Source organism: Nocardia sp. NPDC049220, from assembly GCF_040647855.1.
Taxonomy (GTDB): Bacteria; Actinomycetota; Actinomycetes; order Mycobacteriales; family Mycobacteriaceae; genus Nocardia.
Window position 1 is genome coordinate 208,838 of sequence record NZ_JBEZDA010000006.1, and the last position, 57,671, is coordinate 266,508.

The 57,671-nt window shown below is 63.1% G+C and carries 42 protein-coding genes and 1 pseudogene; 27 read left to right on the forward strand and 16 right to left on the reverse strand.

Annotation, left to right across the window (positions count from 1 at the left end):
• The first annotated feature begins 3,732 nt into the window (after positions 1–3,732).
• Both AB0C34_RS17930 and AB0C34_RS17935 read left to right on the forward strand, forming a co-directional pair.
• Positions 3,733–4,632 carry a replication protein RepA gene (locus tag AB0C34_RS17930; RefSeq protein ID WP_357073803.1) on the forward strand — a complete coding sequence of 300 codons (900 nt, stop codon included), beginning with the start codon at positions 3,733–3,735 and terminating at the stop codon, positions 4,630–4,632.
• Positions 4,633–5,568: 936 nt separating this feature from the next.
• Positions 5,569–5,916 (forward strand): hypothetical protein, encoded by a 348-nt coding sequence (locus AB0C34_RS17935; RefSeq protein WP_357073649.1) that lies wholly within the window; start codon positions 5,569–5,571, stop codon positions 5,914–5,916.
• Between the two features lie 15 nt (positions 5,917–5,931).
• On the opposite strand, the gene AB0C34_RS17940 is transcribed toward AB0C34_RS17935, so the two are convergent.
• From AB0C34_RS17940 to AB0C34_RS17950, 3 genes are all read right to left on the reverse strand, one after another.
• Positions 5,932–7,326 carry a hypothetical protein gene (locus tag AB0C34_RS17940; protein WP_357073652.1) on the reverse strand — a complete coding sequence of 465 codons (1,395 nt, stop codon included), beginning with the start codon at positions 7,324–7,326 and terminating at the stop codon, positions 5,932–5,934.
• Positions 7,327–8,599: 1,273 nt separating this feature from the next.
• Positions 8,600–9,088, reverse strand: coding sequence for a hypothetical protein (locus tag AB0C34_RS17945; protein WP_357073655.1), 489 nt, complete (start codon positions 9,086–9,088; stop codon positions 8,600–8,602).
• 440 nt (positions 9,089–9,528) lie between these two features.
• The gene (locus AB0C34_RS17950) at positions 9,529–11,283 is read right to left on the reverse strand and encodes a hypothetical protein (protein WP_357073658.1); all 1,755 of its coding nucleotides are present in this window, start codon (positions 11,281–11,283) and stop codon (positions 9,529–9,531) included.
• Positions 11,284–12,478: 1,195 nt separating this feature from the next.
• Between AB0C34_RS17950 and AB0C34_RS17955 the strand changes: the two genes are divergently transcribed.
• The gene (locus tag AB0C34_RS17955) at positions 12,479–12,814 is read left to right on the forward strand and encodes a hypothetical protein (protein WP_357073661.1); all 336 of its coding nucleotides are present in this window, start codon (positions 12,479–12,481) and stop codon (positions 12,812–12,814) included.
• A gap of 129 nt (positions 12,815–12,943) precedes the next feature.
• On the opposite strand, the gene AB0C34_RS17960 is transcribed toward AB0C34_RS17955, so the two are convergent.
• Together AB0C34_RS17960 and AB0C34_RS17965 are read right to left on the reverse strand one after the other, a co-directional pair.
• Positions 12,944–13,339 (reverse strand): hypothetical protein, encoded by a 396-nt coding sequence (locus AB0C34_RS17960; protein ID WP_357073663.1) that lies wholly within the window; start codon positions 13,337–13,339, stop codon positions 12,944–12,946.
• A complete protein-coding gene (locus tag AB0C34_RS17965) occupies positions 13,336–14,199 on the reverse strand; it encodes an SAM-dependent methyltransferase (RefSeq protein WP_357073666.1) in 864 nt (287 codons plus the stop codon). Before AB0C34_RS17965 ends, AB0C34_RS17960 begins: the two co-directional genes overlap by 4 nt.
• Before the next feature lie 914 nt (positions 14,200–15,113).
• On the opposite strand from AB0C34_RS17965, the gene AB0C34_RS17970 reads away from it, so the two are divergent.
• The 3 genes from AB0C34_RS17970 to AB0C34_RS17980 are packed head-to-tail and all read left to right on the forward strand — an operon-like array spanning position 15,114 to position 16,785.
• Entirely contained in the window at positions 15,114–15,407 is a 294-nt protein-coding gene (locus AB0C34_RS17970; RefSeq protein WP_357073669.1) for a hypothetical protein, read from the forward strand.
• Positions 15,395–15,940, forward strand: coding sequence for a DUF6879 family protein (locus tag AB0C34_RS17975; protein ID WP_357073672.1), 546 nt, complete (start codon positions 15,395–15,397; stop codon positions 15,938–15,940). Before AB0C34_RS17970 ends, AB0C34_RS17975 begins: the two co-directional genes overlap by 13 nt.
• Positions 15,937–16,785 carry a helix-turn-helix transcriptional regulator gene (locus AB0C34_RS17980; RefSeq protein ID WP_357073675.1) on the forward strand — a complete coding sequence of 283 codons (849 nt, stop codon included), beginning with the start codon at positions 15,937–15,939 and terminating at the stop codon, positions 16,783–16,785. Before AB0C34_RS17975 ends, AB0C34_RS17980 begins: the two co-directional genes overlap by 4 nt.
• A 90-nt stretch (positions 16,786–16,875) precedes the next feature.
• On the opposite strand, the gene AB0C34_RS17985 is transcribed toward AB0C34_RS17980, so the two are convergent.
• Positions 16,876–17,061, reverse strand: coding sequence for a hypothetical protein (locus tag AB0C34_RS17985; RefSeq protein WP_357073678.1), 186 nt, complete (start codon positions 17,059–17,061; stop codon positions 16,876–16,878).
• Positions 17,062–17,396: 335 nt separating this feature from the next.
• On the opposite strand from AB0C34_RS17985, the gene AB0C34_RS17990 reads away from it, so the two are divergent.
• Positions 17,397–17,537 (forward strand): hypothetical protein, encoded by a 141-nt coding sequence (locus AB0C34_RS17990; RefSeq protein ID WP_357073681.1) that lies wholly within the window; start codon positions 17,397–17,399, stop codon positions 17,535–17,537.
• Positions 17,538–18,062: 525 nt separating this feature from the next.
• A complete protein-coding gene (locus tag AB0C34_RS17995) occupies positions 18,063–19,073 on the forward strand; it encodes an Abi family protein (RefSeq protein WP_357073683.1) in 1,011 nt (336 codons plus the stop codon).
• Positions 19,074–19,168: 95 nt separating this feature from the next.
• Here the strand turns inward: AB0C34_RS17995 and AB0C34_RS18000 are convergent, their stop codons facing one another.
• Together AB0C34_RS18000 and mobF are read right to left on the reverse strand one after the other, a co-directional pair.
• The gene (locus tag AB0C34_RS18000; protein WP_357073686.1) at positions 19,169–20,971 is read right to left on the reverse strand and encodes a hypothetical protein; all 1,803 of its coding nucleotides are present in this window, start codon (positions 20,969–20,971) and stop codon (positions 19,169–19,171) included.
• A gap of 183 nt (positions 20,972–21,154) precedes the next feature.
• Entirely contained in the window at positions 21,155–27,169 is a 6,015-nt protein-coding gene (gene mobF, locus AB0C34_RS18005) for a MobF family relaxase (RefSeq protein ID WP_357073806.1), read from the reverse strand.
• A 1,045-nt stretch (positions 27,170–28,214) separates the two neighbouring features.
• Here mobF and AB0C34_RS18010 point away from each other — a divergent pair.
• Positions 28,215–29,501 carry a hypothetical protein gene (locus tag AB0C34_RS18010; RefSeq protein WP_357073688.1) on the forward strand — a complete coding sequence of 429 codons (1,287 nt, stop codon included), beginning with the start codon at positions 28,215–28,217 and terminating at the stop codon, positions 29,499–29,501.
• Between the two features lie 143 nt (positions 29,502–29,644).
• Here the strand turns inward: AB0C34_RS18010 and AB0C34_RS18015 are convergent, their stop codons facing one another.
• The 5 genes from AB0C34_RS18015 to AB0C34_RS18035 all read right to left on the reverse strand — a co-directional run bounded on the left by AB0C34_RS18015 (position 29,645) and on the right by AB0C34_RS18035 (position 34,729).
• On the reverse strand, positions 29,645–30,808 hold the full coding sequence (locus AB0C34_RS18015) for a hypothetical protein (RefSeq protein WP_357073691.1): 1,164 nt from the start codon (positions 30,806–30,808) through the stop codon (positions 29,645–29,647).
• Positions 30,809–30,851: 43 nt separating this feature from the next.
• Positions 30,852–31,595 (reverse strand): hypothetical protein, encoded by a 744-nt coding sequence (locus AB0C34_RS18020; protein WP_357073694.1) that lies wholly within the window; start codon positions 31,593–31,595, stop codon positions 30,852–30,854.
• A gap of 19 nt (positions 31,596–31,614) precedes the next feature.
• Positions 31,615–33,321, reverse strand: a complete 1,707-nt coding sequence (locus AB0C34_RS18025; protein ID WP_357073696.1) for a zeta toxin family protein — start codon at positions 33,319–33,321, stop codon at positions 31,615–31,617.
• 2 nt (positions 33,322–33,323) lie between these two features.
• Positions 33,324–33,557 (reverse strand): hypothetical protein, encoded by a 234-nt coding sequence (locus AB0C34_RS18030; RefSeq protein WP_357073699.1) that lies wholly within the window; start codon positions 33,555–33,557, stop codon positions 33,324–33,326.
• Positions 33,558–33,982: 425 nt separating this feature from the next.
• Positions 33,983–34,729 carry a helix-turn-helix transcriptional regulator gene (locus AB0C34_RS18035; protein ID WP_357073702.1) on the reverse strand — a complete coding sequence of 249 codons (747 nt, stop codon included), beginning with the start codon at positions 34,727–34,729 and terminating at the stop codon, positions 33,983–33,985.
• A gap of 1,282 nt (positions 34,730–36,011) precedes the next feature.
• Here AB0C34_RS18035 and AB0C34_RS18040 point away from each other — a divergent pair.
• The 16 genes from AB0C34_RS18040 to AB0C34_RS18115 all read left to right on the forward strand — a co-directional run bounded on the left by AB0C34_RS18040 (position 36,012) and on the right by AB0C34_RS18115 (position 52,380).
• The gene (locus tag AB0C34_RS18040; protein WP_357073705.1) at positions 36,012–36,338 is read left to right on the forward strand and encodes a hypothetical protein; all 327 of its coding nucleotides are present in this window, start codon (positions 36,012–36,014) and stop codon (positions 36,336–36,338) included.
• The gene (locus AB0C34_RS18045; RefSeq protein WP_357073707.1) at positions 36,335–37,378 is read left to right on the forward strand and encodes a hypothetical protein; all 1,044 of its coding nucleotides are present in this window, start codon (positions 36,335–36,337) and stop codon (positions 37,376–37,378) included. The genes AB0C34_RS18040 and AB0C34_RS18045 overlap by 4 nt, the downstream gene beginning before the upstream one ends.
• A 108-nt stretch (positions 37,379–37,486) precedes the next feature.
• Entirely contained in the window at positions 37,487–38,212 is a 726-nt protein-coding gene (locus AB0C34_RS18050) for a hypothetical protein (RefSeq protein ID WP_357073709.1), read from the forward strand.
• Between the two features lie 8 nt (positions 38,213–38,220).
• Positions 38,221–39,732: a cutinase family protein gene (locus AB0C34_RS18055; RefSeq protein ID WP_357073711.1), complete on the forward strand. Its 1,512-nt coding sequence runs from the start codon at positions 38,221–38,223 to the stop codon at positions 39,730–39,732.
• Between the two features lie 17 nt (positions 39,733–39,749).
• Complete coding sequence (locus AB0C34_RS18060; protein ID WP_357073713.1) at positions 39,750–40,385, forward strand: DUF6668 family protein; 636 nt, start codon at positions 39,750–39,752, stop codon at positions 40,383–40,385.
• A gap of 16 nt (positions 40,386–40,401) precedes the next feature.
• Entirely contained in the window at positions 40,402–40,698 is a 297-nt protein-coding gene (locus tag AB0C34_RS18065; protein ID WP_357073716.1) for a hypothetical protein, read from the forward strand.
• Positions 40,698–40,970 (forward strand): hypothetical protein, encoded by a 273-nt coding sequence (locus AB0C34_RS18070; RefSeq protein WP_357073719.1) that lies wholly within the window; start codon positions 40,698–40,700, stop codon positions 40,968–40,970. The genes AB0C34_RS18065 and AB0C34_RS18070 overlap by 1 nt, the downstream gene beginning before the upstream one ends.
• Before the next feature lie 122 nt (positions 40,971–41,092).
• The gene (locus AB0C34_RS18075; RefSeq protein WP_357073722.1) at positions 41,093–41,614 is read left to right on the forward strand and encodes a hypothetical protein; all 522 of its coding nucleotides are present in this window, start codon (positions 41,093–41,095) and stop codon (positions 41,612–41,614) included.
• 3 nt (positions 41,615–41,617) lie between these two features.
• Positions 41,618–42,445: a hypothetical protein gene (locus AB0C34_RS18080; RefSeq protein ID WP_357073725.1), complete on the forward strand. Its 828-nt coding sequence runs from the start codon at positions 41,618–41,620 to the stop codon at positions 42,443–42,445.
• A complete protein-coding gene (locus AB0C34_RS18085) occupies positions 42,433–43,950 on the forward strand; it encodes a hypothetical protein (RefSeq protein WP_357073728.1) in 1,518 nt (505 codons plus the stop codon). Before AB0C34_RS18080 ends, AB0C34_RS18085 begins: the two co-directional genes overlap by 13 nt.
• A complete protein-coding gene (locus tag AB0C34_RS18090; protein ID WP_357073731.1) occupies positions 43,947–45,452 on the forward strand; it encodes an SCO6880 family protein in 1,506 nt (501 codons plus the stop codon). The genes AB0C34_RS18085 and AB0C34_RS18090 overlap by 4 nt, the downstream gene beginning before the upstream one ends.
• A 478-nt stretch (positions 45,453–45,930) precedes the next feature.
• Complete coding sequence (locus tag AB0C34_RS18095) at positions 45,931–47,148, forward strand: ATP/GTP-binding protein (RefSeq protein ID WP_357073734.1); 1,218 nt, start codon at positions 45,931–45,933, stop codon at positions 47,146–47,148.
• Between the two features lie 351 nt (positions 47,149–47,499).
• Positions 47,500–49,188 (forward strand): M23 family metallopeptidase, encoded by a 1,689-nt coding sequence (locus tag AB0C34_RS18100; protein WP_357073737.1) that lies wholly within the window; start codon positions 47,500–47,502, stop codon positions 49,186–49,188.
• A complete protein-coding gene (locus AB0C34_RS18105; RefSeq protein WP_357073740.1) occupies positions 49,185–49,730 on the forward strand; it encodes a hypothetical protein in 546 nt (181 codons plus the stop codon). The genes AB0C34_RS18100 and AB0C34_RS18105 overlap by 4 nt, the downstream gene beginning before the upstream one ends.
• Positions 49,731–49,810: 80 nt before the next feature.
• Positions 49,811–51,559 (forward strand): TraM recognition domain-containing protein, encoded by a 1,749-nt coding sequence (locus AB0C34_RS18110; protein ID WP_357073743.1) that lies wholly within the window; start codon positions 49,811–49,813, stop codon positions 51,557–51,559.
• A complete protein-coding gene (locus tag AB0C34_RS18115; RefSeq protein WP_357073746.1) occupies positions 51,556–52,380 on the forward strand; it encodes a DUF4913 domain-containing protein in 825 nt (274 codons plus the stop codon). The genes AB0C34_RS18110 and AB0C34_RS18115 overlap by 4 nt, the downstream gene beginning before the upstream one ends.
• Before the next feature lie 23 nt (positions 52,381–52,403).
• Here the strand turns inward: AB0C34_RS18115 and AB0C34_RS18120 are convergent, their stop codons facing one another.
• Positions 52,404–52,940: a hypothetical protein gene (locus tag AB0C34_RS18120; protein WP_357073749.1), complete on the reverse strand. Its 537-nt coding sequence runs from the start codon at positions 52,938–52,940 to the stop codon at positions 52,404–52,406.
• A 1,273-nt stretch (positions 52,941–54,213) separates the two neighbouring features.
• On the opposite strand from AB0C34_RS18120, the pseudogene AB0C34_RS18125 reads away from it, so the two are divergent.
• Together AB0C34_RS18125 and AB0C34_RS18130 are read left to right on the forward strand one after the other, a co-directional pair.
• Positions 54,214–54,546: pseudogene (locus AB0C34_RS18125) on the forward strand (helix-turn-helix transcriptional regulator); the annotation flags it as partial.
• Positions 54,547–54,636: 90 nt separating this feature from the next.
• Positions 54,637–55,140: a hypothetical protein gene (locus tag AB0C34_RS18130; RefSeq protein WP_357073809.1), complete on the forward strand. Its 504-nt coding sequence runs from the start codon at positions 54,637–54,639 to the stop codon at positions 55,138–55,140.
• Between the two features lie 33 nt (positions 55,141–55,173).
• Here AB0C34_RS18130 and AB0C34_RS18135 read toward each other — a convergent pair whose 3' ends face one another.
• Both AB0C34_RS18135 and AB0C34_RS18140 read right to left on the reverse strand, forming a co-directional pair.
• Positions 55,174–56,562: an FtsK/SpoIIIE domain-containing protein gene (locus AB0C34_RS18135; protein WP_357073752.1), complete on the reverse strand. Its 1,389-nt coding sequence runs from the start codon at positions 56,560–56,562 to the stop codon at positions 55,174–55,176.
• Positions 56,563–56,674: 112 nt separating this feature from the next.
• Entirely contained in the window at positions 56,675–57,088 is a 414-nt protein-coding gene (locus AB0C34_RS18140; RefSeq protein ID WP_357073755.1) for a hypothetical protein, read from the reverse strand.
• Positions 57,089–57,671 lie beyond the last annotated feature (583 nt).

Sequence of the window (57,671 nt, forward strand, 5' to 3'; positions counted from 1 at the left end):
CGTCGTAGCTGTTTGCCATGCCTGAAGCGTCTAGTACGCCTTGCGTGGCAGACACGCCTTGAACTGCCAGTGCGCTAGATGCAGACATAGCGCCTAGGCCACCTGCACTGCATGAGACATGCTTGGCGTGCTCACCATATGAGGCGCTGTACGCGGTTCATCTACCTGACACGCTATAGGCAGAAAAGACATACAACACGCATCACGCGCATAGCGCATATCCGCAGGTCTGTGGATGTTTTGGCTTGTCGTAGTCACCTCAGAAATGTATCAGAGGAAGCCGAGCGGATCTCTGACATCGCCGTCCGAGGAAGCCGCGAACCAGGGCAACCCGTGAGGTACGGGAGATCTCCTGCCCAGGCGTTGATGGACCCCTCCATCTTCTCTGTGCTGTCCGACTCAAGGCGCTCGGACCAAGGATGGCCGCAAGAGTTCGCCGAGCCATGAGGCGAAGGGAGCTCCCGCCGAGATATCTTGAGGTTCGGAATCTCGCTTACTCGATTGCGCTGACTCAGATCGGGCACGGCAGAGGAGATTACAAGTGGTTGATGCGCAGCCTCGCAGGTACCTATGTGCGCTGACTGTAGCTATCCCGGGAGTACCTGACTCTCGGCAACTGGGGGCCCTGACGTCCTCGCCTCATCACACATCGCGAATCTTCAACTAAAGTCTCGGAGGTACGGTCGACGAGTGCTGCGGCTATCTCGACCACCGATCCTGGCCGCCTTCAATGGTGGGTCTTCGGACATCGGCCGCGTGAGATCGGGCTGGATTGACAGTGCACGCGTGGCAGGGATCTCTGCCGGGAATTTCCTAGTTCGGGGAAACGGGTTCTGTGTAGGTCCGCGCCACGACCCTGCTTATTCCACCTGGGTGATAATCCTGGATGCCTGAGTTGCACCCGCTCAGACCTTGAGACTCCCTCGTAGCCAGTCGCAACGCGAACCACTGCGCGAGTGCAGCAGGCGTGGATGCGAGCCCCGATCAGGTGCGAACGAGGTGACCCATGATGCGCCCCTGTTGCAGTCTCTCGGGAGGGGGCGGCGGTGGGGGGGAGGCGGAATCGGAGGTCCTCTGCTTTATCGCCGGAGGCTCATCGTCCGATGGCCCGGGCTGATTCGGGCCGGACGGAAGACCCACTCGCAAGTAGAGGTTTGGCTACGGAGTTGACACTGGATGCCTCACTGAGGTGTCCAGCTAGAGGTATGCCGGCGCCGTCACGTCGGGGTACACGAGTGCTCCGACCCGTTCAGATCGGCGATTGCACGGTAGGTAGTTGACAGACCACGGAAGGAAGGCACTTGATTGAGCGCCAGTCGTCCAAAACTCTATGGCGCATAGGCCGAGAGGAGGGTCGGACGTCAGGTGCGACGACAGCAGGAAGGGCGACCGTGCCCGTCTCTTCCGGGAAGAGAGCTCGAACCCCGGTTGAAGAGGCGACGCTCGGGCTTGATCGCACTGGGCTGGTCGGACCATTCACAGACCGATTTCTGTCGGCTTGGCAGGCGGCATAGGGGCGTTCTGGGCATCGTTGAGGGGGACAAGGGAGTCAGCGGCTGTCCTTGGCCGATTCACGGAAATCGGTGCGTCACAGCGGTTTTAGATCACTAGCGGAGCGTCGTACAGAGCCGAATCGCCGTAATGGGCGCCGATTGCCACGTAGGGCAATCTGACCCCACCTTCGCACTAACGGCCTTCCGGAAGGTGAGATCGCCCCCCAGCGTGCGTTTTAGGGCCTTACACGTCCTGACCTGCGTGGATAGAACTGCGCGAGTACGTGCGGCCGGATGTGTCGTTAGATCGGTCACGGTGGGGGAGAAGTGGGCCGTGAGTTGAGAAGCCACACGGCTACGTCAGCGCAGCTGCCGCAGAGGGTTTGCCGACACGCACCCCGATGAGACAGCCCGTACTGGTACCAGCAACTGCTCGACGCACGCAGCCCGGGCGAAACGCGGCACGGCGCCTCCGGCTTGACCGAGCTGGGCGCTGATGGCTCAAGTACTCACACCGTCGCCGGCAGTGCGTGCACCGCGGCGTAGCATTCGCGGCTCTGGACAACCACCGATCCGTCCCGCTCGTTGGTGGCTCGACAACCTCGCAAGTCGCCGGTGTTTGCTGTTGGCGCGCGACTGTTGGCTTCGCAGCGCCCTTGCCGCGAGGTCGAGGCAGTCTCCTCGGTGTCGAGCCACGATACGTTCGACCACTTCGCCGAGATCGTGGCCGATTTGCCATCGGTCCGCGACCCGCAGAGCATCGGGCGCACCAGTTGCCACACAACATCAGCGTAGGCCAGCGCGGTCCCAGCTGATGATCTTGACTCGGAAAGGGGCACGCAGCCAGACAGCAAGAGTGCCGGCCGGGCCCCGGGTTTCGATGTCGATCAGGATCGTTCTGTAGTGATGCTTGAGATGCAGGGCGAAGCCATCGACACCAAGTACGCGCGGTGTGGCTGGTTGATATCCGGCAGTGCCCATTGATCGTGGCTGCCAGACGACAGTCATCAGCTCGGACAAGCGCCTGCCTCGTCATGGGTGCTCACATCGAGGTTCGCTCGAAATCGGCGGCGATCCAGGTCAGTTCAATCACGCAGACCCCGTGCCAGATCTAGACTCACATGCCGTTGACAGCATTCTGCGCCATCGTGCAATTTAGAGGTGCCCAGGTAGGCAGCTTGGGACATCAATGCGCGATCCACAAGCAACATGTTGTGGCCGGGGGCAACCGAGGTGGCGATGGGCGTCCGTATCCACAGCCGAGGCGAGCCTACTACAGGATTTCTTTGGAGGGAAGAAACTACAGGGGGGACCAATTTTCTGCGTGTCACCAGGGCAAATGCAACCGGCTTGTCCGCGAGCTATGCGTGATCCGTCCGCGAGTTATGCGTGCTGTCCTGGGAAAACGTCGTTTACGCCGTCCGCGAGATATGCGTGGACAACTTCTCCTACAAGGCCTTTTGCACAACCTGCCTGTGGATAACGTCCGCGAGATATGCGTGGATAACTTCGCTGCACTCAGGTCCGCGAGTTATGCGCAGTCTCGGTCCCGTCAAACGCATACGGTGCTGCCAAAGATGTCCTTGAGCAGGGAGAATTCATGAGTGTCTCTCGTTTGACCGACCTCAGCGCGCATACCTTGCGGACGGAACTTATCCACCGTCCGCAAGGTATGCGCAGGTTCGCCTCCGTGTCCGCATGTTATGCGTGGCCTCGCAGGGGAGGCGTCCGCAAAGTATGCGCACCAGCCCTCGGCGGACTGTCCGCAAGTTATGCGTAATGGGGCCAAATGCCGGGGTACTGTCCGCAAGTTATGCGCGGTGGCCCGGCCACTTCCGATCCATGGGTAGGTCGGTGGACCTGGGATGCCGCTTCACAGGGGGAGAGGCGCCTGCTGCCGCTCGGATTGTCGACGGGGCGGTGGTCACCTGCCGCAAGTACGTCTTGGGTGTGGCAAGCGATCCCGATCCGGTGTCAAGTCCGGTAGCCATTGCACTGCGGGTCCTGTGCGGCGTGCTTGGTCTGTCGCGCACGAGAGGCCTTGCCCGATGGCAGTGCTCTGAGGGCAACTTTGTGACCAGCACCGATCGGCTTTGCCGCAGAGTGTCCGCGAGTTATGCGTGACAGGGGATTGTCCGCCGAATATGCGTGCGAAACGCCGGATCGTAGCGGTGGCATCATCGGGCCGCCGTGTAATGCTAGTGCTATGCCGCGCCCCCCACGGACCTCTTTGGACATCGTGCGGTCGGCTGCCGAAGTGTGGGAGGGAGACCAGGAAGTCGGGTTCGGGCCTCGACTACTGGCCCAGGCTTCGCTGCCGTATCGCAACCCTGGTACAGAGAAACGGGTCTGGGGTCGTCGCAACGGCGACCTCTTGCTGACGATCTCGCCGGGTATGACAATCAACGAGCGTGGCGAAGAGGAGTCAATCGGCTTCCCGTTCGGCACCATGCCGCGGCTGATCATGACGCTGCTCGCCACCGAAGCAGTACGGACCCAATCGCCGGAAATTACGTTCGGGTCGTTGACGGAGTTCATGGCATCGATGGGCCTAGCCGCGACCGGAGGGAAGAACGGCTCCCTCACACGCATGCGTGAACAGGGTCATCGCTTGTTCAATGCGAACATCACCGTGGAGTACAAGGGTGACAGCAACCGTCGAGTGGGGGCAAAGTTGTCAGTCGCCTCTGCCTACAACCTCTGGTGCGGGTCAGAGCCGGAAAACGGTCAGGCAGCGCTGTTCTCCTCGATGGTGCGATTGTCGCCCGAGTTCTTCGAAGAGGTGACCAAGCACCCTGTTCCGGTCGATCTGAATGCGATCAAGGCGCTCGGAGGTTCAGCGCTACGGCTGGATATCTACACATGGCTGACCTACCGGATGTTCACCGTCAGCCGGCCGACGACTGTGCCATGGGATTCTCTGATGGTGCAGTTCGGGTCCACCGCCGACATCACCGATCGGCGGCGACGGCACCAGTTCAGGAACGACTTCATGAAGGCGCTCAAACAAGTCCTCATCGTCTATCCCCAAGCCAACGTCGATGTCACCGATGCTGGTGTGAGACTCTCGCCGGGGTTGCCACATGTCGCGATCTCCCAAGGCTTCCGCGCTCTCGCCGTGGAGAGCCAGGCAAGTTGACGCTGCGCCGATCAAGTCGGCGACACGACTCGAAACCTGGATGTCTCTCATAGGGACATCCTCGCTGTCAACGGGTGACCCCGGTCGCGAAAGTCCTGATCATCATGGCGACGCCGCCGGTGATGGTGAACTCCTGTCCACGGAAACCCCGCCCAGTTGTGCGGGCAAGGCGAGGCCAGTGTGTAGTGGGCTAGGCCGCCGACGCCTCCGCCGACGGAAATAGCGGCCAGGATCGTGCCGTGACTGCGCGACAGGAGCGCCCTCGCCCCGAGCTGGGACCGCGGCCTTGTCGCTCGCGAGCCGACTGGCGAACCCGCATTTGCTTCGCCGAGTTCGCCGCGATAGGGCCACGAGTGGACACCGGATGGCCGCGTTCCTCTTGCCCATGAACGGATCTCAGCAATAGGTCGAACTCGACGATGTGGCGGGGGTGAACTTGCGGCCGCGGCCCACTCGGCCGGTCCGGGACACCCGCAGGTTGAAGGTCTTACGCAGCATCGGCGTTGCTGGCGGACAGATCGAAGAGACCAACTCGCCGACGTGATCGCCGAGCGAGGGGGCTCGATCAGGAACTGCGGGGAGAGCAGTCGACGAGGTTAGCTGGCGTGTGGGGCGCTTGGAGGACGAACTGTTGCCCGCTGTCACGGACGAGGATTGTCGACACGAGCTGTCCGAACCGGTCAGTGAGGCACGCGAGTTGGCAACAATGCCTGTGACTGTGCCAGTGGCGCGAGGACAGCGCGTTCGTCCGGGTAGGGCGCGATCTGTCGGCGTGCAGAACTGACCAACACCAGCATGCAGCGTCCAACTTTCAGGTTCGGGTCGGAGCGTTCGCGTTGAGCTTCAACGCGAACGCAGCGCCCTGTCGGTGGCTGACAGTACCCTGGCGCACACCGCGCGCCCTGATCGGGCAACACTGAGGCGAAGGGACTTGAGATGCCCAGTCTGGAAAGACGAATCGGCGACATCATCGATGAACTGAAGCGGCTCGGGCACGCGCCCGATGTCAATCGCATCGACCAGTTCCGCAGACATCTCGCTGGCCTCGACAACGAAGTGAGGACAACCATCGCGCACCGTGAACGCCTTTACGAGTTGGCCAACCTCAGCCGGCAGGCGCACACACTGCTGCGCAACGCCCACGAACGCGCCAGCCGTACTCTCGCCATCGCTGATGCCGCCCGCCAGCGGGAACTGCGCGACGTTTCGCATCCGACCATCACCAGTCCCCAACCTCACACTGTTCCCGAGCTCGAAATCGGATGGGATGGATTCGAGCGGTAGACGAGCACGCCTTGGTCATGAGGCGAGGACCAGGCTGGAATCCGCTGCGGCAATGCTGTCCCAGCACCGATCACACACCGCAGTCCGCAGAGGCAATTCCTCGCGCACTGTGCCCGGCGCGGAACATCTCACACACACATCCCCAGCTGCCGCCGCGAGTTCCTCCGAGACGCTGCGCAGGACAGGGCGGTGGCGCCTGTTTACCCCCTCTGTGAAGCCCGTAGAGCCGTGAACCGCGCCCCTGGCACGGGGGAGTGGCATTGGGCTAATGCTCGTCGTCGAGGAGTCGCGCTGCTGAGCGCGGCGTGTACGCCTGACGGCCGCCAACTCGGTCGGAATCTGCTGGGACCAGTCCACGCCTGCCATCAAGCTTCGTAGGAATGAGATAGGTGCGTTGATCCGGTTCGGCCAGTTCATGCCCCGTTCGATCGTGTAACGGGTCAGCCGGGCGGCGATTGTCTTGCCATCGAAGCGGGTGGTGTCTATCCCGGCCTCAACCAGGACGTCGGCGACGGCACCGATGTGCCAACCGTGGCGGCGAACGTACTGCTGGGAGCCCAGATGCACCCATTGACCGCGGTCGATGCCGTGGCACTCCGCGACCAGTTCAGCAGCTGAAAGCTGAAGGTGCAACGGTCTCGGATCCGCGCTCGTCCAATGCTTTCGCGTCTGTTTGCGGGAATTTATCCTGCCCGTGCGCGCGAGATGCGCGCGCGTTGGTGATTTTTTCCTGACGCAAGATGAGTTAAGAACAAGACCTTTTCTAGCTACGTAACGTTCTTCACCTACTTCAGTAGGTGAAGATAGGTGCCCGCTGCTGATGTCGAGACTGCGGAGCGGGGCCACCGCGGCGGCAGCAGCGATGTGAACGCCCTGGGTCATCCGGGGCAACGATGCAGACTTCCGGCGTGGTGTCGACGGCGGTTGGCTGGCTGCAGTAGCGCGGGGCGAGGTCAGATGCCACACGCTGGCCGCATGAGTTTGGAATCCGCCGTGGTGGGCTCGTGCAGCGGCAATCTCGATTCCGGACAAACCGCGACCGGATTCCATCTCCACGGCGAGCCCGACATCCCTCAGCACATACCGCACCTTCCGCATCGTCCCAGGCGAGCATCCAGCGCGTGCGGCCATGGTTGCGTTCGAGGCGGTAATGCCGCGGCCAGTGTGCAGGTCGGCGAACGACGCCACATCAGGCGAGTGCTTCAGCACCATCTTGATGCTGGTTCGGTGCTGGGCGACTGCCGTGCGGCCGGCCTCACTGTCCAGCGCTGCTGCCACGTACAACAGCCAGTCCCGCACGCTGACCACCGGCACACGCGCAGCAGCCCCTTCTGCTACCGGCAGCGACCACGACGCGCCGATCTGATTTGCGTTCAGTCGCTCGATTTCCCCGGCTACCTCGGCAGACATCTCCGAGCCAGATGACGGGTTGTAGAAATGATTGTGGTTGCGACGACCTTGACGAGGGCGTGCTTTACCATGGGATCTGCCTTGCACGACAGTCCTTTCGCGGGGACAAGCAAGCAGCTCTTCTAATGAGCGTCAGAGGGCGGGCATGCCCTCGGCATCGAATTCCTTCGTGCGGAAAGGGGTTCAATGCTGCTCAAATGCAGATCACTGCCAGCACAGTTATGGGGTTAGGCGGCGTTCAGCACCTCAGTGCAGTAGCTCACCTCCTCCCGGGGTAATTGGTGAGGAAGGTTCCATTCGCACCTGTGTGACGTTGACCCGCATCCCCGCGGATGCTGCGCCAGCGACTTGTTGGTCGGCTGCATCGCCGAGACAGAGCGGTTCGCTGCCTGTCGCGGTGGATGACCGGGGGATCACACAGAACCTGCTGAGCGCGTCAGAGAGCCACATGGCCGGGCCGGGTAGTCCGGCCAGACCGATGTCCGCCGCTGCGGATACATCACAGCGGCGGGATGGCGCCGCTGTTCGCGGCATGGTTTCGGAGACGGCCAATCTCGATACGGGCGACAGATGCTCGCGCCGTATGGCGGTGACGGCGGCTTCGATGACGAATTCGTCACAGCTTGCAGTGTCGGTCCGGTCTTCCACCTGAGCTGTGTGAGGGCATGCATTACCCTGGAAGCTGCCCTGCAATGGCAACACCCTTTCGGTGAACGCAACGGCGTACATGGGATCGAGGTTCAGTCGATCCGCCTTGAGCAGTCGAGGAAGCTTTCCTTCTGTGCACTAAATCCTCTTTCTGGCAAAAGAGGATTTAGTGCTGCTCACATGCGCCGATCGTCGGCTGTATTGACATGGGGTAAGGCGCGATCAGCGCAGACGGCACCACCCCTTCACACTGGTGTGCGCTGGTCGATCCGTCGGGGACACCACGTGTGCCGGCGGTCGACTGGAGGCAACTACGACCGGCAGGCCGTCGTGAAGCGTGGCGCAGGAGCTGCTGTCAGCGGGGGAGAGCCCTTCGCGCTGAGCGAGGCAGCATTGGCTGGTGATGTGCGAAATTTCCGCCGTGGAAAGCCGACGTCGAGAAGTAAGAGGGCGCTCGATCGGCGCGCTGTCTAGAAAATGTGTCGGCTGATGCTCTACACTCGGGTCAGGCATCAAGCCTCCCGAGGGCGTGAAGGGACATAAAACCTCTTCAGTTCTCGTCGGTCTGTGAAGCGCGAGGCCCCCTTCTGTTGGTAGCGGCGGGGGGCCTTCCGCGCATTTAGGGTCAGGTGCCGGTAGGTGCTAGCGGCAGCTCCATTTGAAACGAGTATTCGACACTCTGTTTCGGTTCGAGTGCCAGTCCGTAGAGCAGCAACTCGATCAGGCAGGTCGTGATCGTCGGGAACGTGCCGTTCTCCACCAAGGCGTCGATCTCATCGCCCAGCCGCTTCGGCAGATCCACTGGGCCGATGTACGTACGTTTTCCGGCATAGTCGATCTCACCGTCGAGTGGCTTCGGCAGATCCACTGGGCCGATGTATGTACGTTTTCCGGGACGGACGACACCCAGCCGCCTGGAGGCTTTCGCGCGGGCGGCGAGCCCGTCCTGCAGCAGTTTGACGACTCGCGCCTTGAGCGTGGGGAAAGCGGGCGTGTCAACCGGCCCTTTCACCAGTTGCGCCAGCGAATCCGGAATCCTAGCGCCCACAGTGCGGTAGTCCGGGCCGTCTTCTCTCTCGGGGCGGCCCGGTCGACGCTTCCGCTCGACCTTCATGACTGCCATCCTGCCTCGAGGTTTTATGAAACACGCGGTGGCGCGCCGAGACGTGTTCAACTGGGATCGGTCTACACCGGTCACCGGCATCTCGCGACCGGGAGCCGTGGGATAGCACTCATGGCAGTTGCGTGTCAGGGAAGTCCGCTGGGCCGTCGTCTTGTTCGCTCCGCTGGATGTGCGCACGTCCCAACCCCACTCCTGCTACGTCTGCCTGCTGCCAATACCTATTCAGAATATGTAGTTTTCGTGGTGAACCGTCGCGATGTCAATCGGTTCCGATCGCACCATTTGTGCTAGAAATCCGCTTCTCCTGGGGATACCTTGCTGGCGTCTCACCAACTGTGTAACGGCGCGCATTCAATGTCGTTGAAGTAGCACTTGTTGTGTGACAACGGCTGCTACTCCAGCGACTGCGTTGTCGAACGTGTCGGAGCTACTCATTCGCGCGAAACACGGAAGGAATGCTGGTCGGACTCAGCCGAGTTCAGCTGGACCAGTGGATCTGCGTCGAGGTATGAGCCAGTGCTGGTGTCTGTGTCGATGTTGGGATCCGGCAGGTCGAGGTCAGGAGGCAACTGTTTGGCGGCCCGCGCGATCGCCTTCCCGTATCCGTCTGAGACGGCGTGGTGGATCAACAGCGCCACACCGATCATGACGGGAGCTGCGCCGTGGACCATGAATTCGACTCCCTCTCGCTTCTGGATGAAGGGGAAGGTGTTGAGCCCGACTGTGAGTGCAAGCAACCCAACCTCTGCCCAAGTCGCATTCTTTGGCTGCACATTCCACTCGGCGAGTTTCGGCTTGCCGAACATGATGACGATCAGGCACAACGAGATCATCGCTTCAAGCAGGAAGCTGAACCAGTACAGTGGCTCGCTTGCGCCCAATCCTGGTGCGACATTGTGCTGCACGTTCGTCGCCGACCACCCGAGGCCGATTGCGACCACGACACCGATCGCCCAGGTGCTCCGCCGTTGATAGTTGAACAGGGTTGCAGTCCGGGCATGGATACTGGTGGCGCGCCGCTGCGCGGCAAGAGCCCTCCGCGCAGTTATCCGGTCTTTCACCTCGGCCTTTCGCAAGGCGGCCGTGGCCTTGCGAAACTCCGTGCGCTCTTTGATCTGTGCCTTCGCTACGTCGAGGCGCTCTTTGCGCTGCAGTGCGCGGATCGTTTCGGCCTGTCCGCGCTCGATGCCCATCTCATCTTCAGACCATTCGGTGAAGAGATCCGGATCCTGCTGTATCTCTCGTGCTGCGCGGCCTCGAACGATGCGTTCCTGTGGCGTCAGATCTTGCGCAGCCATCTCGGGGTACACCACAGCCATCACATCTGTTTCATTCGGGCTTGAATCTTCCTGAGCTGTCGACACGGGGACAGAAGACAGCTGTGGTTCCCGATCGGCCCAGTCACCCTGAACGGGCGCCAGTTGCTGCGGGGCGATCCCCATGTCGCCGGTGCCGCCGTTGTCGGTGGCTGCGTAGGTAATGTCGTGGCCGTCGTTCGTGCCCGCAACCGTTGGTGCGCCCTCATTGCCGCAACGGGACGCAGGCGCGGCGGCCGCCACGTCGGGCTCCACAGTTGTAAGCCACTCCGGCAGGTCCTCCGGCTTGTAGACGTCGCGGTAGAACTCGTCGAGTTGCTGCCAGTGCGCGGGCCTAACCTTAGGTACGGGTGGGTGCGCACCTTCCCGTTGAGCGGAAACCCATGCGCGCCATTCTGAGATGTACTCGCTGAATTTCTTGCGCTTCTCGTAGCTCTCTCCGGTCAACAGTTCGAGCCACTGGATGACAGTCTGGGGCTTCAGCGCATTTAGGTCATCCACGTCACCGAGTACCACGCAGGCGTACAGCACTTTCGTCACGACCTCTGGCCAGGCATTGAGCGCCTCGCGGTGGCGAGCATCGGGGTCGGTGTCCTGATGCGCGCTGGCCTCTACTGCGATGTTTGGAGGTGTTGTGACTGAGTCGTCGAGGGTGTTCACGCTACTGGTTTCGCCGACGGAGTGCCCATCGGTGCCCTCAAAGCTGGTGTCCTGCTGGGCGCCGGACGTGGGTTCAACCATGGTCTCGTCAATAGCGGACTCGCCGGGCATGTGCCACTGGATGGGGGAGTCGGGTGTCGGTGCTTCGTGAACCGCGGATGTCAGGTCTGTGGCCAAGGGGCCGAGATCGTGGTCGGCGAAGGTGGTCATCGGGTCATCTCGCTTCTCGCCGGGTCTTTCGTTGGTCGGTTGGTCGGTGCCAGCGGGGCTCGGATGTGTGTGGCTACTACTCCGACGGGTGACTTCCCGTCGGAGTGCGGCCAGTTGCGGGAGTTCTTCCCTCCCTCAAGATTTGCTAGCATGCGAGCATCATAGCAGCTTTGGGTTCGTTGGATCGTGGCAATGCGGCCATCTGAACGTTGCAGCGGGGATCGAGGTGATTCCGCGCATCTTGAACCCTCTGCGTCGCGGCACTTTCGTCCCCACAGGGACGGCTCTGTCCCGCGGAGTCGAGCACTGCGACCCCGCGCACTGTGATGAACTGATCACTGGTCCGACGGGTTGTTGTCTGAGGTGCGGCCGGCCGGCCGGACTTCGAACTGGTAAGTCGCTGTGGTGGTGATCGCTTCCGGCTCGACGGCGCTTTCTGTGGCCGAGACGCCGTCGCTCCGATCAGCTGCCGAGGGACGACGGCTGGGTGTGTCGGCGATGTAGTACGCCAGGCCGGCCATCAATGGTGCTGAGGTGTAAGGATCGAGATGGGGCATCACAGGGCCGCCGGGCTCGGCGAGGTGACCAGGGTTGTGACCCGCGTGCCATGCGGCCGTCCAATGCCGGCGTAAGCGCCTCGATAGATGAGTTCGATGTGCATGCATGAGTCGGCTTTCCAAGGGGCGCGCAGTCGTAACCGTGTGTCGCGGGATCCGCAGCCGAGCACCACGGCAAGGCGCGGTCGTTGCACGTCTGGAGGTGGGGACGCTGCTGGGTGCTGATCAGTATTGAATCTGCGAATTGCCCGCCGATCTCCGGTGGTCACACTTCTAGTGGGAAGCCGCCGCGTCGTAGTTCGTTGCAACGCAGTGTTTCGCCGTGCTGGCCAGGTCGGGTGTGCATTGTGCGGTTGACCGATGTCACATGCTGTGACCGGTGCAAATTGCGATGTAGGTGTGGCAAAAGCGCCGCGCATGCTTCTGCTGGTGGGCTGCTCGCGATGGTGAGGAGAGCAGTCCACACACTCTGTGTGACATCTGCTGCCGAATGCTTCGAGGGGTGGCTACTTTTACCGCGAGCGGCGAATGGAGCCGCCTGGGTGCCGAAACCATCGGGTAGTCGGCCCGCTTCTACGGTTTGGGGAGAGTGCTAGCCAATGGGCATTCGTTCAGCAATCACAGTCTTCGGCATCGGCATGGCCGGTATCGCGGCTTCGGTGGGTGAGGCGGCGGCGGTGGTGCCGATCAACGCGCCGGGCATCGTTGTAGGCGGGGGATTCAACCACGAGGAGACGATCGCACTGTCCAACAGTCCGATCCCTAGTATTCTCGGCGTCCAGCTGCTCGCCGGGGCGACTGCGGTTCATGTCGATCCCCGCTCGGCGATCCCGCAGAAGGACGGCATGATCAATGCTGACATGCCGACCATCTTCCGTGATGCCGCGGCTGCCTCGAACGGCAAAATCGTGCTTGCCCTGGTGGATCCGGCGCAGTGGAGGGGTAAGCATATTCTGGTGGCCGAGTTTCTCTGAGATCAGAATCTCTCGCTGAGCGGGCTCGAGCACGCCATCGAGAACCATCAACCAGGCACTCTGAGAGTGCATCATGCCGGCCCCGGTTCCTGGCGCCTTGCCACGCCAGGGACCGGCATCATGGTGTTGCTACCTCGCAGGCTCGTTTACGGGTTGCCCACCCAGCAACATTCCGACTAATGCCAGCAGTGACATCAGGCATTCGATCAAATAATCACCCTCGCGGGTGGCCGCCGCGGTGAACAGCGATTTGGCGGCCTGCATGTCGTTGTCAGCGCGTGCCGAGATCAGTCGCAAAGCCCACAGCTGCGCGGGAGCCATTCCCGTGGCAACTTCAGGGACGAATGGGTGGTGCTGAGGTGCTGGCAGCAGTGACAAGAGTGTGTCGATCCAGTAAATGGATGCCTGAATCATGTGAGCACCGCTGGACAACCCCGCCGCGTATGCACCCGCCACGAAGTGATTACCTTCCACTGCCGCGGAAAATGCTTCACGCGCGTGGATGCGCCAAGCCGGCTCCATCATCGATGCTCACCCCACGCCGGAGTAGTCGCAGTGTAGTGACCCCGCCGCTCGGGTGTCGATCCGCATCCAGTTTTGACTGCGAGGCCAGCGTAGAGAGAAGCCTTCGCGTCCATGCCTGCTGCAGGTTCGATGCCTGCTGGACGCCATCGGTGCGGTGGCACGATTCCGGGATCGATCAGCTCGAGGCCGTCGAAGAACGCCATGATGTCGTTGTGGGTGCGGACTTTTGAGGTCAGGCCATTGCGGTGGTAGATCTCAACTGCTGCGGCGACACCGTCGGGATCGAAGTCCGGTGTGGCGTGGCTGATGACAAGGACAGAGCCGGGCACGACGGCATCCATCAACGCTCGTACCAACCCGTACGGGTCACGGTCATCGGGGATGAAGTGCAACAGGGCGATCAGCGACACCGCCACCGGTTCGGACAGGTCCAGCGTGGCAAGGAGCTCGGGTGCGGTGAGGATGTCGGCAGGGAAGGTGGCGTCGGCAGCGATGTAGTCAACGTGCCCGGCCGGGTGGCTGATCAACAGGGCGCGTGCGTGCACGAGCACGGTCGGGTCGTTGTCGACGTACACCACGCGGGACTCGGGCGCGACTTCCTGCGCGACCTGGTGAAGGTTGAGCTCCGTCGGGAAGCCAGTGCCGATGTCAAGGAATTGGCGGATCCCCCAGTCACGTGCGAGGTAGCCGATGGCGCGGTGCATGAACGCGCGGTTGGTACGTGCCATGACCGGTGCGGATGGAAACACCTTCAACACTTGCACGACGGCGTCTCGGTCGGCCTGGTAGGAGTCTTTTCCCCCGAGGAGTGCGTCGTACATCCTTGCGATGTTCGGCCGGATCTGGCACAGATCAATCACAGTGACCGGCCTTCGATCACCTGCAGTGGGCGAGGGGAGAGGTGGCCGCCGCGGACGGCTTTGTATCCCACGTCGCCTTGCCTTGACCGCTTCTTCAACTTCAGCTCGCTGCAGAACTCGGTGATCTGTACGCGGGTGTGGAACCAGTCTGGTCCCGAACGCAATTCGCCGAGACGACGCCTAAGTTCACATGCCATCAGCTGTTCAATGGCAACAAACGATCCCACGGACGGCACACCTATGGGCACGGGCATCATTCCCGTCGTGCCGACCGCCGGCGCGGGTTCGAGTGATCTCAACGACAAAGGTCCTCCTGTTCTGTGAATCTGGCGATGACTTATAGATCGCCTACGGTCTGATGCGGCGTCGCTGGTTCGGGATGGTTGCGTGGTCAGTCATCTGGACGGCCACCACGAATCGGGTGAACGCATCTGGTCGCGAGGCGGCCGACGTGTTGCTTGGATGCGTGGTGGTGGAGCGGTCATACAGCAGTCGTCGTAGTGCATGCCCTGCTGCAAGACCCGGCTGGTCACCACCGTCGCAACCGGATTGCCGGATTGCCGGATCGCCAGCGCCCTCACCGATCACTGCGGTTCAGCCAGTTGACATTCGACACGTCATGCTCTGGAACGGATCTCCGTGTCGTTCCAAGCGCTGAACGCCTGGTCGGCGTGGTGTAAATGCCTGATCGCGGTCTGTCGCGCCATTCCCGCCCTCCATCCATCCGGCTTTGGTTGGCAGCTCAAAACCAGGAGTACCCGCCAGTCTTGAGCTGCCATCTCGGAGGTTAGAAACTCGCGGTTGGGTTGCGTAGCCAGATTGCGCGAGATTGCGCGGCAATTTCATGCAATAGCATGATTGAGCTGCGATCATCGCAGCAGCATGGATTGCTCTACAGCAATGGAGTTGCTCTCATGACCAAGCTTCGTTTACTCGGTTCCGGCTCGAAAGACGGAGGTTGTCCAGCCCTTTACGAAGCCGATGCTGGCACCCTCATCGTGCAAGGCATCGCTGTAGGCGACGGCGCCGTGCTGGTACCGCATGGCCTGTTGGATTGGGCCGAACCAGGCACCGCGCTTACCGTCGAGACCACTGAGGACCCTGGCATGCTGCTGGTGGCAGGCGACCGAGTCACCCCCGAGATTCGGATACAACTCACCCTCGCCAGCGACGAAACGGCCGTGGTGGTTCCGCGATGCAAGCTGTAACCGGGGAAACTGCTGGTGAAGGCATCTACGCACGGTTCTTTCGGGCCGCCCGCATCAGCGCTGTTCATGTGGAGGTTCAAGACGCCTATCGGGTGCCCGATGAGTACGAACCCTTACTGCGGTGGCGGCGGACACGTGAGATCGTAGAAACCGACGGTGGGCGGCAGTGGTGTGCCATGGTAGCCGAGACCGTTAGCCGCGGTGTCAAGGTCGCGCGGGTGCGAGTGGTGACCGTGCCACACACCGAGTACACACAATGGCTGCTCGATGCCTGCGCGACCAATGTTGCTGCTGGTGAGCAGATCCGGTGGTTGCCGCGTCACCTCGCCGCCGCTGTGCCCAGCGACGACTACTGGTTGTTTGACAACGAAACCGTGGCGTTCAACACCGTCGACGCTGACGGGGATGCAGTCGGGCTTGCGGTTACCACCGACCCGGCTATTGCCGCGGTGTGCACTGAGGCATGGAACCAGTTGTGGAGCGCGGGCATCGACCACACTGAGTACGCGCGATCGGAGTACGCCATCCGGTGACCAACGTTGGACAGGCTGGGGCGGCCCTCGGAGCGCGATTGCGTGAGCTCCGCAGGGACGCCCGCCTGTCCGGTAGGGACCTCGCCACAGCTTGCGACTGGCATCCGTCCAAGGTGTCGCGGCTCGAACTGGGTAGACAGCAACCCAGCGAAGAAGATCTGCTCGTGTGGTGCCGCGTCACAGACGCGATGATGGTTTACGACGACCTCATAGCAACTCTGCGCAATCTGCGTTCGGCGCATATGGAGTGGCGGCGCGCCCTTGCATCCGGCCGTGCGCATCGGCAACGGCAGTCTCTCGAATTCGAAGGCCGCGCAGGACGGATCCGCTGGTTCGAGGCATGGGTTATCCCCGGCCTACTGCAAACCCCGGCCTACGCGAAAGCGATTCTCACGACCTGCAGCAGCGTTATCTCTGGTGGACGTGACGACATCGACGAAGCCGTCGCTATCCGAATGACTCGACAGCGGGTACTGCGGTCCGGGAGTCGCCGATTCGTCTTCGTCATCGCCGAAGCCGCACTGCGGCAAACCATCGGATCGGCCGCCATCATGACCGAACAACTTCACATGCTCAACCAGCACGCTGCCAACCCATGCGTGAAACTTGCGGTCATACCCGCCTCGGCGAACGCCTGTATCGGCTCTCACGGATTCGCGATGTTCGACAGTGAAAGTGTCATGGTCGAAACCATCTCCGCTGAACTTACTATCACTCGGCCATCCGAAATAGCCGTCTACGACATGGCGTTCGGAATTCTGTACGAGATGGCCCTGCGTGACGCCGCTGCAACCAATCTCATCACCGACATCGCGGCCGGGCACTCCAGCTCGTCACAGCCCTGAACGTCATCGAATGAGATCAGTCGAGGCCCTTTGTAGGACGTTTGGACGTCTGTCCAAAATATTTCGAGCGCGGAAGCCGGCGCGGATGATTCACTCAGGGTTGGAGGGGAAAAGGTCTGTCTTGAGGCAGGGGTATGGGTATCGACCTGGTGATTCGTCACCCACTGCTTGGATCATGACGTGGTCGGGGGAGTCTTCGACTTCGAGGCTGATCACCTTGAAGATTGACTGGCCGCTTCTACCTATCGTGACCAAGGCGCCTTCTTCCAGTTCCACGGTTGCAGCCTAACCCCGGATGTGGCGAGAGGACATCAGCGCGGATGTAGTTGGCGTGCTGCTCAAGGTTGGTGCGGGGGCGGTCGTAGCGCACGGTGACGGTGCCGGGGCCGGCATGGCGAGCAGCAATCCGGACGTCGCGCTGATCGCCGCCGAATTCCTCCCACAGCGTCAGTGGGCTGTGACACCAGCGCGGGGGAAGCTGCTCGGGGAATACGACGAACGGGTCGGACTGCAGGCCTCGGACTGGATGGGCTGGGAGATCACCCGGCGCCGACACTGTAGCCACGCGACCTCGGCAGATTCGCATCCTCAGCCGTCAGCGGTTGCGGCGGGTGGACGCGGGATACACCGAAATCCCGGCTTGGGTGTACCGGATTCTCGACTTCTACCTGCGCACCGATCCCGAGCCCGACGAGGCAGGTCTCGGCATGGCAGAATCCGAAGCTGACCAGGTCAAACCTGGAGTCAACTGAAATACGCCTCGGTCGCCTCCTCGTAGTCAGCGCGTGACGTCGCCAAGGCCACTTGGATCCTGCTGGACTCCCGGGGTGCCGTGAGGCTGGCGACCACACCTTGCCGCGCTAGCCGGCTTGCTCCGCATCGCCAGCCCAGCCGTAACCGAATCAATAAAGCCTGGTCATCGGCGGGCGCTATCGCACTGCCATTACGCCAGATGAGGGGATCTCGCCGTCGCGACCGCTGGGGCCACCAGGCTGAAGGCTGCCACGTATCGTCGCTTCTTCCCGCCCTACCTGGGCCACCGGCGGCCTGTACCGACGGTTCGTTGGCAATGCCAGACGCCGCGCCGGAGCCCACCTTGGCATCCAGCTGGACTGACACGACGGCACGTCATTGTGGGCGGGCTTTAGCCGCCCACGATCGGTTGACACTGCCGAGAACCCTCGGAAATTTGTAGACTCCGGCGCGGTTAGTTACACTTGTCGCAATCGTTCGGCCCACCTCGGTAACCCGGGAGTGGGCCGGATTTATATTCAGGCATGACCATCGTCCGACCGCTCAAGCCGTTCCTGTCCATCGAAGGCCAGATCGCGAAGCTTTCTGCGCGCGGGATGACGATCGAATGCGAATCTGAGGCTGATCAGTGGCTTCGAGCGATCGGCTACTACCGTCTCAGCGGCTACTGGTATCCCTTTCGCGCCCCTGACCCAAACAGTCCGGTGAGACTTGCCGATGACTTCGTCGCTGGAACCAGCTTCAGAGAGGTGATCGGCCTCTACGAATTCGATCGACACCTCAAGACCCTCATGCTCAGCGGGCTCGAGCGCATCGAGGTCGCTCTGCGTAGCCAAACAGGTCACACACTGGGCCGCCATGGGCCGCTGGCCCACAAAGACCCAGCCACCTTCCGGCCTCAGTTCTGCGGATCCGTCGACCACAACAAGTGGCTGGCCACTGCGCTCAAGCGGGTCGAACGTGCCAAGGGGCACGATGCTTCGGTTGACCACCACATGGCCGCCTACGGTGGTGAGATGCCTATCTGGGTCCTCACCGACGTGCTGGACTTCGGTGACCTGAGCAAGCTGTTCGGCGGGATGACAAGCGTCGATCAGCAGGCAATTTCAGAATGGTTCTCGATCACGCCGCCGGCACTGACCGCTGAGACCACGCGCAATCAGCGCAGAGCAGCGCGGAGCCGGTGGCGGCAGAAGCCACCACTGGCCAACTGGCTACTGCACCTCACGATCGTGCGCAATATATGTGCGCATCACAGTCGGCTGTGGAATCGTCGGCTGACACCGGTCGGCACCGCTCCGTTGGCCGGGCTGTCGGGCTTCGAGGGGCTGCCTGCTACTCAGTTCGAGAGCGTCTACGGCAGCATCTGCCTCGTCGCGTTCTTGCTGAACGCCACCTCACCGGGCAACACCTGGACTCACAAGGTCGCGGCACTTGTCGATACCAGCTTCGCTGCGTTCAATCTCCGAACCGAATCCGAGATGGGGTTCCCTGGCGGATGGAAACAGCTGCCCCTGTGGCAGGGCGCGCTGTGACCCAGGCCTGTCTCGAAGTCGGGTGAGCGGCGCTGGCCGCGCTCACTCGTGTCGGGGTCCATTGAACGCAAGATCCTGTCATGCTCGCAGGGAGTTCAGGGGTATTCCGGCATCGCGAAGGCGTCTGCCAGCTCCTGCAGATGGGGGATCAGCCGCTTGCGGTGGTAGAGCAACTCATCGGACACCTTGGCCGCCAGGTCCGCAGGCATCAAATGGCGCATCAGATACCACAGCGCATTGGTCGAGATGCATTCCAGGCTGTAGTCCGCCGCCAGGGACGTGAGCAGTTCCTTGGCGGTCGGCTCCTTAGTCGTGGTTGCGGCGGCAAACAGGGCTGTTGCGGCGAGCCGTACGCCAGCGGCGGCGGCCAGCTCGATGGCCGCTGTGTCTTCGTCCAGCGCGGTACCTCCCGATTTGTAGGTGCCGTCGCGCAACTCATTCGTGATCGTGTTTTCGCGCGTCGCGAGCATCTCGATGTACCACGGCATCTCTGTCGGCGTTTCGGGTAGCTGCAACGCCGTGTCTATACGAGCTTTGCCTGCTTTGATCTGCATGGTTTCGTTGTCGCATTCGGCGGTGCGGTACTCGGCGGTGATGATGGCCTCTACGCTGCCTGCCCAGTCTGCAATGCGGTTGACGCGCAGTCCCCCTTGATCTCCTATCCGTGCGCGGCAGATCCCCAACGTCTTATATGCGGTGTTGGACAGCAGGGGTTTGGCGAGCCTGGACCACAGCTCGTGCATCTGCTCGTCTCCGGTGGGGGCTGCGCGCATGTCACGGATACACCGGCCCAACACGCTGGTGGCATACACCGCAGCCATCTCTCGCGCGATGTCGAGCTGCACGACGCCTTGCATCACGTCGACAACCGCAGCCATCTCCTGCGCGATGTCGACCTGCCCCGCGCCTTCCATTACGTCGACAACCGCAGCTAGTGGCACACCGTAGGGTTTTTGCTGGCGGGTGTGGTTGACCAGCTCGACCAAGCCGGCGCGGGCACTGCTGATGGCTGCGTTGGCAAGGTCTAGGCGACCATTTCCCATCATGCTGGTCGCGTGGTGGTACCGCCGGTGCGGTTCCAGATTGCACTCGAACTGCCCAGCGGCGTTCATCCAGGCCCAATCTCCACCCAACAGGGCCTCTCGCGGTAGCCACACGCGATCGAACCACACCAAGGCGTGATCCATCAGCGCGTAACCCTGCTCGGGTCCACGCACAATCTCCGCACCTTTGATGAGACGACCGTCCGCGGTGCGCAACTTCATCAGAAACAGAAAGACGCCTTCGTCACGACCGTCCACGTAGAGGTGAGCCGGGATCACCACGGTCTTCGCCGCGGTGAACTCGGCGCCATGCGGCATGAACCTGTAGTACGTCACTTCAGGTGTAGACAGCCAGAATCCCGCACTGCCGTCCCACGCTGCTATCGCTTGCTGATCAGCACCATCGGCGTTGCCTGGTTCGATAAACATCAGCTCCCCGAGCGCCTCACCAGTGTCAAGCTCGCCCAGGCAGTCCTGCTGATAGCGTGATCCATCGCCCAACGCCAGGATTGCGCTCACCGCGCTGTGGACATGCTCGGTCAGCACCGGCAACAACCGTGGCACTGTGACGTGCGCCCAGTCACACAGTGCTCCACGTAGTAGCGGGTCAGCGGCGATCTCGTGGACTGGACGACCCAACCCGGCGATCGCCGCACGCAACAAATCGGGCAGCTTCTCGGTAGCCGATTCCGATCGTGGGACTTCGCAGAGACTGACGAGGATATTGCGCACCCAGGCGTTCAGCTCCTCATGCGGGCCGAAGACCGCCTCTCGCAGCGACATGACGGTCGAATGGACGTCAGCAGCGTTGTGTCCCAGTGATTCAGCGGCGGAGGGACGATCGGCTGTTGTCATAACCACGAATCTATATGCCAAGCCCAATCTTTCAGGTCTGGGATAGCCGAACTCTTCATCCGGTCTGCGCTGCGGCTCCAGCAACTGCACCTGCATGCGAGTCGCAGCGTTCTGAGCCTAGTGGGGTGGCTCCTGCTGGCCGTCAACCGCTTTCGGCCCGCGGTGATGGTTTTGAAGGACTCGTCAGAGTCCGGCCTCAGTGTCCGCCTGTGCATGGTTGACGGTTCCACTCACGGCGGGTGTTGCGAGATCTCCTGTAGAAGAAAGCGGGAACCCGAGCATGGTGCGCAGCCGGGTTTCGGCTTCCGCAGCGGTTGGGGACAACTCGGCGCGGCGGCGCTGCTCGGCCAGCGCTGTGGCGAGATCTTGAGCGGCGAGGTCTGCACGCTGGTCGGCTTGTTCACGTAACTGCTGTTCGCGGGCATCAGCCAGTTCGGCTGCTGCAATCTCGGCGGCCAATGCCTCAGTATCGGCTGCGCGGGCACGTAGCGCCGGCCACCGATGCTGTGGTGCACCCAGCGCAGCGGCAGCAGTCGTCGCTGCGTCAACAGCTTCGCGGGCGGGGGCGTCGGCGCGGTCTTGTTCGGCTGCGAGCATGGCCCACTCGGCGACGTCGATGGCTGCAACCTGTTTGGCCAGGCGGGCGTGCATGTCCCGGACCCGTTCTGCTTGCGACACCACAGGATCGGCAAGGAACGGATAGGCATGACCTGCGGTGTTTCGGAGAGATCGAACCAGGAGGTCGAGGTCGGTGTCGCTGCGCATCCGCAGCGGGTCCGATCGCAACTCCTCGGCCAGCTGTTGTTCATCGACCGCTGCGGGTTGGTCGGTAGCGGTACCCGAATCGATCCGGGCACCGATGTCTTCGCCATGATGATCGCTACCTGGGGTGCTGGTGCGTCGGTCGATCTCGGCCAGGGCGGTTCGCCGGTCGAGTCCGCTGCTCTGCAGTTCGTTCGCAGCCGCCATCCGAGCGCGGTGCAGGTAAGGCGGTAAGCGCCGCAACTCGGCCCGGGCGGAGTTGAGCGTGTCGATGGCCAACTCGTCACCCAACAACCGCATGCGGTGCACGTCGGATTCATCAACGACGCCGTCGGCGCCGGCCGCATCGTCGAGTTCACGTTTGGCAGTGTCAGCTTCTTCGCGTAGCCCGTCGGCCCAGGCGCGGGCATCGGCGGCGAGTAGCCGCGCTTGGGCGATGTCGGCGTCCACCTCTGCAGCGGCCCGCTCAGTCATCGCAGCCCGGTATTGGTCGAGCATCCCTTCGAGCTTGGCCCGTATGCCAGGATCGTCTGCGACCGCGGCTGCTTTGTTGTGCAGGAATGCCAGGAACTGTTCGTCGGCCTGTTCAGGTTGGCGTCGCAGAGCCTGCTGGTAGGCGTCCTCGGCGGTCGCGGCGTCGAGTTCAGCGTCTTCGGCTTGCTGATGGGCATCGCGGTAAGCCAGCAGCAGCGGGCGCAGCGCGTCGACGCGTTCGCGGCATCGCCTCACCAGGGGCGCTATCGCGAGCTGATGCTCGCTGCAGCCGTCGTTGATAGCCTGACGCAACTGCGCGACATGGGCTTCGGCGGCTGCAAGGTCGTATCCGATGCGAATTACCCGGTCGATCGGGGCGAGATCGAGGTAAAGCTGATCGGTGTGAGCGTCAGCGACGCTGATCCATTCATCACCAGCCTCGCCGCTCCCGTCATCGCAGTCGGGTTGGGGGTCTGGCTCGCCCCAGAGGTCTGCACCCAGGTCGTAGTCGGGCGGCGGTTGAAGATCAGGATCGTCAGGGCCGCTGTCGTCACCACCACCGGTGAGTGCGGTGAGGTTGGCGCGCTGACTGGCCCTAGCCCGCCAATCGGGTGCGTCATCAGGAAGATTCAGCAGTCGCTGACATAGTGCGTCGGCGTAGTTCGCAGTAATGGTGTCCATGCCCGGGTGGGCAGGTGGGATCGGGCGCAGCGCATGCGGGCGCGGCAGGTCGCGCGTGGCTCGGAATCGACTGCCGCGCCGCCCACCGACTGAGACGCCGCGGCTGCGGCCGCCGGAGACCGCGCCGGCGGTCACTGACTGCTGCTCAGCGCTGGGATTGAGAGTCGAAGTGGCTGTCGCATGGTTAGCGATCCACGCGTCTGCGCGCGCACACAGCACGCTGGCGGCGTCCCGCTCATGCAGAAGAAACACGAGATCACCGTTGGTGATTTCGGCTACAAGGGATGCGGGGTTCAACTCGTGCCAGTCGGCCAGCGCGATGGTGTCCAGCAGCAGCGACCAACCGCCGGCAGACTGCACATGTGCGAGTACCTGCGGGGGGAGGGCGTGATCCAGCAGATAGCGTGCATGATCGTGGGCCAGTTTGCCCACGTAGTAGTCGTAGTCGTCACGGACTCGGGCGCTGCGGTCGCTGAGCGCAGTGACTGGCTCAGCAGACTCTGGTGTTTCGCTGCTCACTGTCGGGCTCGGCGCTGGCGCGGTCGCGGCGGATTCCTCCCCGTGGAGAGGTGGCGTGTTCTGCGTACCGATCAGGCGGTTGCGAAGTCTGCCTGCGTAATCAGCGAGCTCGAGGTCGACCCCAGGGTGCCGCGACGGCAGCGGAGGCACTGTGGTGAACGTGACATCGCGGACGGCGCGCAACCGTTCACTGCCGGTGTCAGCAACCCGGATATGTGGCTGGCGGCCGCCGGCGGGGGAGCGAGACGGATCGAGATGGGCGGCGATGAGCCTGTCGGCGCGCGCCGACAGCAGTGCAGCGGTGTCACGCGCCGACAGCAACGCTTCACCGCGGTCGTCGACGCCGCCGTTGGTGACGATGTCGTTGATGAGGGCAGGAACATCCATACCGATCTGGTCAGCGACGGTGAGGGTATCGGCCAGCAGCGGGAACGCGGGTGCGCGCTGCACCTGGCGGAAATGCACAGCGGGGAGGGCGCGGTCGAGTAGTTCTGTGGCAAGACCAACGCCCAGTAGGTGGCAAGCGTGGGTGTAGATCTCGGTCAACCGCCGTGGATCGTCAAGGCGGTTCATCTCCTCACGCAGCACCTCAGTGGCGGAGATGTTGTCGTCGTCACGCGCGAGCACCCGGGCGAACACCTCGCCAGCGGTGGCAGGCTCGTCGGGTGCTCGTTCGGGTGGTGCAGAATCAGGCAGGGTGTCGGTGGCGAGGTAGAGGCCGTTCCAGATGCGCCCCCGCGAGAGCCCGACATAGGCCAGGGCCCGGCCCAGGCTGGTGTTCATTAACAGGTGAGCACGATCCACCGTGACCCCCTGGGCCCTATGGACGGTGCAGGCATATCCGAGTTCGACGTCCTCGATCACATACCGATCGGGTAGGTGAACGCGGCCACGATGGTCGGCGCCGATCACGGTGAGCGATCCGTCGGCATGCACTGTGACCACACGCCATCGGTCTCCGTTGGTGACCGGGCTGCCATCTCGGCTGCCGCCGGTGACACGAATCCGTCGAGCGTTTCGACGCGTGACGACGATGTCACCGACATGCCCGCGATGCCCGTCGGACAGCTGCGCTGCGCTGCTGGTGACATCGACGGTGCCGCGGCCTGCGTGCGCTGCCTGCGCGGCACCGTTGAGGCGGTGCACGTCATCGGTTGTGGCAGCCATCATCAACGAGGACATTCCCTCCGCGATGTCCCGCAGATGCGCGGTGAGCATCTGCTCCCGCAATTCGGCGGCCAAACCAGAATGGACGCGGTTGTGGCTGTCGTAGAACTGCCAGGCATGGGCGGGGTCACCGTTGCGGACATGCAGGGTGGCAGCAGCCTCGGCGGGGTCTTTGAATCGGACCACCGTGCCCATCTCTGGAGCGTGGGTATCCGCGGCGATCAGCCGTAGCGCACCGCCTGCTTCGACTGCCGACAGCTGCCACGGATCACCGACCCAGCGCACGACAGCGCCGGTGGCATCAGCTAGTTGTTGCAGGGCTGCCAGATCGGCTGTCGAGGCCATTCCCGCTTCGTCGATGAGGATCATCGCTCCAGGCGAAATCGGCGCGCCGGTTCCGTTGCGGTGCGCCCACAGCAGAGATGCAATGGTGTCGGCGGGAATCCCGATATCGTTGGCCAGCACGCGGGCGGCGCTTTTTTGCGGGCTGACCGCGATCACAGTCTGTCCCGCATTCATCCACGCTCGCACCACCGCCTGCAACGCGGTGGTCTTACCGGCACCTGCCGGCCCAACTGCTACTGCCAGTCGTGTGCCCGCTGTGCACAGATGCTCGACAACCCGCCGCTGCCCGAGCGTCAACCGCCGCTTCGCTCCACGTTTCGTGTTGGCTTGTTCGACAGCAGCGACCGCCGCGGTGACCTCATCGCGCGTCACGAAATTCGGGGTGGGCTGTTGAGCAGCTTGCTGCAATGCTGCCTCCGCGTCCAGCACCGCCTCGCTGGTGTAGCGGATGGTGGTCGACGACGGGCCAGCGAAAACGCTGTCACCGTTGCGGCGCCGCAACGCTGCGGGGGGCGGGTCCGGATCGATTGCCAGCTGGAGGCTGTGGTTGTCGCGCGCCAGCGCGACAACCTGCTCGACTGATGCCCGCTGGGCGGCATCATCCGCGAAATCGCAGATGGCGATCTGGTCCTCGGTTTCGGCGCGGATGTGGGTTTCGGTCCACGTAGCGCGCCGGGTCGCGACAGAGGTGACTACATCTGCCGCGATCTTCTCGGCATCGAATCGTGCCCGTAGACGCTGCTGCACCTCAGCGATGACACTCTCGGAATCACCGGGGGCGAGCAAAACCAGAACTTCATCTCGCGCGGCCGCCCGTGCGGAGGTGGTGTCGAAGTGGAACCGTCGCAGTTCGGTATCGACCGCCGCAGCGACTAGTTCTCGATCACCTGCTCGAACTGCGTCGACTCCGGCGGCGGTTGCGGCGGCGACGGCGACCGACCGTGAGTGGTATCGGGTTGGCGCGGATGCCTCGGCAGCATCAGCGAGTAGGTCGGCGACCAACTGGCGACCGCTGCGATGGTCGCCGATCTCGGCCAACCATGCGTCGGCGCGGGCCTCCGCCTCTGCGAGCTGGTCTTGGAGCGCGCGGGGAACGGGCTTGCCACTGCGAGTGGAAAGGGTGGCTACTTGCGCAAGCCGGATCTGGGTGGCCTTGCTCGGGGAATGGCCGTGCTGGCGGCGGTACTCGATGACAAGTTGCTCGGTGGCCGTCTGGATCTCCGCGCGACGGGAGAAAAGCTGGATCAACTCCTCCGGGATTCCCACGACCTCGAGCACTGGCTTCTTTCCGCGCCCCCGTGAGCGTTCCTCGAACCGCACACCCAAGCGCCGCTGCAGCTTCCCGATCATGGTGGCGTTGTATCGGCATGACAACGCCACCGCCGCATGATGTAGGGGACGTGCGTCGAGACAGCTCCAGCGGCCATCGACACCGAGCACCATCGCTGAGATCACCGCGTGGGTGTGCAGATTCGGATCGCCGGACCGATTATCCCAATGCGTGAATTGGGCAACAGTGAAGCCTTCGGTATCGATTATCCGGGGCCCGCCGCGGCCGCGCTTGGCTAGGGCGTAGTGCTGCTCGGCGAAACGTAAGGTCTCGTGGACGGATTCGAGATGTGCTTGCCAAATCGTCTGTCGCACCGTGTCGCTACCCAGCGCGAAAAGGACTCCGGCAACCGATTTCGGGGCGGTGAATGTGCAGTCGTAGCCGGCTACAGACTGGCGCGTCCGGCGACGCTCGTCAGCCAGTGCTTTGTGCACCTCCCGCATCGTCGGTTCACGGCCACTTTCTGTGGCGAGATGCTCTGTCGCTGCCGTGCGTCGCATCGCCGCCCACTCGCGTCTGGACGGCGTCCGTCCACATCCAGCGGTGAAGGACGCCACGAGACGCTTGTGAATTTCGCTGATAGGTGTCTTCGCCCGGCCCAGCGCATAGAACGGTTGCCCCAGCCGCGTCGCTGCCACCGACTCTTCGACAGGGACACCGGCCGCGGCAGCATCGGCAAGCATCTGCTCTGTGTTGGGGTGTACGCCCTCACCGAACAGAGCCTGCATCTGCGCGGTGGTGATCTGGCCGGTGACCCCGAGTATTTCCGCGCCGCGACCGGACCACACGCCCGGCGGGGTGCCGGAAGCCTGGTAGAAGTCGGCCAGGTTCTGGGCCGCCGATCGCCGCACATCAGCGGAGGCGACCGTGCGTGTCAGATACTGATACCCGTTGCCTCCATGCAGTACATGGAGCGTCATCACCAGCCTGAGCGTATTCAGCTATTGATCATCAACTGTGCCTACTCGGACACCCTGTGTGACAACGGCTTTCCCAACTGCTCATCGGCCGTTCGCGCATTGGCCGGCGAGTTTGGCAGGAGAACCAGATGCACGAGGGTGCGACGGGAGCCATGCCCCTGCACGCTGCGTCGTTCTTTGTCGTCGAAGTAGTCAGTTCGCTGGTGTAGTCGTACCGGTGCCCCGTGACCTGGTTGACTCCTGCTGACGTGCCGGGGCAGCGTGACCAGTGTGTCAGGGAAGCCCGACCAGCTCGGGGACTGAACGACCCAGGTTGGATCAGGTGTCAGATTTGGCGCGAGCCACGGGCCTCGTCGTGCGTCGAGCAATTCCCGTGGCTCACTTCCAACCCCACCTTGACGGCGCGGCTCCGCGGCAGAGTAGCAGTTGCACAACCCTGGGACAAAGTGGTCCGCGAGATCATCGGTGGTTTTCAGTCAGCACGGCCAACTCAACTCCATCCACCGAAATCTGCGCGTCGCGCAGCGGAACCCGTGCCGGTCCCTAGCCCGCGGCCGAGGCCGATGGCCGGCGCCTGATGCTCGTGCTCGTCTCCATTGGATTCATCGAATCATAGGGGGATCTGTCGCAGCCACATTCATCAACTCTTGTTCACTGACTCAATCGAACGCGGCTGTAGTTAGAGCTTGACGCGTGCCGGCCGGGGCGCAAAATCACCCAGAGAGGCTCGCTTGTCCGTAATTCTCAGCATAATTACCTTATGTCGTTGCAGGTGTTGCAGGGGTGGTGATAGCGTCGGCATCAGGCAGCGAGACGCCTTGCAATTGACTGTGTTTCAGCAGAGTTCGAGGAGTCTTGGGCTGAAGAAACGTAGTGGGCCCCATATCGCTTCTCCGGTCAAGAGTCGCGCGATATGAGGCCCTGACCCGCCAGAGAGGAAAACATGGAATCCGATACGGGTCGCGCTGAGGATAGCGCGTTCTCAACCCAGTTCCGCCCGACAGCCGCCATCAGAACTCGCCCGCCTGCCGGGCCGTGCAGTCCGTTGATTCTGTTCGACGCCGATCCTGGCGCGTGGGGGGAGATGGCCGAGATGCTCGTCACCTTCACCACCGACCCGCATATCGGGGATACGTTCTGGCTCGACGTTGGTGAAGAACGCGACGGTGATGAATACCTGACCACCACCGATGGAGCCCACCTGCTCGATCACGACGGAAGCTGGGACGACATCCTCACTCAGGTCAGAGCCGCGCGCGATTATGCCCTCACCACAGCCGCTGCGGGAGCTGCCACTGTGCTGGTGATCAACTCCGTCAGCCAGCTGGCAGCCATCACCCGAGCGGGTGCAGCAGCGCAAGCACTGTGCAGTGACTCCGCCTCCGAGAGACTTTCCGCCGACCCTGAGGTCGACATCCAGCCGCAGAAAGGCCATTGGCGTCAAGCGAATGCTCGCTGGCAAAGCCTGATGTGGTTGCTGATGGAATTCCCTGGCATCGTTCTCGTCACCTCCCGCGCGGACTCCTTCCCTGCCGAGGACACCAAAGCCACCAACACGATGTTCCGGCGGCCAGACCTGCCAATGGAGCTGATGTATCAAGTCACCGCCTGCGTACAACTGCGTTGCGGCGCAGCACCTGTACTGACCATCGCGAACAACCGACATGCTCGTGGTGGCCTGCTGACCGAACTTCCCGATCTGACAATCGCTGACCTGATCTATGACCAGTTGCGTTTCGATCCCGCCGCCATCGCAGCACGTGTGCTGCGTACCTCGGTCGAGGCGATGGTGGTGCAACTGTTCACTGCCTCCGCCCTTGAACAGTTGGAGATCATGCGTGGCGAGTGCGTCGACCGACTCGGCGGAGACCATCCGAAGTTGACCACGGCCTACGAGAAGCATCGTCGGCACCTGCGGCTGATTGAAATGGCCCACCAGATGCTCGAGATCACCAGCATTTCGGAGCTGGACGACCGCCATAACGCGATAGCAGGTGAGGTTGGTCGGGACCAGCCGATCGTCAACCGGGCCTACGAGACTCGACGGCGTCAATTGCTCGAGCAGGCAGAAATGGCAGCCAAATGGGTATGTGACACCACTGACCTCGATGAATTGAAGAGCCGATACCTCCGAGCTACTGAAAAGAGCGGCAGGTGCCCGGTCATCGACCAAGCCACCATACAGCGCAAGGCGGAGCTGGAACAGGCGCAATCAGCCACATCGAGTACCCAGTACGGCCACGATTCCGGCGACACAGCACCAACCGAGAACCCAACAGAATCAGCTGGTGACGAGTCACGCGAGTTGACCGTCACCAGCAGTGCCGCGTAGCGCACCGAGAGGCTTGAGCCATCCTGTGGTCGGCGCACGTGACGGGGCAGACCTCGCGCCGACCACAGGCCCTCGCCCGCCAGTTGTTTGATGACATGCCGCCAGCGCCGGCTGCTGTTGTCACCTCCACGCGGACCTCAGCGTCAAACTCCAGCTTCAACAGCGGGTTCCACCGCTGGAACGGGGTCGCAATCAGGGACCGCTTCATCGATTTGAGCGTCGGGACCGGCAGCGCTCATGCGCCGCGGTTGCGCCAACATGGCTGCCTCCAAGTCGTTCTGGTTGGAGGAACTGCCTTCAGGAGGGTTGCTCTGATAGTCGACCCAGTCCGCGAAGGCTTCGTCGTCGAGCATCATCAATGCCTTCGGGTCTGACCCGAACCGCAGATCTTGTCTGGCGTCCTTGACGATAGCTGCGGTGATAAGCAAGGCGCGATCGGCCATTTCAGCGTCGATGCCGTCGATGTGCTGATTGAGGGCATCGACGATGCGGCTGGTGAACGGTTCATTCTCGACTCGTTCGGGCAGCCTGCCAAGCCACTCGATCAGCGCCTCCGCGCGGGCTTTAGTAGCAGCGGGATCTACAGGTAACGGCTGTTTGTTCGGGGCGGTGGCTTGTGCAGTGACAGCAGCGGGAGCATGCGCGTTGTCGGTGCGCTTGCCCGCCGCTCTGGCAGCCAGGTCGACAGCGGTTGTGTGTACCTGTGACCAGCCGTGCCCCATCTTCTGCCCGAGGCCGTCGAGGTGGTAGCGCAGCACGTCCATACGCAGTTTGAGGTCTGCGCGGAAGACCGGGATGGCAGGGCTGTCGGTATACACGGCGATTAACGCCTGCGTGCGGTCCTCCTTTGAAAGGCTGTGAATCGACCTGATGTCCGCGGCTATCGCCTCGCGTTCTTCGCGTAGGTGTGCTGGAACCTTGATGCGTGGTGCGACCTCCGGTGTGGCGCCTTCGATGACTGCGTTGATGTGCAACTGGTCGCGCTCAAAGTTTCTGGCATCGCGAACCTTGTTGTGAAAGTGCCGGACGCGGGCTTCGATGTAGCTGCGGGCGTCCGCGCGGTCAACTGCCTGGGCGCGGTGATATCTACGCAGCTCCCGCTTGATCTGGTGGCGCACACTTCTCGGCGGACTGTCGACGCCCGGATTCTGGGCCCGCCACCGTTGCAGGATTGCCTGAATCCGATCCCTCACTCCGACCCCTGCGGGGTTGAAGCCTTGCCAGCGCGTCAGGGTTTTGGAGGTCTCGTCGATGGTGGCCGCGGCGAGTTCGCCGGCTGGGGAGGGGGATGCTGTGTCGTCTGGCATGAGCAGTTGTCCTCGAATTCGGGCTGGGCGGGCATGGTTTGAGCTACATTGCCGCGTCGACGGCGGGAGGTTCGATGGCGGCGACGGGCTCCGCCCCGGCCGGAACTGGACTGTTGGCGGTATGGGTTGGTGATGCGGCGGTCAAGGCTCGCGGGCGGGCAAGCACCACCGCATCGAGCGACTCAGTGGCAACGGACTCCGTCAGCGTGGCGCGATTGGCAGACTGGGCTGTGTCCCGAAGGAACGGCCGAGCCTGCTTCCAACTTCGGAATCGGTGCTCGAGCACGATCAGTGCGCGCGCGTGGTGCGTGAACGAAATTCCTTCCATCGCATCCTCGACCATCGCGGTGACAACCACGCGGGCGCGATCGGTCTCCGCGGGGCTCAGTACGTTTCGGTCGAGGTTGTTGCGGATCTGGGCCGCGGCATCGTTGATGGCGCTGTTGTCCATTTCGGCGAACTCTGTATCAGGGAAATCATCTATCCAACACAGCAGAGTGATGCGATCGACAGGCCGGTCGATAACAGGTTCAACAATGGTCTGCTGCCGGGCACTTGAAAGGACGGGGGGATCTGAATATCGTGTCGGCGCATCTCGCAACGGGTCTCGGCTCTCGGTGTTTCTGGCGCGAACTCTGCCCAACCACTGCGCCGCCGCCGACTTGACCGCTTGCCATGTCGATGCAGACTCTGGGTCGAAGGTCGGCTGGTTGGTGGATGCCCAGCTTGTGTTGACGATTTCGGAGACAGTTTCCTGAGGTGAAGGATTGGGGTTGGGTTCGGTCACGTGACGGTTCCTTCCCTGATCAGAATCCGGCAGCGGGCCCCACGCCACCGACCTCATTGCCCGGTGGCTGCGAGTTACACGGGATGTCGGTGTCGGGAGTGTTGGTGGCGCTGTTGAGGTGATGCGGGCAGCCGCGAGCTGCCGCCCACAGGCCATCGCGGTCGATGGGCGGCAGCTGTGAAATCACGGGGCCGAACATGCGATCCGGCGGAATCGCGGTGGCAGCTCCCGGCGCCAGCAGATCAGGCCAGGTCGGGTCACCTTCTTGGTACATGCGCGCTACATCGGCGATTCCAGGTCGAGGTGCAGGAGTCGACACCGCAGTGATCCGGCGGTTGAGAATTGTCTGATAGTGGCTGTTACGGCGACGGTCGGCGTGATCACTGTCGTTGGTGATCATCCCGATGTGGAACCGTGTGACGGGATTGTCTTTGGTGAATCGGGTCCAGTTGAATTCCGGTGGTGGGATCACGGTCACGGAGATCCGGGCCTCACTGATACCTTTCGCGGCCAGCGCAGTTCGCCACATCGCCGCCCGCTCGTCAGCGGGCAACCAGTCCTGCGCTGCGGCTTGCTGCCGTTCGGCGTAGAAGTCGAGCAGATTGTCGGTGGGCCAAACCTTCACTGATTCAGGGCGGGCCGTCTCGTCGACTACCGCGATCTCGACGTGCGCGTACCGGAACGCCAGTTCGGTGACCACGGCCAGGTCGACAGCAGTGACGGCGTGGAAGTCGTCGAAGACAACGATCTCCGGTCGGTGTATGCGGATAGCGAGTGGGTCGAACGTTGGATCCGGCAGTTCCACAGCATCGTGGATCACATCGCCGCGGGCATCGTGACGGGCCTGATTCAGCGCGTCGGTCCATTCAGGACGCATTCGGATGGCCAGCCTGCTATAGAGCTCGCCCCACATGACGCTGTAGTTGTAGCTCCACGGCAGCCGACGGACGGCTTCGAGTACCTCACGCGTAGGGCGTGACGGATCCGCGCTGCGGTAATGGTCGGCGTAAGGGAAAAGATCCCATCCGCCGCTGTCACGCGGGATGGCTTCACGACGGTAGACGCCGATCACGCTGATCCGCTCATCGGTGTCGAGCCAGTCGGCGACAGTCAACATGTGCCGATCGCTGGCATTATGCGCCAACCGGTCGGGCTCAACCTCCCAACCTGCACCGAAATCTTCATAGCCTTGTTGATAGGTCGCCAGCCACCCCAGCCAGCTTTCGGCAGGATGCACCGCCATCAGAGCCGCTTCGATCCGGTACGGCTTAGCCCCAGCTGGTGTGAACGCCAAGCTTGTGAGAACAGCGTTGAGCTCGTCCCGGGTTGCGAACTCGCCGCTGACGATGACATTCAACCGCCGTCGCGCTGCTTCCGCGACAGTCATCTCCAGCCAGCGACAGGCATCGGCGGCCACTTTCTGGCGCGCTGTGACGGCACCTCCAATCTCCGTGAGGGTCAGCCGGCGGAAGTCGGGATGAAATCGGGAAAACAGGTCAGCATTGATGACGACCGGCCGCGTGTGATCAGCAAACTCGTGGTGGGCGACGCTGGTAGCGAAAGCCGCTTGCCCGGCGCCGCGCTGCCCGATGAAGACAGTCGCGATCGGCGAATTTTGTGGCGCCGCGGATCTCAGCAACTGCGGTTCGATCTGAGTGCGGAAGATGTACTCCGCCTGCTCGGTCGACAAGCTATAGCGATGGTGGCCGGGTTCGGAGCTGGTCATGGCTAGTCCAGCGCTCGCAGGGCGGCGACATCGGCGTCGAGCACGTAGCCCACCGCCTCAGAATCGCGAGGAGTGAGTGTGTTCAGCCGATGCATCCACTCGTCGCGGCGCACCGCCCAGATCGGGTCGATCGCCGCGCGCGAACTTGCATGCCCTATCAATGTGGCCAGGACGCAGCAGGCATAGTCGAACCGCGTCACCGCTCGCAAGCTGATCCCGTAAGGGTCTTCGCTCATCGTCCCTCCAACTCTGGTGACAGCCAGTACCAATGGCGGGCGAGCAACAGGCCATGAAGCGGGCGACACCGACCGAAAGGTGCTTTCGTCCGACACGCTCCTCACGAGCGGCCCGGTCCTCCAGTGGAGGATTCACCTCACCAAGTACCGGCGCGGCAGTTGGCGTCGCGAAGTGCGGATGCTGGCGCCCCGCTGTGTCTGACAGGTCCTGGTTCACCTCTGGCGTAGCGACCAAGGTGCCCCACAACCAGCATTCGTGCTCGCGATCCGTCCCTGCAATGGGGTCAAGGCACACCGCGTGTGGGTGTTGTACGAAACAGCAGCAGGCCGAAACGGTTAGGGGTAATGAACGTCGCCAACGCAGGCAACCCACCGGCACGTGCGAGCCCCCCGAGCCGTTGTCCCGCGCCCAGTGGCGCATTAGGTCAGCCACGGGGAGTGAACATGTACAGATCCCAGCTACCTCGCGCGGCAGCCCGATAAGGGCTGGAGTTGAAAGAGATCCAGTGGTTGCGGGAGGGGTCGAGCAGGGTCAGGTCGGTGTTGTGGACATCCTCAGGCGCGACATCGGTTGTCCACATCGCGTGAAACTCTTTGGCGCGGCTGCATGAGGCAACCAGTGCATCGAGATGGTCCTGCGGGACGACACCGGAAGCCAGCACCTGCAGTGCGTTGACCAGGACATGAGTGTGGCGATACCAGTCCTGGACGATCTTGCGTGACAGTGGTGACAGCAGCATCCATTCAATGATGTTGGTCGGACGGGCCGCGGACGGTGGTGCCGGCGCCAGGCCGGGGAAGGCGCGCCGGAACGCGGCGTTGGCGGCGATGAGGTCGTAGGTGGGTAGCCTGCGATAGCAGGCTGGGAATGGAAGCAACTCCAACTGCCGAATCTCTGCGGCGGTCGGTGCGGCTCGCCGTGCACTGGCAGCCAGCTCCAGTTGCAGCTCAAACAGTGCGGGGTTGGATAGAGACAGGATTTTCTCGCGGTACAGGTCGTTGGGCTTCAACGCGTCGAACCAGTACTTCAGTTTGTCCAGCGTCGGCAACCGCTCACCGGACTCCCATTTCTCCAGCGTTGAAGGGGTGATATACGCTTTCGGTGCGAGCTGATCTCTTGGGATTCCGGCGCGATCCCTGCATTGACGCATCGTTTTTCCGAGCAGCGTCAATTTATGTGGTGTGACAACTAGCGCACTGTTTGCCCCCGGCATGGTCTAGCTCCCCTTCCTGGCTTTCAATTCGACCCCCGTCTATCCTCGATCGAGCTACAAGAAGGCGGCGGCTTCTACCACCTCGCGTCCAAATGTGCCGTCGAGTCTGTGAAATGTGGCGGTGGGGTCGAATAAATCTTCTCGGTACCCTAAGCCGACCAATGGGCATCTGAACATCAACGATTCGTTGATGCGGCCATCCGGTCGTGGCAGGAGCGGTGGGTGGGCCGTCGATGTGGGTCAACCTGATCGGATGACACACCGTAGGTGTTCGCGAACGCATTGGGGCACACAGCGTGTGGGAGTTTTGCAGGTTTTAGCGTCGACGTGCGATCAGTAGACTTCACCCTGTCGGCCCGCTCGTCCCCCTCGAGCTGTGCCGCACAGTGGCCCGGCGCTTCTGCTGTCCCCCAACGCGACGTCGGGCCACGCTTCCTGGATACGGTGGCCGTGGCGACGAATTCTCCCGCCACGGCCACCGTCGCATATAAGTCTTTCCTGAAACCCTCTGTACATCCGTGCCCGGAGAAGCTGGGTTCGGCCGAAGGCACACAGGCTGTGTGGAATCGGTTGACCCTTCGGTTGCGTGCCGCGAGACTTCTACTCGGTATTTCCGGGGACTGCACAGCGGCCGATCTTCAATCGCCGATAAGCGTAATTCGCGAAAATATCTGGAGAAATCGCGGAAGTGACCAGTTCGGACCGATAAAAGGGGGCGAGTCTACTTTTCTGGCGTAGCGGTCCACGTGTGCAGCGATCACCACACATTGCCCGCCCCGCCGTGCCAGCTGTGATCACGCCTCGCTGGGACATCTACCACCGATTACGCCACAGGACCAGGGAGCGCACGCACTCACATCCTGTGGCAGCTCCGTACACCTCTGCCGACCCGATGACCGTGGCAACACGCCACGGCGGCAGGCGTCAACATGCCGGCATGCGACCTGCATGCCGCTGAAGAAGGGACACAACTCTCATGGCCGGAATTCTGAGTTTGATCAACCTCGGCGTCATGATCGCTGCCAACGCGACGGTGGTGCTCGGCAACGTCGTCTCGATCGTGATGAACCTGATTCCGCACTGATTACCGAAGACGGGTCGTGCCGCCGCGGCGCGCACGGCCCATCCTCGGCGGCACGAATGCGATGTCCGACTCGGCCCGCCGGCCAGGCACACACACCGCAACTCCGCGCCCGGTTGGGCTACAGCGGACGCACCGCAGCCCAACCGGGCGCGGATCTTGTGCGGCGAATTCCCGTGCATGGCGGCTGAACCTGAAACGACTCACCACAACCGGTCGCGCAACACCGTGCGTATAGACGAAGCACCGATCCGCGCCGCGGTGCTGGCGATGGGTAAACAGTGGTGCTTCCCTGATCATCTCGGTTCACGCGCTGCCTACGAAGTTGTACGGCTAGGCGGCCGGATCGCTCTCGAAACGGTCCGCGCCAGCCACATCCACCGCGACGGCTACTCGGACCTGCGGACCAATATGCCCGCCGCCTTTTCCGGCGGCATCCAGCCGCCCGAACACCGTGGCGGCTGGGGAAGAAAGGACTCTCAATGAACATTGATCGGGACAAGCGAGGCGGTGCCAGTCGCCGGGTACGCAGGCTGCTGGTCACTGGAGTGGTGCCGGTAGTGATCACGATCGCAGCATCCGGCTCAGCGCTGGCGGCACCCCAGGCTGGCGTCACCACGCCACCGGTACCTGGGCAGGCAGGTGTGAGTCCCCGCGGCGGGCAGCAGCCCGGTGTCACGCCTGCGCCGGATCTGGGGGCGGGGCTGGCAGCGGCATTGCCGGATCCGCCACCGCCGCGACCGGAGCGCCCGTTGGCGAAATACTGGGCTGACCCGAGTTGGCCAGAACCTGTGCCCGACAGCAGCAGTGAAAACCGGCTCGCTAACGGCCAGGCCGGTGAGGAGACCTCACCGCCGCCGGAGTTGACCCTGCACTTGGGCACCGAGAGCCACCCCCGCCCTGACTGGGCCTCCGAATCGTTGGTCCGCGAATGGAATCGACACAACGACAACGCTGTCTACCAAGTCGCGTTGTTCGGTGACGCAATCGGTCTGCCCCGAGAAGCTGCTGACCGGCTGCCGATCGTCACCACCGCCGGCGCATACGGCGGCGCCGCGGTTGGTGCCGACATCGGCGCGTTCACCGGAGGCGTTGTCGGCTGCTTCGGCGGCATGCTGATCGGCGGGGTAGCTGGCGGGATCGTTGCGGGTGCCGCTACGGGAGGCGTTGGTGCGCCGCTGGGCGCGACCGTCGGCGGGATCGGTGGATGCATGGCCGGAGCCGCGATCGTGGGCGTGCCCGCCTGGATCGCTGGCGGTGTCATCGGCGGAGCAGTCGGTGCCACAGTGGCCACCGCGTTCGGCGCGGGCGACAGCAGCAACCCGCCTCCGCCACCCGCCCCCGCATCCGAAACGGCTCTCATCGAGGCAAAGCCGATCCCGGAGATCCTGCCGGCACCGGACCCGATTCCGGTCGCTGCACCAGCGCCGCTGGACGCCCTGGTGTCCGGCGCGGTCACCGCCGCCCAGCAGTGGGTGGGGCAGCTGACGAATCCGCCAGTGCCCGCGCCTCCCACCGAGGGCTAACCATGCTCGCGAACCCGCGTGCACTCGCCGTCGACACCGAACTCGGGCATGGTTTCGTGCGCGAGTTCGGTGTCGCAGGCCTCGGCATCGCTGACGCGGAGGTCGGCGATGTCCGATGACTGGTTCAGCGATGTTCCCGCCGACGACCCCGCGCCGCCGCCGGAAACTGCAGTGGCGCTCAGCGTGGTGCCCGACATCACCAGCGACCAGGACTGGTTCACCAGTCCTACCGCCGAACCAACCCCGGAGCCTGCAAGTCCCACACCGCGACCGCGACCGCGGCGGCACGGTGTACACGGCGGTCGGAACGTGAGCCCGGCCATCGTCGGGTTGGTGGCGCTGCTTGGGCTGGGCGTAGCAGGAGTGACACTCGTGCTGCAGGCGCTGCCCGACGACAACGACAGCGTTATGGCGCCACTACCAACGGCCCCAGCGTCGGCCACCAGCACCCCAGTAACGCCATGGTGCGCCAAACTCGGGCCTGGGCAACCGATCACCGCGTCGTCGTCGGATCCAGGATGGCGCACTATCGCAGCGTTCGAACAGGCCTACTACATCGACCGCAACGCCGTCGCCGCGCGCAATCTCGTCACCCCGGACGCGCGAGTCGGGTCGGTTGAGGACATCGCAGCAGGAATCACGACTGTGCCGCCTGGCACCACCCACTGCGAACTGGCTCAAACCGTCGAGCGCGGCATCCACGCGGTCGACCTGTATGCCCGCCGCCCCGACGGAACCCTTGAGCACTACCAGCAAACCATCACCACCATCGACGCCCCTAACTCCCCAACCGGGGCCTTGATCACCGGCGTTGTGGAACGAAACGGGAAGTGACTGCCGCGATGAAACCCACCTATGCTGCCGCCCTCGCCGTAGTGCCCGCTCTGCTCACCAGTTTCCACGGCCCCGGTGTCGCGCACGCCGACCCCGCCGCAAACGACTGTGCGCCGCTACACCTGCTGATCGCCAACGGCACAACAGAATCTGCCGCCGACGCCGACCCCGACATCGACACCGGTTTCGGCGCCCAGATCGCACTGGCAGCCGCAACGACGGTCAACACTGGTGGCCGACCGGTCCTCACCCGCGCCTACCTTCCCTATGCGGCATCGTTCGGTGGCAAGCCATTCGACCGCTCCAAAGACACCTACGACCAATCAGTCTCCGGCGGAATCTCTACCGCCCGCACCATGCTCGCTGACCAGGCCACCCGCTGCCCGAATCAGCGAGTGATGTTGATCGGGCACAGCCAAGGCGCCGAGGTCATCTCAGAGATAGCACGCGACATCGGCGCGGGCACAGGACCGATCACCGCAGACCGTGTTGCGGGCGTCGCCTTGTTCGGCGACCCCACCCGTGCACCAGGTGCCGCGGTCTTCAGCGCCCCCCAGCAGATCGCTCCGCAGCCCATCCCAGGCTCCCGATCCAAGCAAGTGTCCCAAGTTAGGCTCGGCTCCGTACCCCCGCCCCAAGGCGGTGGCATCGCTCCGAACCCCACCCGCGCGACATTCGGAGCGATCGCGGGCCGAGTCGGGTCGTTCTGCGTGGCAGGTGACCTCAGCTGCGACACCCCAGCAGATGCCGCGCTGGCACACGTCGTGGCAAACGTCGCCGGCCAGTCGAAACTCGACCTTTCCGACCCGATCGGCATCCTCACCAGCGTCGGCACAGCGGTCGGGCAGTCGTTGCTCTACACAGGCGCCCAATTCGTCAACGACCACATCTCCTACAGCAACGGCAAGATCGAAGTCCGCCCGTCCGGCCCGACCGTGCTCGACCGGCTCGTGGAGTCCACCAATCCGCATGCCCGGCCCGAAGACGCCCTCACCCAAGCAATCAAAGCGGTCACCAAGATCGCCGGAATGGGCATCGGCGCGGCAATCACCATCGCCAAAGATCTGCTCAACCCAGCCACGATCGTCCAAATCGCTGCCGCGGGCGTCGCGAACCCTCTCGCCGCCCTCGGCATCCTGGGCACCAAACTCGCCGACGCCGCACTGAAGCTGATCCCACCAGTCACCATCGACAACACGGTCAAGTTGGTGTTCAACGAGATCGAACAAGGCCTTGTCGACAACGCCGGCCTGGTGCAGATCGCCATGGACACCCGCTACTGGAACACCGCCCAGCAGCACACCAACGGCTACTCGAACATGCCGGTCGGGGCGACCGGACAAAGCCCGGTCCAGTACGTCACCGACTGGGTAACCGCGGCCGCCGCCGACATCGCCGCCACCCCCGCTCCCTCTCCCTCCACACGCAGTGACGGGCCCGGGCCGCTGCTGGCTTCACCCGCTCAGCCGGTGCTTGCGGCCTCAACCATCCTCGGCGGCTCATCCGGGCCCGGGAAGTGACAGCGGAGGTACCGATCATGGCGACAGCGGCGCTGAGCGCGCACGGCGGGGACAGCCCGCGCGGTGCAGGGCCGGTCGGGCTGAACATTCCCCAACAGCACGAACAGGCCCCGGTGTGGGACCACCCACTCTCTGCCGCGACTCCTCATCCGGCGTTTTGGCTCGTCGGCGCGCACGGCGGAGCAGGAGTCAGCACCCTGGCACGCACATGGGCGCCGGCCGGTGACGCTCAGCGCGGCTGGCCAGGCGGTGACCGCTACAGCAACGTCGTGGTCGTGGCCCGCACCCACCGCGTAGGCCTGCAATCCGCGCATGTGCTGCTACGACAAGCCGCGGGTGGCCTGATCGGCGGATGCACGTTGCTGGGGCTGGTCGCTGTCGCCGATCACGATGGGGCGCTACCGAAAACACTGCGCCGTCAACTCGACTTGGTCGAAGAGCTCGCGCCCACCGCGTGGCGGATCCCCTACATCCCGGTATATCGGCTGCTGAGTCTCGATCAGATGCCGCAGTGGTCACCCCGCGACGCAGCACCCGAACCCTCGAAACGCCTCGCCGCAAAACCCGATCCCGCCGAGGTTGTCCATCCCGAGCTGGCCGCCATCGGATCAGCGATCTTCGCGGCCGCCCGCACCGCGGCCACCCGCAGTTGATGAAAGGAACCACACCGTGATCACCACCCTCGCGCTCGCTGCCCACGATGCGGCAGGACTGCTCGCCCAAGACATCAACACTCACATCGAGGCACCCCCAGGCAGCCCGAAATACCTGCAGATCTTGTCCTGGTTTATCTGGGCGGCCGTGATCGCCACCATCGGCGGGTTCATTGTCGCGGCCGCCATGTTGGCCTACCAGCGATGGTCCGGTGGTGGTGGTGATGCACAGGGCAAATTGATCGGGGCCATGATCGGCGCCGCGCTGATCTCGATGGCCGGCACCATTATCAACACGCTGGTGTTCCATTGATGCCCGCACTCGCCGCCGGCCCGCCATCGGATCCGCAGTTGGTGCCCCGGCAAGTAGCCGAGCCATTGACACAGATCTTCGGTTGGTTCTTGTGGTTCGGTGCGCTTCTGGCCTGTGCCTCGTTTATCGCCACGGTGATGATCCTGGTGTGGCAGCGCCGCTCAAGTGCTTCCACCCAGTTGCTTGAGGAGTCCACCCTCATCCGAATCCTCATCGCTGCCGCCACTCTGGGGTCGGCGGCCACAGCCGCCAACCGGCTACTGCTCGGGTGAGACGAATGCGCCGAGCACGCCTATATCACTCACTTGCTCTGGTCCTGATTGCAGCGGCATCCGCTGGATGCGGCACAACCTCGAGTCCAAACAGTGATGCGACACAAACAGATACGGCCGCGGTGGACCTCACCGCCGTGCCCGCGCAGCTGCGATGGGACACCTATCGCGGCGTGCGGCTGCCGCGCTCAGCGGTGGACGGACCCACCCACAGCGGGCTTGTCGACACCGGGTATCGGCAGACCCCGCAAGGGGCTGCAGTCGCTGCCATCCGGGCCCAGGCATACCTCGCCCTCGCCGATGACGAGGAGTGGGGACGTGTGGTGTCGATCGTCACCGCCCCTGGGCCTGGTCGTGATGTGTACGCTGCCCAGCGGGCGCCGCTGTCGGTGTCAGGCATCGTGCCCGCCGAGCAGGCACCACGCTTTGTGGCATTCAAGATCGACCATTACAGCGGCACAGAACCAGCGACCGCGGCCGTGCGAGTTGTCACCGAAACCGCTTCGCCTGTACAGCGATACGCCTACCCGGTGGCGCTGCAATGGTTGGCGGGGGACTGGCGCATCGTGCTGCCCACCGCCGAGGAAACGATCGACGCAACCGAACTACCCACTCTCGACGGCTACACCCGGCTGGAGGGATGACTGGTGCGCACCCGAATTCTGTTGACGGCGTTTCTCATGGCTGTCGTCATCGGTGTGGTCGCCGCGTTCATCGTCAGCCGCGGCAGTGGTGGTGATGCGGCGAACTCCGGCCCAGCATCGACGCCATCCGCAGTGGGTTCTGCTCCCACCGACAGTGCTCCCACCGGGACAGGGTTCAGTGACCCGATCAGCGACCGCTACGGACGCAAGGTCGCGGTCCCGAACAACCCCGCTGGCCAGCCACTGCCACAGCACGACCCGGCCGCCAGGCGGGTCGAGTGCGGTTCAGGAGCAGCAGTCAGCTCACCGGAGCAGGTGATGATCCAACGCTCCTACGGGATGCCGATCCTGATGTCGCAGACCGACGGCCCCACCCACCTGGAAGGCACCGTGCTGACCGGCTACCGGCACAGCCTGCAAGGGGCGGTGCTTGCCGGCTGGAACTGGGTGGCACGCAGCTATGTCGGTGGCGTGCCGACCCGCGAGACGATCACCCAGTTGACGATCCTGCCCGCCGCCGACCGCAGCCGAATTGCTCAAGCCCCGCTGTCGATGCCGAACGGAGCCGACCGGTTCCGGGCGGTGGTCGTCGCCCCGGACGCGTTCAGAGTGCTGTCTTGCGACAGCGAATTCGTCGCCGCCGAGTGGGCGCTGCGCCTGGACATCGACGGCACCGGCGCTGCTACCTCGTCGCCGCGCTGGGTCGGGATACGGCTGAACCTGCTGTGGCGCGACGGGGATTGGAAAGTTCAAACCAGCAGCCAACCCATCACGGTCGGGCCCGGCCAGCGCTACACCTCGATCGACGGATGGACCCGATGGACACAATGAAACGCCTACTCGCGCTCGCCATCACCTGCCTCGCTCTCCTAGCCGCCCCCGCTGGAGTCGCTGCGGCACAGGACCGCCCAGATGTCCCGCCGCCGACAACAGGACCGACATTCTCCCAGCAAGAAACACAAGGTGGCTTCGACTCCGGTGGCATGCTGCATGACTGCGAGGAGGCACTGACACCCAGCACTGACAGCGACATCCTCAACAGCACCCTCGGCGGAATCACCACTGGCCTGTGCGCCGCGGCTGCTGGTCCAGGCGCGGGCATCGAAGGTGCCACCGCAGCAGCCGAGTGGGCTGTATCGAAGTATTGGCCCGACCCGGTCGGCAAACTCACCAAAGCGGTCATGGAGGGAAATACGAGCGCGTTCGCGCTGGTCATGACGTTTTGGATGTCAGTGCCGATACCCTCGCTGACCGGATCATCAGCAATCACCGGTATCCGCAACATCACCTGGGAATTACAGATCCTTGCACTGGCATTCGGCATCGGCACCGGCGCGATCCGAGTCGCGATCGCCCGACGCCACGCTGTCGCCGAAGGCGCGGACGAAACCGCGCGGATGCTGTTTCGCACCTTGTTCTCGATCTGGACCTTGCCCGTCCTGGTCATCCTCGTCCATCAAGTCGGAGACAGCTTCTCCACATGGGTGATTCAGCAGGCAGCCGAAGGAGACCCCTCACAGAAGATCAACGCCATCGCCTGGATCGACGAGAAGACCGGCCTCGGACCCGTTGTCTCCCTCGTTCTGGCCGCAGTCGGCCTGTTCGGCTCGGTGGCCCAGTTGATCGCGTTGCTCATTCGAGAAGCCGTGCTTGCCATCGCGGTCGCGGTCGCGCCGATCGCTGCCGCGACATCGGTGACTGGAACCGGCCGCCAGACGTGGTCATCTCTGATCAGCTACACGATCAGCGCGCTGCTGTTCAAACCTGTCGCCAGTTTGCTTTACGCCTTCGCGTTCTGGGCTGCCAGCAGCCAGACCGCCACCGACGCGGTCGTCGGCGCGGTGCTGCTTGCCATCGCGGGAATCTCCATGCCAGCCCTAGTGCGTGTCATCACTCCCGCTGCCGCGTCTATCTCCTCTGGCGGAGGCCAAATCGCTGGGATGGCAGCCGGATTCAGCGCTGGGTCAGGCTCACGAACACCAAGCAACAGTTCTGGTGGCCGCTCCGCTGGTGGGGCTGGTGGCGGAGCTGCCAGTGGCGGCGGATCCGCCGCTGGCGGTAGTCCACCCGCCTCAGGTGCGGTGGCATCTCAGGGTGGCCGATCAGGTGGCGCCGCAGCACCCAGGGCCGCTGCAAGCAGCAACGCGGGCAGTTCTGGTCGGGTTGCCGCCGTAGCCGGCAAGGCCGCCGCTGGCGTTGGTGCGGTCGCATCTGGTGTTGGTGCGGTCGCAGGAGCAACAGTCGCCGCTGCGAGTATGGCGGGTCGGTCAGCAGCCAGAGTGAGCTCGTTCGCGGAAGGGGCTATCGGCAACTACCACGGGCAGGTGCCGCGATGACATCGACCTTGCCCAACAACTCCGAGAAGGTGCTCGAGCGGCCCCTCTACTCCTCAGGCACCTACCCGCAGCGAACCGGGTTCTTCGGACTGCCGTTGCGGGTGTCGATGTTCGGCGGCGCAGCCATGGTGGTCTGCCTGCTCACGATGATGACCGCGGGCCTGTTGCCGGCGGTGATCCTACTTTCCATCTGCGGCTTGGTCCTGGCACCCATGGTGATCACCTTCGGCCGCCGCACCGTCTATGAAGGTCTTCAATTGCGAATCCAATGGTGGCGCCGCCGCGCCAGCGGCACAACGATTTACCGGTCCGGACCACACTCCCGCATCCCAGGCGGCCGCTACCGGCTACCCGGAATTCTCGCCACAACCACCCTGCATCAAGGCACAGACCGCCTCGGCAACCCGTTCGGGATGATCCACCGCCGCCGCGGCGACCAATACACGATCGTGCTCGAATGCTGGCCCGGCGGCGATGAAGCGCTGACCCAACACGAACGCGACCTCATGACCGCAGACTGGGGTGCATACCTCGCAGCGCTAGGCCTGCCAGGCGACATCGCCGCCGCCACCGTCGTGGTGGAAAACATCCCCGCCACCGGGCTTCGGCTTCGCCGTGAAGTCGCACAGATGATCGGCCGATCACGATCCGACATCGCCGCCGAAGTGATGATCCAGTCCGCCCTCGATTTCCCGGCAGGCAAACAGCAACAGTTGGCGAGGCTGTCGATCACTTTCGAGGCCACCACCCGAGAACGGCGCACCGACCCTGAGGAGATGGCCACCGAGCTGGCTCGCCGGCTGCCCGCCCTCTACGAAGACCTGCTCAACGCTGGTGTCGAAGCCGTCCCGATGTCGGCGCCGCAGATCGTCGAGTTCGTCCAACGCTCATACAACCCCGCCTCCGAAGCCGACCTCGAAGAACTCGACATCCTCGACGAAGCCCACGGATTGGACTGGGAAGACGCCGGACCCGCGACCGCAGTTGCGCGGTGGGACCATTACCGGCACGACGCAGTTACCTCCGTGGTGTGGGAACTGCAAGCCCCACCGGAGTCAGTGTTCCCCGACACTGTCCTCAAACCGCTGCTGGCACCACATGACGCGCTCGAACGCAAGCGACTGACCATCTTCTATCGACCGTTCACCGCTGGGGACGCTACCCGCAAAGTCGACAAGGAGTACAAGGACGCGTTGGTGTCCATGCAGCAAGGGCGAGGGGTCAAGTCGGCGGCATCCGAGCTGCGGCTGCAAGCCACCGAACAACAGCGGGTCGAACAAGTCCGCGGCGCCGGGTTGCTGCGCTACAGCATCCTGATCACCGTCACCTGCCGCGAGGACATCCCGACCGCTGCCGCGATCACCGAATCCCTCTCAGCCCGAGCCCGATTGAAACTCCGGCGCGCCTACGGCCAACAAGACGCCGCATTCGCCGCCGGCCTCGGCGTCGGAGTGCTGCTGCCGGACCACTCGTCGATGACCCAGATCGCAGGCACTGCTTAGAAGGACACCGATGGTGAACACGAAAATCCCCGATGATGCCGAGCTCGCGCAGCTGGCCGCTGACATCGCTGACGGGATCGTCGGCGAACCCGCTCTACTGTCCAAACGTGGCCGCGCGCTGGCACGGTGGCGCCGAACCCACGCCGCCTCAACAGCCGAAACCGAGGAATCCGAACCGCAATGGCGTCATTCCCAACGGATGTCGCCCCGAGGGTTCCGAGGAATCGGCGGTGGTGCGATGGAGACGGTGCAGGCACCACTGGAGTGGCAGGCGACCACCATGCACGCCTGCGGACTCAATCCGTGGGTGGTCGGCGCGGCCGCCCCGCTGGTCGGCACGCCCGTCGGCGTGCACCTGACAACCGGTGAACCTGCCTGCTGTGATGTCCTGGCCTGGTTCGCGGCCGGGCTGATCGCCAACCCGTCAGCGTTCGTGCTGTCACTGCCGGGCTTGGGCAAGAGCACGTTGATCCGAAAGATGGTGCTCGGCGCGGTCGCCCAGAACCAGACCCCCATCATCGCCGGGGACATGAAACCGGAATATGTGCAGCTCGTCCACGCCGTCGGGGGGCAGGTAATCAAACTGGGCCACGGCCGTGGCCACCTCAACCCTTTGGCCGCCGGATCGTTGGGCGCGACCATCCCACGCTTGGAAGCAGCCGCTGACGCCCTCGACTCCGCCGGCCGCGGTGGGGTGATCGAAGAGACCAAAGAGTTGGTGCACTCCCGGCAGGTCACCATGGTGGCCGCGCTGATTGAGCTGATCCGCCAAGCGCCTGTCGCCGACTATGAGCATTCGCTGGTGTCGGCGGCGTTGCGGGAACTGCGTGACAGTGGCCGGTTCTCCTTCGCCAATCCACCATTGGTGCGTGATCTGGCCGACGAGATATTCCGCGGCTCCGGTCGCCTTCAACAGGTGGCCGCCGCCGACTCGGCTTCAGAGTACGCCGAGACGATCAAACCGTTGCGCCGATCACTGGAAGCGCTGCTGGATGGCCCTCTGGGCGAAATCTTCGCAGATCACACCACCACACCTCTGGATTTGGATGCGACCGCGATCTGTATCGACGTCTCCGCCCTTACACGCGGCGACAAGAAACTCAAAGCTGCAGTCATGTTGACCTGCTGGTCAGACGCCTACGGTGCGATGGAGGCCGCCCACCTGCTCGCCGATGTCGGGCTGGAGCAGCAACGATACTTCCTGGCCGTCCTCGACGAACTGTGGCAAGTCCTCGGCGCCGGTGCCGGCATGGTGAGCAGGATCGACGAGCTCACGCGCCTCAACCGCACCGACGGCACCGGCTTGGTGCAGATCACCCACACCGGCCGCGACCTCGAATCCCTGCCCAGCGAAGTCGATGTGAAAATCGCCAAGGGATTCATCGAACGCAGCGGTGTCGTCATCTGCGGTGGTCTGCCGCCCGGCGAGCTGGCGCGGCTGTCGGACGTGCTGTCGTTCACCACCGCCGAAGCCGAGATGATCACCTCGTGGTCGCGGGGCGCACCGTTGCGCCGGCAACGAAGCCGACAGCGCCGCAAGCCGATGGGCATCGGCAAATTCATGATCAAAATCTCTAAAGACGGCGCGCCCGGCATCCCAGTTCAAACGCTGCTGACAACAGTCGAAAACGAACTGGGGCTGCACGACACGAACGCACGCTTCGCCGAGCTCATCGAAAGTCGGACAACGGCATGACCAACCCAACAGGGAGCGCAATGCCGGTGACACGACAGAGCCACAAAACCAATAACGCCGAGACCGATTCGCGTCGCCGGATGCCTCACCAGTGGTTCGAGTGCCGCACGTGCCAAGGCGCCGAGGGCGAATTCGTCGACGGTCAGTGGGTGGACTGCGGAGCCTGTCAAGGCCAGGGTGGTTGGCCTGACGATGTCTACGCCGATACCACCGCGTGTTGACGGGGCGCAAGCAATGTCCGGAACCTACGCCTCTGACAACAATTTGCTCCGAGGGGCGGCCGTTCGTGTGACATGCGCATCGCGGCGCGCCAATAACGGTCTGGCCCATTGTATTCCGGAGCTGAATTAGATGGCGAGCAAACTGGCGGTGTCCGTGCTCGCTGTAGCCATGGTGACTGTGACGCTGTTGGTCACCGTCCTCGATGACAGCGACAACAGCATCGGACGTGGCAAACCAGGCGCCTGCCATCCATCAGACGGACCGGGCAGCAATGTGGCTGAGGGTGTGCCGGGCGGGCAGCTGTCGAAACCGATACACAGCGACAGCGCTCCGATCACCTCGGGGTGGCGGACACCCGATCGGCCCGATCACCGCGGGATCGATTTCGCCGGACCACTGGGAACGCCAATCTTCGCGATGGCCGATGGTGTGGTCGTGGCCGCGGGAACAGCCAGTGGATTCGGCCAGTGGATCGTGATCGACCACCGTATCGGCGGCAAACTGGTCAGCACTGTGTACGGGCACATGTATCCCGAAGGGGTCCATGTGAACTCCGGCGACACTGTTCGCGCTGGACAACACATCGCCGACGAGGGTTCCAACGGGGAGTCCAGCGGTCCCCACCTGCACTTCGAGATCTGGACAAGCAGCGACAGCAGTGCCTCCGCTGACAGCGGTGGTGGACGCCTGTCCGGAGGCACCGACGTCGACCCCATGCCCTGGATCGAACAGGCCGCTGAACCTGGCACCGCCCCCGAAGGCAACGCGGCATCCACAGTGTTAGTCGCTGCTGCACCCGCCCCTGGCATCGAAATGCCACTACTTCCAACCGACATCGGATCAGAGACGAACGTCCAGATCGACACGATCCGCGTTGCTCGGGCTGTCCATACACAGTTCCCGCAGGTCACGACGATGCACATGTGGCGAGACCCCGCCGCGGACAGTGTCGGTCAGCACGCGACGGGGCTGGCGGTTGATCTGATGATCCCTGACGCCGACACTGACACCGGACGGCAACTCGGCGACAGCGTCCGTGACTACCTGTTCGCCCACCGGGAATACCTGCAGATCGACTACATGATCTGGCGACAGACTTACATTCCGAGCAGCGGCGAGCCGAACCTCATGCAACAGCGTGAGAACGGAGACCCGACCGCCAACCACTACGACCACGTCCACGTGACAACCTTCGGGCACGGACTGCCTGCACCTGATCAAACATACGGCCCCGCACCAGAATTGGACGGGTCGATCCCGCCGCCCGCACCCTCCAACAACAGGTGCCTGCCATCCGATGCTGGGGTAGGGGAGCACGACGAGGCCGACCTAGTCGACACCCGGATACCGCAAGAGTTCAAACGTTGGCTGGTGTTGTCGGCGCGGCAGTGCAACGAACTCAGCCCAGAACTACTTGCTGCACAGCTATACCAGGAATCCGCGTTCAAGAAGGGCGAGGTCAGCAGTACAGGCGCGCAGGGATATGCCCAGTTCATGCCCGGCACATGGGCAACCTGGGGATACCAAGTCGACGACAACGGAAACCGCGTCGGTCCCGCAGGGGCGGGCGACCCCAACAACATCGGTGACGCGGTCATGGCTCAAGGCGCCTACAACTGCCAGCTCGCCGAGGAGCTCCGCCCGCAGATCGCAGCAGGCCAAATCGCAGGAAATCCTGTCGATCTCATGCTCGCCGCCTACAACGCTGGCCCCGGCAACGTCCAGAAGTCCGGCGGAATTCCGCCGTTCGCGGAGACCCAGGCCTACGTCACCGACATCCGCCACCGCATGCGCGAAATGGCAGGCACCGCCCAATGAGCCGATGGAAGCTCCTTGCCCCGCTTGCGGCCGCGGCCGTGCTGTTCGGTGGTGTGCTGCTGGTCCGATACGCGACCAGCAGCCTCGACAGCACCAGTGATGGCACTGACAGCCACAGCCACATCGACCCGCTCGACCCCCACGACAGCCCACCAGAGGTAGTCGCATGCAACGCGATCAGCATCATGCTGAGCTGGCAACCTGGCCCGGACACCTCGAGCTGGGAGGCGCTACATCGAGCCGCGCCCCTTTTGACCGGGCAGCTCGCCGCCACAGCATCGAGTCCTCCGACACCGCTGCCGCGACAAGTCCCGCAGTGGTCGTCCTGGGCCGCTGCGCGCGACACCGTCTCCACCGCAGTATCGGTACTCGGCAAACCCACCATCCGTGGCGACACCGCGACAGTGACTGTCTCTGCCACCCAAACAGTGCTGCACCCAGGCGGGCAGATCACCCCACATCGACGGTCGGTCCTGACCGTAACCCTCGCCCACGCCGAAAACACCTGGCGTGTTATCCGCTACACCGAGGAGGTCAGATGACCATCCGCACCACACGACCGAAATCTGCGCGACCCGAACTCTTCGTCGTCGCCGTCATCGGTGTCATTGCGCTTCTCGCCATGCTGGCGATGCTGGCCTATCGGCTCGGCGGCGGCAGCAACCCGAGTTGGAGCCCGGCACTGCTCGCTGAAGTCGCCGCAGGCCGCCGCCGCTGGCCCACGATGGCCACCATCGCGCTGCTCGCAGAGTTCATCCTGCTCGCCTCCGCGGCCGCATGGGTAGGTCGCTGGCTCAGCAGAAGACAGGCCGCGCGCGGCCCACGCCGCCCGGTCGACGACGCCGCCAAGTCCATGACCAACCCCGCCACCTTGGATCTGCTGGATGAGAAATGGTCACTGGCCGAGGCTAAACGGCTGGCCCCGAAAATCCCCGACGATCACCCTGCAGCCCGTGGAGTGCTCGTCGGGCGCACCGTGCGCGGTGACTTGCCGGTGCACCTGCCATGGGAGTGGGTTCAGGTGTGCATTGCTGGTACCCGGATGGGCAAGACCGCCGCGGTGGCCATACCCGCCGTCATCACCGCTCCTGGTCCGTGCGTGGCGACCAGCAACAAACCCGACATCTACACCCACACCTGGCTGCCGCGCAATGACCAGGGCAAGCTGTGGCTGTTCGATCTACAGGGTGTCACGACCGGCCGTCGCGGCGAGGCGACGTTCTGGTGGAATCCGCTGGGCCCTGTCTGCGATCTGCCCGCGGCGAAGAAGGCTGCTAGCTACTTTGTTGGTGCGGAGAAGGAGGACGGCGCGAAGGTCGACGCCTACTTCGACGGCTCTGCGCAGAACCTGCTGGCTGCCTACATGTTGGCCGCCGCGCTCGCTGGCGGGGACCTGATCCATGCAGTGGAGTGGATGGCCAACGACCAGTCGACTGTGGCTGGCGCTGTGCTGCGCTCTCACGGTGAATATGCCACAGCCCGCATGCTCACCACCAAACAGAACATCACCGAGAGGCAGCGCGACGGCTACTTCGACATGGCCAGGAGATTCCTCGAATCCCTGGACGCGCAACGGTATGCGAAAGCGATCCTGCCCAACCGGCGCCTGACCATCGGCGTCGCTCCCGACGGTTCCATCACCACCGGGCCTGGTGATTGGGTCCATTCGCTTCCGGAGTTCGATCCAGAAGCCTTCGCTACCTCCCACGACACCCTGTATGCGTTGTCCAAGGAAGGCCCTGACAGCGCCGCTGCGTTGACTACCGCGCTGGTAGGGCAAGTCCTTGATCAAGCAGAAGCCGTCGGCGCCCGCACCGCCGAAGGACGGCTGGATATCCCCCTGGTCGCTGTACTCGACGAGGCCGCAAACGTGTGCAGACTGCAGTCGCTGCCTGACCAGTACAGCCACTTCGGCAGCCGCGGAATCATCCCCATCACGATCCTGCAGTCACCATCACAGGGACGAAAAGTATGGGGGCGAGACGGGTTTCAAATCATGCTGGATGCCGCCTCAACCGTCTGGTACGGCGGCAACATCGACGACAAAGAGTTCCTGACCACTCTCAGCGACCTGATCGACGACCACTTGGTGCGACACGACCAAACCAGCAGTCCCATTGGAGCATTCGCCACCGGTCAATCGTCGCGCTCGAGCTCCTGGCAGTCCGAGCGGATCTTGAAACTCGCCGACCTGGCCTCTCTCACCAGCGACCGCGCCATCCTGCGGTTACCCGGCTCAAAACCACTACTGCTGAAAAAAACCTACTGGCAAGACAGCGATTTCGCTGACGTGATCAACCGATCGAAATCGACCAAAACGGCGATGCCGACCTCAATGAAGCCCAGCACCCAACAAGGACAACACCTTTGACCGAACAGCAACAACCCGACAGCAACCGGCCCACACCTGACGTGGCTGAAGCTCCACCAGGCCCGCGCTATCCCACAGTGTGGCTGTGGGTCGAGGACTGGTTCGTGCCACACATCCGCCGTCGAATCAACCCGGCCGCGGGGAAGGGTCTGTCGTGGGATCCGGCGTGGTGGCGCTATCCAGAAGTCGTCGCCAGGTTTCTAGCGCTGCACGCTGCATGGGAAGAGGCCACTGCAGCGACGGCCCCGACTTCTGCGTCTGCCATGTCAACATGGTGGATCAGCCACCTCGAACCACACCTGCGGATCATTTTCGACGGCGAAACCGGCCCGATGTCCCTGGCCGCAGAAGGCGCAGCCTTCACTGGTCATCCGCCGCTACAAACCCTGCCTGTCCCGGACACGGTCAAACACCAACACGAAACCGACGCCATCGCAGCCCTCCAAGGCTTGGCGCCGCTGTTCCCCAACGTATGGGACTGGGTCGACGGATGGTTCGTCAAAGTAATCCGTCGCAAACTCAACCCGGCGGCAGGGAAGGGGCTATCGTGGGATCCGGCGTGGTGGCGCTACCCAGAAGTCATCGCACGTTTCCAGGCACTGCACGCCGCATGGGAGTTCTCGCGCGCCAGCCAATCCCCGTCTGCGATGTCCATCTGGTGGGTCAGTCACCTCGATTCCCACTTGCGGATCATCCTCGACGGTGACACTGGCCCGATGTCCCTGGCTGCGCCGGACTCGGTGTTCGCCGGGCACCCGCCACTGGGCACAACCCCACTGCCCGACGCAGTCAAACGGCAACTCGCCCCAGCCCCTGAGTAGGTCCTCAGATGACGGCAACGGCGTCAATGCTTGCGGCGCCGGTCGCCGGCGGTCGAACGACGGGAAGCCCGTCTGGGTGTGCTGCTGCTGCCGCCGCGGCCGGCGGCGTTGAGCTCCTTTTCGGCATCCACGATGTTGGCCACTACGGCGGGGCTGATCTCGAGGATGTGCGCTACAGCTTCCGGTGAGCGGGTGGCATGCCGGGCGGCAAGCACAGCAGCGACTCGGCTCACTGGAAGCGGGGTCGCGTCCGTTGCGACGATGTCAGCGGCAAGGGCACGCCAGTCCTGATCGTCGGCCGTGACGTCAGTGGCATGCTTTCGCAACGTATCCAACTGCTCGCGGGCCCGATCGCCTCCCCGCAGTCTCGCGGCGGTCTCTGCCGCCTTCAGCGCGTCACGCACGCACCCCTCGACAAGTCCGATGGCGTCCCCGTCGGCGACTGAACCTGTCTGGTCCAGGATGCTGTATGCCGCCTTGAGTTCGCGGCAGGCGGCGAGGATCCGCTGGTCCAGCTTCTCGAGCAGCTCATCATGTGTTCCGTTGTTGTGACCGGTCATCGGATTTCCTCCTGCGGCTGATAACTCCTCGCGGGCGAGCACATGCTCTATCGGCTGGTGTGAAGGTGAGACGAAACTGCCTCCTCACGCTAGTCCCCCAGCGAATACAGCAGCGGCAGCCTCGTGAAGTTGTGGACTGCTGTCCTCGATACACGGCTGATCGGCAGCGGATGGTGCCTGAACTTGGTCAGCGTGGCCCCACGGCACTTGAGGTGGTTGGTTACCGGGCGCTACGCGCCATCGAATCGGGTCGACTACAACAGCTCGACCAGCGGTGGAGATGAGAAGTCCCAGTCCGATTCGACGCGTCCCCGTTCACGGAATGGATTTTGTGGAAAAGACACTGCGCACACCGAACGGTGAAGTATCTATGAAATGATATTCCGGTGGTGAGTATGGATAAATACTTCGACGGTGAGCTTAAGTCGAGCCTGCATATTTGGCCATTGGGTGAGGCTCTCTACCATCTTCGCTGTCGGTTAATTCGCCAGGCTGTGGACCTGTCACGCAGGCGTAGCCAGCAGGCGATGTGGGCTCGATCGAGTAGCCCGGCATCATCGCACGCGCCCGATCTCGAGGGGCGGGCATGTGTGGCTGCGTTCTGATCGGGGCCGGTGCGGCTGGTCTCCTGTCTCCTGACGGGGTGCTCGCAGGCAGAAGTGATCTCCAGCTCGGGCTGGAGGCTCGTTCATGCCCTGCCCGACGGCCGCCTGACACAACCCGTGGAATGCCTGGCACCGCTGCCGCTCCTATGTAACACAAGTCGTGAAATTTCCGCGGGATAAAGTCGGCGAATTTGACACAGCGGTTTTATTCGCACTTACTGTGCGAGTGGAAGCAATTGACACTGCGTGAATTCCTACGAATACTCCTAAGTCTAAGGTGGTAATACCTTCCAGGATCGTGTTACCTACAGGCGAAGTGCGCAGGGAAATGGGGGTGAGAACGTGCATGCATCCATAACAGGATCGGCTGCGTTGATGCAGGAGCACGCCGATGACCGTGCTGAAGGTCGCTGAATAAGGCACTCAGTGCGAGGACCCCCGCAAGTGCACCCGCGGTCTCACATTTGTTTCCACTGCACTTACCAAGCGTCACAGCGATCTCAACCGCTGTGCACTGCGCACACCCGTCCACCGACTGAGGTCGGAAACCCCCAACACCTCCCGTCGACGATCTGCCACTCTGGCCTGTCGAAGAATGTCGGAGTTCCATCTCGTCGACAGACCGGCCAACTCTGCCGACCGCGTGCACTGTTCGCAAGGAGCAGCTCATGAGAACCCACACGACAACCACAATCAGTGCTGCTACCGCCGCCGCGACGAAGAACCGCGAAGCGGCGATCGTCGAAAGACCGCGCCTGCGGCAATGTGACCAGCCCGCGGCCCGAAGGGGGGCCTCAAGCTGCTCGAGTGATCTGATCGATCTTTCTGAGGTATCTCGCAAGCCCGCTGCTGGCAGGACGCTACGGAGGCGGCGTATCGCCAAGGGGCACACACTCACCCAAGTGGCCGCACAACTACATGTCACGACTCAGGCTTTGTACAACTACGAAACAGGCGCCCGCACTCCGACCTCCCAGATGCTGCAACGGTGGTGCACAGTCCTAGATCTACCTGCATGGCAACTGCCCAAGCTAGTGTCGATAGTCGCTGACGGTCTCTACCGTCTCGACATCGGTTCTTGGCCGGCGACAGTGACTGAAGTCGACCGCGCGCGCATCGACTCGTTGAATGTACCGGCCTGGTATATAGCCACGCCCACCTTCGACATCCTCTACGCCAACCAGGCTGCCTCAGCCCTATTCCCGTGGGCGGTACCCGCATCATCTAGCGCGCGACGCCCGACGAACATGATCGAACAGTTCATGGTCGACCCGCGTGCCGTGGATACAGTCACCAACTGGGAAGATGTCGTCCACCGCATGGTGGCAGTCTTCCGGGTTTATGCCCCGGGTGTCATAGCCACAGACCGGATCCTCGAGATCGTCGAGACATGCAGCGCCAATCTGAAATTCAGCCATCTGTGGCACACGGAGTTGGATCAGGACGCCGGCAGCCATGACCACATCATCGTCCGAGACCAGCGGACTGGACAGCACTCCGACTGGACGATGGACGCCTACCACTCAGCGCGCAATAGTCGACCGCACGAGCTGATCATCCTGACCCCCGGCCTGGCACCAGCACCGACGATGTAAGCCAATCGGTGCTGGCCTCAGGCGGGGGATAGATCAGGCGGCGATCGCGTACTCCTCTGCCAGCGCCGCGACCTCGTCGTCGGGAATCCAACCCGCGCGGCAGCGCTGCAGTCGCGACGATCCTTCCTCCTCAACGTAGGCGATGCCGGCACCTGCCGGGCCTTCGGGAATGCGGAGGTTGTCTGCGCCGCGATCCTTGGCGCCTGGCCCGTACATCATGAGGAGTTGGCTGTTCTCAACCATGCGCAGGCCGATGCGGATCTGGATGACGTTGCGCAGCGAACTCAGGATGCTCTTGTCCATGTCCTGCGTGCAGGCGATCACGCTGAAGCCGAGGCTGCGGCCGCGGCGCATGATGTCGAAAAGGATCTCGAACGCTTCGCTGGAGGCTTTGGAGTTTGTTTGACGGAGCAGATTGATGAGTTCGTCGATAACCAGAACATGAACTGGCTCATCGTCGGAGGGCACGTACTTGCGCCGCCCATCCTCGGCCATCTTCTCGCCACGGGCCTCCATCGCCTTCTTGAAGTCCTTGAGGAGCTTCATCGCCAAGTCTTCCGTGGTGGCGAGGCGATAAAGCATCGGCTCGGCCGGCTTGAGTTCCAAGCCGAACTTGAGGTCGATGCCCCATAGGACTACCCGCCCCGCACGCACCTGCGGGCCGAGCGAGCACAACAAGGCCCACAGCACACCGGATTTACCTGCACCCGGCACACCAGCGATGATCAAGTTGCGGTACAGCAATGGCACACACCACTCGCTCCCCTCTTCGGTGAGGCCCGCCGGAATCCGCTCCAAGTCGACCAGACCGGTGGACTTGCGGGCCATGACCAGCTTGGCGAGCGGGTCCATTGTCCGCAGGTCCAGCTCGATGAATCCCCTACCCGCCTTGACGATGGTGACGTCGGCTCGAAGCCCATGGGCAATGCCGTCAAGACGGTTGGCGAAGGCCTCCGTGCTCGCCCCTGCTGGTACAGAAAGTCGGACCCGTGCTCCAACTAGTGTCGATATCACGCCGCCATCTGTGGCACCCACTGTCACTCGGGGGTAGTCCGGCTCACCACCTGGGGTGTCAGCCCACGTGGTGAGGTGATATTCGTCCCAGAACCCCGGCGCGCGCTTCGGATCAGCCAGCATCCGCACGGCGTAGTGCACAGAAGGATCAAAAAACGCCAGGTAACGCTCCCACCGGTTCTCTTCGGCAGCTTTCCCGGCGTCCTGCTTGACCTGCTTGACTTGCTTCTGCTCCTTCTCCTTCGTCACATACCGCACAGCTGCTACACCGCCCAGACCAACCACGGCTATCGCGCCGGGGTTCCCCGCGCTCTGATGCGCCCACAAGACGCCGAATCCGCACGCTCCCACACCCAGCATCCCGATTCCGGCAGAGATCTTTTCCTTTGTCAGATGCACCTCGGCCACCCCCCACGAGGGTTGGCAACTTCTCGGGCAGGCCACGATGTATCGCGGGGGGTCGTGTGCTGGCGAAGCCCCTCGGCCGTCCGGTCATCCGCGCAGCTTCGCGGGCACGCGATCAATCGGACTCCGACTTCTTGGCGGCCTCCAAGGCGGCTTTTAAGGCGGCTTCCAAGGCGTCGGCCTGCTCTGTAGTGGTCTGCCCATCGCGCCTGAGGCACTCGGCTCGCAAGCCCTCTTCGAATGCCTTCCCGAAACTGCTGAGCGCTTCTTCTCGCCGCGGACCAGGCGTCGCCAGCTCGTCTAACCTGTCGAAGAGTTCGGTAAGGATATCGAACGGCAGTAGGCCAGCGATGAGCATGTCCGTCAGTTTCCGGTAGACGTGTGTCAGGACGCGAGATTGCGGAATCCGCTTCCGGTACCGAGTCGGGCGACTGATCCGGGCTAGTGTTTCTTCCAATGCATCTCTGACGGACTGAGTCGTCCGGAAGTTCACTTGTGCTGTCGGTTTTTCGTTCTGTTCTTCCTCCACAACTTTTATCCTCGCACTCTCGCACGCAAGCATGCATCCTTGGTAGCTGTCGGATTTTGTGTCGTACGGCCACGGCGGCGCCTCCCTTAATCGATCTGCTAGCATTGAAGCATGATAGCAAATGATCAAGAGGGGGTTCCGATATCGGAAACGGGCCATATCCCGACGAGGTGGATGACCATCGTTGGCCGAACGGCATCAGCGGCCCCGTGAACCACGATCGCGTTCAACTCGCACACCTGTCACGAGACGGGCAGCGAAGGCGCGGAAGTCGCTACAACCGGTGTCAAACGCATCGCCTTGCAGACCTCAGCCATGTCGAATCGGCAGGTCCAAGGAACTTCGCAAGAACTCCGACAGGGTGTCGATCAGTACATGATCGACAACGAGAAGGGAGACATCGGCCTCGCCAGGGGTCATGCGCCGGGCTTCGTAGCCGCTGTATATGCCACGCTGGCAGCTCCCTGGGGCCTCCTCCCCCCGCCGACCGACAAACCTTCAGCCTGGTGACATCATGGCCACTGACGATCATTCGAGTCGAATACGCTCAGTGCAACGTAGACGACATCGAGTCGTCGCCATC

Coding starts and splice junctions, on each gene's coding strand:
- AB0C34_RS17935 (WP_357073649.1), top strand. CDS start 5,569: ATGCCCAGTCTGGAAAGACGAATCGGCGACATCATCGATGAACTGAAG.
- AB0C34_RS17950 (WP_357073658.1), bottom strand. CDS start 11,283: ATGACCACCTTCGCCGACCACGATCTCGGCCCCTTGGCCACAGACCTG.
- AB0C34_RS18055 (WP_357073711.1), top strand. CDS start 38,221: ATGAAACCCACCTATGCTGCCGCCCTCGCCGTAGTGCCCGCTCTGCTC.
- AB0C34_RS17940 (WP_357073652.1), bottom strand. CDS start 7,326: ATGTCTGCCGAGGTAGCCGGGGAAATCGAGCGACTGAACGCAAATCAG.
- AB0C34_RS18000 (WP_357073686.1), bottom strand. CDS start 20,971: ATGACAACAGCCGATCGTCCCTCCGCCGCTGAATCACTGGGACACAAC.
- AB0C34_RS18100 (WP_357073737.1), top strand. CDS start 47,500: ATGGCGAGCAAACTGGCGGTGTCCGTGCTCGCTGTAGCCATGGTGACT.
- AB0C34_RS18045 (WP_357073707.1), top strand. CDS start 36,335: ATGAACATTGATCGGGACAAGCGAGGCGGTGCCAGTCGCCGGGTACGC.
- AB0C34_RS18090 (WP_357073731.1), top strand. CDS start 43,947: ATGACATCGACCTTGCCCAACAACTCCGAGAAGGTGCTCGAGCGGCCC.
- AB0C34_RS18095 (WP_357073734.1), top strand. CDS start 45,931: ATGGTGCTCGGCGCGGTCGCCCAGAACCAGACCCCCATCATCGCCGGG.
- AB0C34_RS17975 (WP_357073672.1), top strand. CDS start 15,395: ATGCAAGCTGTAACCGGGGAAACTGCTGGTGAAGGCATCTACGCACGG.
- AB0C34_RS18015 (WP_357073691.1), bottom strand. CDS start 30,808: ATGCCAGACGACACAGCATCCCCCTCCCCAGCCGGCGAACTCGCCGCG.
- AB0C34_RS18105 (WP_357073740.1), top strand. CDS start 49,185: ATGAGCCGATGGAAGCTCCTTGCCCCGCTTGCGGCCGCGGCCGTGCTG.
- AB0C34_RS18085 (WP_357073728.1), top strand. CDS start 42,433: ATGGACACAATGAAACGCCTACTCGCGCTCGCCATCACCTGCCTCGCT.
- AB0C34_RS18030 (WP_357073699.1), bottom strand. CDS start 33,557: ATGAGCGAAGACCCTTACGGGATCAGCTTGCGAGCGGTGACGCGGTTC.
- AB0C34_RS18025 (WP_357073696.1), bottom strand. CDS start 33,321: ATGACCAGCTCCGAACCCGGCCACCATCGCTATAGCTTGTCGACCGAG.
- AB0C34_RS18060 (WP_357073713.1), top strand. CDS start 39,750: ATGGCGACAGCGGCGCTGAGCGCGCACGGCGGGGACAGCCCGCGCGGT.
- AB0C34_RS17970 (WP_357073669.1), top strand. CDS start 15,114: ATGACCAAGCTTCGTTTACTCGGTTCCGGCTCGAAAGACGGAGGTTGT.
- AB0C34_RS18050 (WP_357073709.1), top strand. CDS start 37,487: ATGTCCGATGACTGGTTCAGCGATGTTCCCGCCGACGACCCCGCGCCG.
- AB0C34_RS18110 (WP_357073743.1), top strand. CDS start 49,811: ATGCTGGCGATGCTGGCCTATCGGCTCGGCGGCGGCAGCAACCCGAGT.
- AB0C34_RS18070 (WP_357073719.1), top strand. CDS start 40,698: ATGCCCGCACTCGCCGCCGGCCCGCCATCGGATCCGCAGTTGGTGCCC.
- AB0C34_RS17960 (WP_357073663.1), bottom strand. CDS start 13,339: ATGATGGAGCCGGCTTGGCGCATCCACGCGCGTGAAGCATTTTCCGCG.
- AB0C34_RS17945 (WP_357073655.1), bottom strand. CDS start 9,088: ATGAAGGTCGAGCGGAAGCGTCGACCGGGCCGCCCCGAGAGAGAAGAC.
- AB0C34_RS17955 (WP_357073661.1), top strand. CDS start 12,479: ATGGCCGGTATCGCGGCTTCGGTGGGTGAGGCGGCGGCGGTGGTGCCG.
- AB0C34_RS17995 (WP_357073683.1), top strand. CDS start 18,063: ATGACCATCGTCCGACCGCTCAAGCCGTTCCTGTCCATCGAAGGCCAG.
- mobF (WP_357073806.1), bottom strand. CDS start 27,169: ATGACGCTCCATGTACTGCATGGAGGCAACGGGTATCAGTATCTGACA.
- AB0C34_RS18120 (WP_357073749.1), bottom strand. CDS start 52,940: ATGACCGGTCACAACAACGGAACACATGATGAGCTGCTCGAGAAGCTG.